This is a genomic window from Photobacterium sp. GJ3, from assembly GCF_018199995.1.
In the GTDB taxonomy this organism is placed as follows: domain Bacteria; phylum Pseudomonadota; class Gammaproteobacteria; order Enterobacterales; family Vibrionaceae; genus Photobacterium.
The window spans coordinates 519,045-576,715 of sequence record NZ_CP073578.1; the positions used below are offsets into that span (position 1 = coordinate 519,045).

At 52.6% G+C, this 57,671-nt stretch carries 48 protein-coding genes, 2 tRNA genes and 1 pseudogene (1 of these 51 only partly in view); 40 read left to right on the top strand and 11 right to left on the bottom strand.

Features of this window, described 5'->3' with window-relative positions:
* Nucleotides 1-180 precede the first annotated feature (180 nt).
* A complete protein-coding gene (gene greA, locus KDD30_RS02375; protein ID WP_211647219.1) occupies nucleotides 181-654 on the top strand; it encodes a transcription elongation factor GreA in 474 nt (157 codons plus the stop codon).
* Between the two features lie 87 nt (nucleotides 655-741).
* On the opposite strand, the gene yhbY is transcribed toward greA, so the two are convergent.
* A complete protein-coding gene (gene yhbY / locus KDD30_RS02380) occupies nucleotides 742-1,038 on the bottom strand; it encodes a ribosome assembly RNA-binding protein YhbY (protein WP_211647220.1) in 297 nt (98 codons plus the stop codon).
* 179 nt (nucleotides 1,039-1,217) lie between these two features.
* Here yhbY and rlmE point away from each other — a divergent pair, with 179 nt between their 5' ends.
* The 16 genes from rlmE (at nucleotide 1,218) to KDD30_RS02460 (ending at nucleotide 17,713) form a co-directional block, all read left to right on the top strand.
* A complete protein-coding gene (gene rlmE / locus KDD30_RS02385; RefSeq protein WP_211647221.1) occupies nucleotides 1,218-1,847 on the top strand; it encodes a 23S rRNA (uridine(2552)-2'-O)-methyltransferase RlmE in 630 nt (209 codons plus the stop codon).
* A 50-nt stretch (nucleotides 1,848-1,897) separates the two neighbouring features.
* The gene (gene ftsH / locus KDD30_RS02390) at nucleotides 1,898-3,865 is read left to right on the top strand and encodes an ATP-dependent zinc metalloprotease FtsH (protein ID WP_211647222.1); all 1,968 of its coding nucleotides are present in this window, start codon (nucleotides 1,898-1,900) and stop codon (nucleotides 3,863-3,865) included.
* 120 nt (nucleotides 3,866-3,985) lie between these two features.
* Complete coding sequence (folP, locus tag KDD30_RS02395; protein WP_211647223.1) at nucleotides 3,986-4,819, top strand: dihydropteroate synthase; 834 nt, start codon at nucleotides 3,986-3,988, stop codon at nucleotides 4,817-4,819.
* A 20-nt stretch (nucleotides 4,820-4,839) separates the two neighbouring features.
* The gene (gene glmM / locus KDD30_RS02400; RefSeq protein ID WP_211647224.1) at nucleotides 4,840-6,177 is read left to right on the top strand and encodes a phosphoglucosamine mutase; all 1,338 of its coding nucleotides are present in this window, start codon (nucleotides 4,840-4,842) and stop codon (nucleotides 6,175-6,177) included.
* 223 nt (nucleotides 6,178-6,400) lie between these two features.
* On the top strand, nucleotides 6,401-6,736 hold the full coding sequence (secG, locus tag KDD30_RS02405) for a preprotein translocase subunit SecG (RefSeq protein WP_211647225.1): 336 nt from the start codon (nucleotides 6,401-6,403) through the stop codon (nucleotides 6,734-6,736).
* Between the two features lie 11 nt (nucleotides 6,737-6,747).
* Nucleotides 6,748-6,832, top strand: a tRNA-Leu gene (locus tag KDD30_RS02410).
* A 59-nt stretch (nucleotides 6,833-6,891) separates the two neighbouring features.
* Nucleotides 6,892-6,968: transfer RNA gene (locus KDD30_RS02415), tRNA-Met, on the top strand.
* A 258-nt stretch (nucleotides 6,969-7,226) separates the two neighbouring features.
* Nucleotides 7,227-7,682 (top strand): ribosome maturation factor RimP, encoded by a 456-nt coding sequence (gene rimP / locus KDD30_RS02420; RefSeq protein ID WP_046219158.1) that lies wholly within the window; start codon nucleotides 7,227-7,229, stop codon nucleotides 7,680-7,682.
* A 22-nt stretch (nucleotides 7,683-7,704) separates the two neighbouring features.
* Entirely contained in the window at nucleotides 7,705-9,192 is a 1,488-nt protein-coding gene (gene nusA / locus KDD30_RS02425; RefSeq protein ID WP_211647226.1) for a transcription termination factor NusA, read from the top strand.
* Between the two features lie 24 nt (nucleotides 9,193-9,216).
* Nucleotides 9,217-11,961, top strand: coding sequence for a translation initiation factor IF-2 (infB, locus tag KDD30_RS02430; RefSeq protein WP_211647227.1), 2,745 nt, complete (start codon nucleotides 9,217-9,219; stop codon nucleotides 11,959-11,961).
* A gap of 93 nt (nucleotides 11,962-12,054) precedes the next feature.
* Nucleotides 12,055-12,456 carry a 30S ribosome-binding factor RbfA gene (gene rbfA / locus KDD30_RS02435; protein WP_211647228.1) on the top strand — a complete coding sequence of 134 codons (402 nt, stop codon included), beginning with the start codon at nucleotides 12,055-12,057 and terminating at the stop codon, nucleotides 12,454-12,456.
* Nucleotides 12,456-13,397 carry a tRNA pseudouridine(55) synthase TruB gene (truB, locus tag KDD30_RS02440; RefSeq protein ID WP_211647229.1) on the top strand — a complete coding sequence of 314 codons (942 nt, stop codon included), beginning with the start codon at nucleotides 12,456-12,458 and terminating at the stop codon, nucleotides 13,395-13,397. The genes rbfA and truB overlap by 1 nt, the downstream gene beginning before the upstream one ends.
* 125 nt (nucleotides 13,398-13,522) lie before the next feature.
* A complete protein-coding gene (gene rpsO / locus KDD30_RS02445; RefSeq protein WP_211647230.1) occupies nucleotides 13,523-13,792 on the top strand; it encodes a 30S ribosomal protein S15 in 270 nt (89 codons plus the stop codon).
* A 296-nt stretch (nucleotides 13,793-14,088) separates the two neighbouring features.
* Nucleotides 14,089-16,200 (top strand): polyribonucleotide nucleotidyltransferase, encoded by a 2,112-nt coding sequence (pnp, locus tag KDD30_RS02450; RefSeq protein WP_211647231.1) that lies wholly within the window; start codon nucleotides 14,089-14,091, stop codon nucleotides 16,198-16,200.
* Nucleotides 16,201-16,364: 164 nt separating this feature from the next.
* Complete coding sequence (gene nlpI, locus KDD30_RS02455; RefSeq protein WP_256449227.1) at nucleotides 16,365-17,273, top strand: lipoprotein NlpI; 909 nt, start codon at nucleotides 16,365-16,367, stop codon at nucleotides 17,271-17,273.
* An 83-nt stretch (nucleotides 17,274-17,356) separates the two neighbouring features.
* Entirely contained in the window at nucleotides 17,357-17,713 is a 357-nt protein-coding gene (locus KDD30_RS02460; protein ID WP_211647233.1) for a hypothetical protein, read from the top strand.
* Between the two features lie 53 nt (nucleotides 17,714-17,766).
* Here the strand turns inward: KDD30_RS02460 and KDD30_RS02465 are convergent, their stop codons facing one another.
* Nucleotides 17,767-19,122 (bottom strand): GntP family permease, encoded by a 1,356-nt coding sequence (locus KDD30_RS02465; protein WP_211647234.1) that lies wholly within the window; start codon nucleotides 19,120-19,122, stop codon nucleotides 17,767-17,769.
* Between the two features lie 315 nt (nucleotides 19,123-19,437).
* Here KDD30_RS02465 and KDD30_RS02470 point away from each other — a divergent pair.
* Nucleotides 19,438-21,002, top strand: a pseudogene (locus tag KDD30_RS02470) (acyl CoA:acetate/3-ketoacid CoA transferase).
* Between the two features lie 159 nt (nucleotides 21,003-21,161).
* On the top strand, nucleotides 21,162-22,127 hold the full coding sequence (locus KDD30_RS02475; RefSeq protein ID WP_211647235.1) for a LysR family transcriptional regulator: 966 nt from the start codon (nucleotides 21,162-21,164) through the stop codon (nucleotides 22,125-22,127).
* 24 nt (nucleotides 22,128-22,151) lie between these two features.
* Here KDD30_RS02475 and KDD30_RS02480 read toward each other — a convergent pair whose 3' ends face one another.
* On the bottom strand, nucleotides 22,152-24,191 hold the full coding sequence (locus tag KDD30_RS02480) for a bifunctional diguanylate cyclase/phosphodiesterase (protein ID WP_211647236.1): 2,040 nt from the start codon (nucleotides 24,189-24,191) through the stop codon (nucleotides 22,152-22,154).
* Between the two features lie 539 nt (nucleotides 24,192-24,730).
* Here KDD30_RS02480 and KDD30_RS02485 point away from each other — a divergent pair.
* From KDD30_RS02485 to rimI, 3 genes are read left to right on the top strand one after another with little or no spacing between them, the layout of a single operon-like run.
* On the top strand, nucleotides 24,731-25,234 hold the full coding sequence (locus KDD30_RS02485) for a GNAT family N-acetyltransferase (protein ID WP_211647237.1): 504 nt from the start codon (nucleotides 24,731-24,733) through the stop codon (nucleotides 25,232-25,234).
* 50 nt (nucleotides 25,235-25,284) lie between these two features.
* The gene (locus KDD30_RS02490) at nucleotides 25,285-25,686 is read left to right on the top strand and encodes a DNA polymerase III subunit psi (RefSeq protein ID WP_211647238.1); all 402 of its coding nucleotides are present in this window, start codon (nucleotides 25,285-25,287) and stop codon (nucleotides 25,684-25,686) included.
* Nucleotides 25,679-26,134 (top strand): ribosomal protein S18-alanine N-acetyltransferase, encoded by a 456-nt coding sequence (rimI, locus tag KDD30_RS02495; RefSeq protein ID WP_211647239.1) that lies wholly within the window; start codon nucleotides 25,679-25,681, stop codon nucleotides 26,132-26,134. The genes KDD30_RS02490 and rimI overlap by 8 nt, the downstream gene beginning before the upstream one ends.
* On the opposite strand, the gene KDD30_RS02500 is transcribed toward rimI, so the two are convergent.
* Nucleotides 26,131-27,060, bottom strand: a complete 930-nt coding sequence (locus KDD30_RS02500) for a LysR family transcriptional regulator (RefSeq protein WP_211647240.1) — start codon at nucleotides 27,058-27,060, stop codon at nucleotides 26,131-26,133. The two genes, rimI and KDD30_RS02500, sit on opposite strands and share 4 nt — an antisense overlap.
* 108 nt (nucleotides 27,061-27,168) lie before the next feature.
* Between KDD30_RS02500 and metE the strand changes: the two genes are divergently transcribed.
* The 5 genes from metE (at nucleotide 27,169) to KDD30_RS02525 (ending at nucleotide 33,407) form a co-directional block, all read left to right on the top strand.
* On the top strand, nucleotides 27,169-29,445 hold the full coding sequence (metE, locus tag KDD30_RS02505) for a 5-methyltetrahydropteroyltriglutamate--homocysteine S-methyltransferase (protein ID WP_211647241.1): 2,277 nt from the start codon (nucleotides 27,169-27,171) through the stop codon (nucleotides 29,443-29,445).
* Nucleotides 29,446-29,912: 467 nt separating this feature from the next.
* Nucleotides 29,913-30,746 (top strand): CoA ester lyase, encoded by an 834-nt coding sequence (locus tag KDD30_RS02510; protein ID WP_211647242.1) that lies wholly within the window; start codon nucleotides 29,913-29,915, stop codon nucleotides 30,744-30,746.
* A gap of 5 nt (nucleotides 30,747-30,751) precedes the next feature.
* Nucleotides 30,752-31,273: a MaoC family dehydratase gene (locus tag KDD30_RS02515; RefSeq protein ID WP_211647243.1), complete on the top strand. Its 522-nt coding sequence runs from the start codon at nucleotides 30,752-30,754 to the stop codon at nucleotides 31,271-31,273.
* The gene (locus KDD30_RS02520; protein ID WP_211647244.1) at nucleotides 31,270-32,202 is read left to right on the top strand and encodes an ornithine cyclodeaminase family protein; all 933 of its coding nucleotides are present in this window, start codon (nucleotides 31,270-31,272) and stop codon (nucleotides 32,200-32,202) included. The genes KDD30_RS02515 and KDD30_RS02520 overlap by 4 nt, the downstream gene beginning before the upstream one ends.
* An 11-nt stretch (nucleotides 32,203-32,213) precedes the next feature.
* Nucleotides 32,214-33,407 (top strand): aminotransferase class I/II-fold pyridoxal phosphate-dependent enzyme, encoded by a 1,194-nt coding sequence (locus tag KDD30_RS02525; RefSeq protein ID WP_211647245.1) that lies wholly within the window; start codon nucleotides 32,214-32,216, stop codon nucleotides 33,405-33,407.
* A 50-nt stretch (nucleotides 33,408-33,457) separates the two neighbouring features.
* Here KDD30_RS02525 and KDD30_RS02530 read toward each other — a convergent pair whose 3' ends face one another.
* Both KDD30_RS02530 and KDD30_RS02535 read right to left on the bottom strand, forming a co-directional pair.
* On the bottom strand, nucleotides 33,458-34,339 hold the full coding sequence (locus KDD30_RS02530; RefSeq protein WP_211647246.1) for a U32 family peptidase: 882 nt from the start codon (nucleotides 34,337-34,339) through the stop codon (nucleotides 33,458-33,460).
* A gap of 11 nt (nucleotides 34,340-34,350) precedes the next feature.
* Complete coding sequence (locus tag KDD30_RS02535; protein WP_211647247.1) at nucleotides 34,351-35,358, bottom strand: peptidase U32 family protein; 1,008 nt, start codon at nucleotides 35,356-35,358, stop codon at nucleotides 34,351-34,353.
* A gap of 212 nt (nucleotides 35,359-35,570) precedes the next feature.
* Between KDD30_RS02535 and KDD30_RS02540 the strand changes: the two genes are divergently transcribed.
* Nucleotides 35,571-36,053 (top strand): SCP2 domain-containing protein, encoded by a 483-nt coding sequence (locus KDD30_RS02540; protein WP_211647248.1) that lies wholly within the window; start codon nucleotides 35,571-35,573, stop codon nucleotides 36,051-36,053.
* Nucleotides 36,054-36,407: 354 nt separating this feature from the next.
* Nucleotides 36,408-37,988, top strand: a complete 1,581-nt coding sequence (gene prfC, locus KDD30_RS02545) for a peptide chain release factor 3 (protein ID WP_211647249.1) — start codon at nucleotides 36,408-36,410, stop codon at nucleotides 37,986-37,988.
* A gap of 77 nt (nucleotides 37,989-38,065) precedes the next feature.
* On the opposite strand, the gene KDD30_RS02550 is transcribed toward prfC, so the two are convergent.
* The gene (locus KDD30_RS02550) at nucleotides 38,066-40,747 is read right to left on the bottom strand and encodes an ImpA family metalloprotease (RefSeq protein WP_211647250.1); all 2,682 of its coding nucleotides are present in this window, start codon (nucleotides 40,745-40,747) and stop codon (nucleotides 38,066-38,068) included.
* A 218-nt stretch (nucleotides 40,748-40,965) separates the two neighbouring features.
* Here KDD30_RS02550 and KDD30_RS02555 point away from each other — a divergent pair, with 218 nt between their 5' ends.
* The 8 genes from KDD30_RS02555 (at nucleotide 40,966) to deoD (ending at nucleotide 48,607) form a co-directional block, all read left to right on the top strand.
* On the top strand, nucleotides 40,966-41,160 hold the full coding sequence (locus tag KDD30_RS02555) for a hypothetical protein (RefSeq protein ID WP_211650168.1): 195 nt from the start codon (nucleotides 40,966-40,968) through the stop codon (nucleotides 41,158-41,160).
* Nucleotides 41,153-41,944, top strand: a complete 792-nt coding sequence (locus KDD30_RS02560; protein WP_249199267.1) for a TatD family hydrolase — start codon at nucleotides 41,153-41,155, stop codon at nucleotides 41,942-41,944. The genes KDD30_RS02555 and KDD30_RS02560 overlap by 8 nt, the downstream gene beginning before the upstream one ends.
* 211 nt (nucleotides 41,945-42,155) lie before the next feature.
* Complete coding sequence (locus KDD30_RS02565) at nucleotides 42,156-43,445, top strand: NupC/NupG family nucleoside CNT transporter (protein ID WP_211647252.1); 1,290 nt, start codon at nucleotides 42,156-42,158, stop codon at nucleotides 43,443-43,445.
* Nucleotides 43,446-43,726: 281 nt separating this feature from the next.
* Nucleotides 43,727-43,900 (top strand): XapX domain-containing protein, encoded by a 174-nt coding sequence (locus KDD30_RS02570; RefSeq protein WP_211647253.1) that lies wholly within the window; start codon nucleotides 43,727-43,729, stop codon nucleotides 43,898-43,900.
* A gap of 397 nt (nucleotides 43,901-44,297) precedes the next feature.
* Entirely contained in the window at nucleotides 44,298-45,071 is a 774-nt protein-coding gene (deoC, locus tag KDD30_RS02575) for a deoxyribose-phosphate aldolase (RefSeq protein ID WP_211647254.1), read from the top strand.
* A gap of 150 nt (nucleotides 45,072-45,221) precedes the next feature.
* Nucleotides 45,222-46,553, top strand: coding sequence for a thymidine phosphorylase (gene deoA, locus KDD30_RS02580; RefSeq protein ID WP_211647255.1), 1,332 nt, complete (start codon nucleotides 45,222-45,224; stop codon nucleotides 46,551-46,553).
* A gap of 12 nt (nucleotides 46,554-46,565) precedes the next feature.
* Nucleotides 46,566-47,786, top strand: coding sequence for a phosphopentomutase (locus KDD30_RS02585; RefSeq protein ID WP_211647256.1), 1,221 nt, complete (start codon nucleotides 46,566-46,568; stop codon nucleotides 47,784-47,786).
* A gap of 95 nt (nucleotides 47,787-47,881) precedes the next feature.
* Nucleotides 47,882-48,607 carry a purine-nucleoside phosphorylase gene (deoD, locus tag KDD30_RS02590; protein WP_211647257.1) on the top strand — a complete coding sequence of 242 codons (726 nt, stop codon included), beginning with the start codon at nucleotides 47,882-47,884 and terminating at the stop codon, nucleotides 48,605-48,607.
* A 77-nt stretch (nucleotides 48,608-48,684) separates the two neighbouring features.
* Here the strand turns inward: deoD and KDD30_RS02595 are convergent, their stop codons facing one another.
* A complete protein-coding gene (locus KDD30_RS02595; protein WP_211647258.1) occupies nucleotides 48,685-49,302 on the bottom strand; it encodes a YtjB family periplasmic protein in 618 nt (205 codons plus the stop codon).
* Nucleotides 49,303-49,415: 113 nt separating this feature from the next.
* On the opposite strand from KDD30_RS02595, the gene serB reads away from it, so the two are divergent.
* Nucleotides 49,416-50,366 (top strand): phosphoserine phosphatase, encoded by a 951-nt coding sequence (gene serB, locus KDD30_RS02600; RefSeq protein ID WP_211647259.1) that lies wholly within the window; start codon nucleotides 49,416-49,418, stop codon nucleotides 50,364-50,366.
* Nucleotides 50,367-50,475: 109 nt separating this feature from the next.
* Here the strand turns inward: serB and KDD30_RS02605 are convergent, their stop codons facing one another.
* Nucleotides 50,476-52,848, bottom strand: a complete 2,373-nt coding sequence (locus KDD30_RS02605) for a PilZ domain-containing protein (RefSeq protein ID WP_211647260.1) — start codon at nucleotides 52,846-52,848, stop codon at nucleotides 50,476-50,478.
* 187 nt (nucleotides 52,849-53,035) lie between these two features.
* Between KDD30_RS02605 and radA the strand changes: the two genes are divergently transcribed.
* On the top strand, nucleotides 53,036-54,427 hold the full coding sequence (gene radA / locus KDD30_RS02610; protein ID WP_211647261.1) for a DNA repair protein RadA: 1,392 nt from the start codon (nucleotides 53,036-53,038) through the stop codon (nucleotides 54,425-54,427).
* Between the two features lie 3 nt (nucleotides 54,428-54,430).
* Here the strand turns inward: radA and KDD30_RS02615 are convergent, their stop codons facing one another.
* Both KDD30_RS02615 and ettA read right to left on the bottom strand, forming a co-directional pair.
* Nucleotides 54,431-54,802, bottom strand: coding sequence for a PilZ domain-containing protein (locus KDD30_RS02615; RefSeq protein ID WP_211649463.1), 372 nt, complete (start codon nucleotides 54,800-54,802; stop codon nucleotides 54,431-54,433).
* 157 nt (nucleotides 54,803-54,959) lie between these two features.
* Nucleotides 54,960-56,627, bottom strand: coding sequence for an energy-dependent translational throttle protein EttA (gene ettA, locus KDD30_RS02620; protein WP_211647262.1), 1,668 nt, complete (start codon nucleotides 56,625-56,627; stop codon nucleotides 54,960-54,962).
* Between the two features lie 324 nt (nucleotides 56,628-56,951).
* On the opposite strand from ettA, the gene sltY reads away from it, so the two are divergent.
* A protein-coding gene (gene sltY, locus KDD30_RS02625; RefSeq protein WP_211647263.1) for a murein transglycosylase crosses the window boundary here: on the top strand, nucleotides 56,952-57,671 show its start. 1,218 nt of this gene lie beyond the right edge of the window; the window shows 720 of its 1,938 coding nt (coding positions 1-720); the start codon lies at nucleotides 56,952-56,954; its stop codon lies beyond the right edge, outside the window.

The window sequence follows — 57,671 nt, forward strand, 5'->3', positions numbered from 1 at the left end:
TTTTCGGACACTTTATCAGAACCATGATTCAGAGGTTGCATCCGGGCCTGAGTATTAGGTATCTTGTGGGACAGAAATTGAAGTTCTTCTATATGCGTTAGCCCAGACTTGTGCTGGGCTGGCTTTTTTTTTGTCCGAAAAGCAATCTCGCTTTTTTGGCGTTTCGAGGTAGATAACATTATGGAAAAGATCCCAATGACAGTCCGCGGCGAACAGCAGCTGCGTCAAGAGCTGGACGCCTTGATGAAACGTCGTCCACAGATTACTGAGGCCATTGCTGAAGCGCGTGAACTGGGTGATCTGAAAGAAAATGCTGAATATCACGCTGCCCGTGAAGAGCAGGGAATCTGTGAAGCTCAGATCCGTGACATCGAATATAAATTGTCTGTGGCACAAGTGATCGATGTGACGAAGATGACGAACACAGGAAAAGTCATTTTTGGCGCAACTGTCTCCTTGCTGGATATCAACACAGATGATGAAGTCACTTACTGCATCGTGGGTGATGATGAGGCCGATATCAAACGTGGCCTGATTTCTGTGAATTCACCGATTGCACGTGGTTTGATTGGCAAGCAGGAAGGTGATGAAGTGAGTATCGCCACGCCGGGTGGTAAGAAAGAATTCGAAATCGAAAAGGTCGAGTACATTTAATGACCAGAGGCCAGCAGGTTTATTGTTAATAAATGTAACAATCACGCTGGCCTGTCATGATAAAAAAGGCCGCGTTGGCGGCCTTTTTTATTTGCGTGGAAGCTCGATTTTTCGATCTTCAGACTGACGGTACAGCACCAGGATGTTGCCGATAACCTGGACTTTTTCTGCCTGAGTTTCTCGAACGATCGCGTCAACAATCAGCTGTTTGGTTTCGCGTTCTTCCGCAGCAACCTTCACCTTGATTAATTCGTGATGGCCAAGGGCCAGTTCAATTTCTGACAGCACGGCTTCAGTCAGGCCGTTTGCCCCCATCAGGACAACTGGCTTCAGGCTGTGAGCAAGGCCTTTCAGGTATTGCTTCTGTTTGGTGCTTAGATTCATGGTGACTCAATATCTATAACAAGGGTTGAAAACAGGGTATTCTAACGCCATCTAGTCAATATGACTAACGTTGTTTCGTTACGCTGGTGTTCCTGCCAACTCTGGGCCACAGTAAAAGTAGTACCGCTGAACCAGAACGGGAACAATAGGTAGCTTGGTGTAATCGCATTGGGTAATGCATGAGTAAAAAGAAACATTCGGCCAGTTCAGGGCGCTGGCTGAAAGAACATTTTGATGATAAGTATGTCCTGGAAGCTCAAAAGAAGGGCTACCGTTCCCGCGCTATTTTTAAGCTGGAAGAAATCCAGAATAAAGATAAGTTATTGAAACCAGGAATGACCGTGGTGGACCTCGGGGCTGCACCAGGTGGCTGGTCTCAGTATGCAGCGAATGTGGTCGGTGATGACGGGCAAGTGATTGCCTGTGATATTCTGCCCATGGATTCGCTGCCGGGTGTCAGCTTCTTACAGGGAGATTTCCGTGAAGAGGCTGTGCTGGATGCGCTGCTCGAACGTATTCAACCAGATATGGTGGATGTGGTGTTGTCTGATATGGCGCCGAACATGAGTGGCAATCAGGCATCCGATCAACCTAGAGCAATGTATCTTGTTGAACTAGCATTAGATATGTGCAGACAGGTCCTTGCACCAAACGGAAGCTTTGCAGTAAAAGTATTCCAGGGCGAAGGCTTTGATCAGTATCTTGCAGAAGTGCGCAGTATGTTCAAGGTCGTTAAAATCCGTAAACCAGACTCCTCCAGGGATCGATCCCGTGAAGTCTATATTGTGGCTACAGGTTATAAACTGTAGTACTCTACATTCATCTTTAAAGTTATCGCGAGGTTAACACCTTGAGTGACATGGCAAAAAACTTGATTTTGTGGTTAGTCATCGCCGTGGTGCTGATGTCTGTTTTTCAGAGCTTCGGTCCCGGTGATAGTGCTGGCCGTCAAGTCGACTACACAACTTTTGTCCGGGAAATCGGTCAGGATCAGATTAGGGAAGTACGATTCAATGATCGTGAGATCACGGTATTTAAGCGTGATAACACCCGTTACTTGACTTACCTGCCTGTCCTGAATGACCAGAAATTACTGGACGACCTGATCAACGCAAATGTCAAAGTCGTTGGGACACCACCGGAAGAACAAAGCTTGCTGGCTTCTATCTTCATCTCCTGGTTCCCGATGCTATTGCTGATCGGGGTATGGATATTCTTTATGCGTCAGATGCAGGGCGGCGGTGGCAAAGGGGCCATGTCGTTCGGTAAATCTAAAGCGCGCATGATGAGTGAAGATCAGATCAAAACAACGTTTAATGACGTTGCTGGCTGTGATGAAGCCAAAGAAGATGTGAAAGAGCTGGTGGATTATCTGCGTGACCCGAGCCGCTTCCAGAAACTGGGGGGTAAAATCCCAACAGGTGTTCTGATGGTTGGTCCTCCGGGTACGGGTAAAACCCTGTTGGCGAAAGCTATTGCTGGGGAAGCAAAAGTACCGTTCTTTACAATTTCCGGTTCTGACTTTGTTGAAATGTTTGTCGGTGTGGGTGCATCCCGTGTCCGTGACATGTTTGAGCAGGCGAAGAAAGCTGCGCCTTGTATCATCTTCATTGATGAGATTGATGCCGTCGGTCGTCAGCGTGGTGCTGGTGTGGGTGGTGGTCACGATGAGCGTGAGCAAACCCTGAACCAGATGCTGGTTGAAATGGATGGTTTTGAAGGTCACGAAGGGATTATCGTGATTGCAGCAACGAACCGTCCGGATGTTCTGGACCCAGCGCTGCTGCGTCCGGGCCGATTCGACCGTCAGGTGGTTGTTGGTTTACCGGATGTCCGTGGCCGTGAGCAAATTCTGAAAGTTCATATGCGTAAGGTCCCGCTGGATGGTGATGTTGAACCATCACTGATTGCCCGCGGTACGCCAGGATTCTCCGGTGCAGATCTGGCGAACCTGGTGAACGAAGCGGCACTCTTTGCCGCACGTGGGAACAAACGTACCGTCTCTATGGTGGAGTTTGAGCTGGCAAAAGACAAAATCATGATGGGCGCAGAGCGTAAATCAATGGTGATGTCTGAAGATCAGAAAGAATCGACGGCTTATCATGAAGCGGGCCACGCCATTATTGGTCGTCTGGTACCGGATCATGACCCAGTATATAAGGTCTCGATTATTCCGCGTGGTCGTGCACTGGGTGTCACCATGTATCTGCCAGAGCAGGATCGTGTCAGCCACTCGAAAGAGTATCTGGAATCCATGATTTCAAGCCTGTACGGTGGCCGTCTGGCGGAAGAGCTGATTTACGGTTTCGAAAAAGTCTCGACCGGTGCATCGAACGACATTGAACGTGCCACAGATATCGCGCGTAAGATGGTGACACAGTGGGGTTTCTCGGAAAAGCTGGGTCCTCTGCTTTATGCAGAAGATGAAGGTGAAGTTTTCCTGGGCCGTTCTGTGACCAAAACCAAGCATATGTCTGACGACACTGCGCGTGCGATTGATGAAGAAGTCCGTTCAATTATTGATCGGAACTATGAACGCGCACGTGAGATTCTTGAAGGCAATATGGACATTCTTCATTCGATGAAAGACGCGCTGATGAAGTATGAAACCATTGATGCCGGTCAGCTGGATGATCTGATGGAGCGTAAGTCTGAAATCCGTGCCCCGAAAGGGTGGGGAGATAAAGACGATACACTGAAAGCGGACACGCTTGAATCAGAGAGCAAAGTGGCAAGTACTGAAGCGAAGGATGCTGAAAAACCAGCAGACAAGCCTGAGCAGGTGCAGCCACACCACAGCGAAGAAAATGACAAGCCACAGACCTAAACCTTGTGGTGAGACCAAAACCCCGGGGCGACTCGGGGTTTTTTGTTTCCAGGGTAATATGATGAATCTTAGCAAGTGAGCCACGCCAGCGTGTGCTCCCCCAGTCAGGAGGAATGGGCCTTGTTATTGAAAAGTAAAGAAAAAACACTTGACCTTTCTTACCCGCATACCATGGGTATTCTCAACTTCACGCCGGATTCCTTCTCTGATGGCGGTCAATTCAATCATCTGGATAATGCGCTGCGACACGTGGAAACGATGCTGGCCGTTGGTACCAGCATCATTGATGTGGGGGGCGAGTCTACCCGGCCTGGTGCGGCGGATGTGTCGGTTGAAGAAGAACTGGCGCGTGTCGTCCCGGTCATTGAAGCGATTCGATCGCGATTTGATTGCTGGATTTCTGTTGATACCAGCAAAGCAGCCGTGATGACCGAATCGGTGAATGCTGGCGCGGATTTGATTAATGACATCCGGGCACTGCGTGAACCCGGTGCCATGGCAGCTGCGGCTCAGGCCGGTGTCCCGATTTGTTTAATGCATATGCAGGGCCAACCGCGTACAATGCAGCATGAGCCACACTATGAGGATTTGCTCAAGGACGTGAATGCGTTTCTGAATGAGCGAATTCAGGCTTGTGAAGCAGCAGGTATAAACCGGGATCAGTTGATCCTGGATCCGGGGTATGGCTTTGGGAAAACCCTGACGCATAACTATCAGTTGCTGGCTCATCTGGATAAATTTCATCAGTTTGGCTTACCCCTGTTGGTGGGGATGTCCAGAAAATCCATGATCTGTAAACTATTGAATAAATCACCTGCGGAAGCGTTGGCGGGGAGCCTTGCGTGTGCGTCCATTGCGGCAATGAAAGGTGCCCAGATTATCCGGGTTCATGATACTCAGGAAACTCAGGACGTGCTGGCTGTCTGCCGGATGACGCTGGAACAGGCAAAATAAAGAGCTAGGAGCTATTTTTCATGGCTGAACGTAAATATTTCGGCACCGACGGTGTCCGTGGCCGGGTTGGCCAGTCACCGATCACCCCAGAATTTGTGTTGAAACTGGGCTGGGCTGCTGGCCGGGTTCTGTCTCAACAGGGCACGAAAAAAGTCATTATCGGAAAAGATACCCGGATCTCAGGCTATATGCTGGAATCTGCGCTGGAAGCTGGGCTGGCAGCAGCAGGTTTGCAGGCTGCATTTACCGGTCCGATGCCAACCCCGGCGGTGGCTTATCTGACACGGACTTTCCGTGCTGAAGCGGGCATTGTGATTTCTGCTTCTCATAACCCGTATTACGACAACGGAATCAAGTTTTTCTCTTCTGAGGGCACTAAACTGCCGGATGAGGTGGAAGCTGCCATTGAAGCTGAACTGGATAAAGAGCTGGTGTGTGTTGAGTCGGCCAGTTTGGGGAAAGCCTCTCGGATCAATGATGCTGCCGGTCGTTATATTGAGTTCTGTAAAGGGACTTTCCCGTCTCACTTAAGTCTGGCGGGCTATAAAATTGTTGTCGATTGTGCACATGGTGCGACCTATCACATTGCCCCGAATGTATTCCGTGAGTTAGGTGCTGAAGTGATCACGCTGGGCTGTGAGCCAAACGGTATCAATATCAATGCTGAAGTGGGTGCGACTGATGTTCGTGCGCTTCAGGCAAAAGTGATCGCAGAAAATGCGCACTTCGGTATTGCGCTGGATGGTGACGGCGACCGCGTGATCATGGTGGATGAAGAAGGCAATAAGGTGGATGGTGATCAGATTGCTTACATCATTGCACGTCATGCACAAAACCGGGGTGAGCTCAAAGGCGGAGTTGTCGGCACCCTGATGACCAATCTGGGCATGGAACTGGCACTGAAAGCATTGGATATTCCGTTTGTCCGGGCCAAGGTGGGTGACCGCTACGTGATGGAAGAGCTGGTGAAGCATCAGTGGAGTATTGGTGCGGAAAACTCCGGCCACGTGATTGTGCTGGATAAAATGACCACGGGTGATGGTATTGTGGCTGGCTTGCAGGTTATGGCTGCGATTGTGGGCACGCAAAAAACGCTGCAACAGTTGTGTGAAGGCCTGACCATGTTCCCGCAGGTACTGGAGAATGTCCGGTTTGCTGGAGATGCCAACCCGCTTGAATCCGAAGCAGTTCTTGCGGCGCAACAGGCAGCTGAAGCGCAGCTGGGTGAACGTGGGCGCGTGCTGCTGCGTAAGTCCGGTACTGAACCGCTGATCCGGGTGATGGTTGAAGGCGAAGATGAAGCACTGGTTCGTGAATCCGCGCTGTCAATTGCGCAAGCGGTGAAAGAAAACTGCTAAGATTTTGCATCATAAAGAATTCCGGTCAGCAGTGTCTCATCGGAATTCTTTTTACCAAAAACGATTATTTCTTACTCAAGTGATTCACCAATTGCGACATTCTTGGAAAAATCGCTTGTCACTCATGTCGGCATTCGCTAGTATTCCCTCGCTCCTGAAGAAGGGGTGCGCTGGCACTGCTAACGCAAAGCCGGCACAACAATATGGAACATAGGTGGAACCCATGTACGAAATTCTACTTGTGATTTATCTGTTGGCTGCGCTTGGTGTAATTGGCCTGGTTCTGGTTCAACAGGGTAAAGGCGCAGATATGGGAGCCTCATTCGGGGCTGGTGCATCAGGAACTTTGTTCGGTGCCAGCGGCTCTGGTAATTTCTTGACCCGAATGACTGCAGTTTTTGCAACCGTATTTTTTGTGATCAGCTTGATTCTTGGCAACATGAGTGCCAAGCAAGAGGATACAACCAGTGGCTGGGAAAACTTAAGTGTTCCAGCACAACAAGAACAATCTGTTGAAAAAACTGAGAAAGCGCCAGTAAACAGCGACATTCCTCAGTAATCAGCAGCGTTGCCGAGATGGTGAAATTGGTAGACACGCTAGCATGAGGTGCTAGTGCCGTAAGGTGTAGGGGTTCAAGTCCCCTTCTCGGCACCATTCTTCAGTTACTTGAAAGAGTAACGGCTGAAGGATATAATCGCCTTCAGAATTACGGACGCGGGGTGGAGCAGCTTGGTAGCTCGTCGGGCTCATAACCCGAAGGTCGTCGGTTCAAATCCGGCCCCCGCAACCAACTTGGATGATAATTGAGAAGTGCTCAGTTATCAGTGGCCTGCCGCCCAGATGAAATCGGCGCCACATCCGGGTTTAGAAAAGCGACGATTCCTGGAACAGAATCGCTGTCGTTTTTCTGCTATAACCTTTAGAGGTTTTAGCTATCAGGGTCCAGAGATAATAAACCCCGTAATTCGGGGTTTTTTATTATCTGAAACATGACCATTCAGGTATCTACTGGGCTTTAATGCCCTTTTTTTGTTTCCAGGGGGTTGTCTTGACCGCTTTAGAAATGCAATTAACCGAACTGCTGGAAGCGCCAGTTACAGCCTTGGGGTATGAACTGGTGGGTCTGGAGTTTATCCGTGCGGGTGAACATTCCACACTGCGTGTGTTTATCGACCACGAAAACGGTATCACTGTCGATGATTGTGCCGACGTGAGCCGTCAGATCAGTGCGGTGATGGATGTTGAAGATCCAATCACTGTTGCTTATAACCTGGAGGTTTCCTCCCCTGGTTTAGATCGTCCGCTGTTTAAAGCGGCCCATTATGAACAGTTTATTGGCCACGAAGTCAGCCTGGTCCTGAAAATGGCGATGAACAATCGCCGTAAGTGGAAAGGTGACATTGTTGCTGTTGACGGTGAGCTGGTCACGTTGAACGTGAAAGGCGATGAAGAAACCTTTGCGCTTAGCAATATTGCCAAAGCCAACCTGGTTCCAAAATTCTAACCGCTAAATTGGGGCATTAGAAATGAACAAAGAAATCTTGGCTGTCGTTGAAGCGGTATCCAACGAGAAAGCTGTACCGCGTGAGCGTATCTTCGAAGCGCTGGAGATCGCCCTGGCAACAGCAACAAAGAAAAAGTACGAAGCAGAAATCGACGTGCGTGTTGCTATCGACCGCAAGACCGGTGATTTCGAGACTTTCCGTCGCTGGAAAGCGGTTGAGGAAGTGACGGCACCAACGTTGGAAATCACGTTGGAAGCGGCTCAGTACGATGATGAAACCATGGAACTGGGCAGTTTCGTGGAAGAGCAGATCGAATCTGTGACGTTCGACCGCATCACCACGCAAACCGCGAAGCAAGTGATCGTGCAGAAAGTTCGTGAAGCTGAGCGCGCACAAATCGTTGAACAGTTTATCGACAATGAAGGTGAGCTGATCACCGGCGTTGTGAAAAAAGTAAATCGTGATGCAGTGATCATTGACCTGGGGAACAACGCTGAAGCGGTGATCCTGCGTGAAGACCAACTGCCACGTGAAAATTTCCGCCCGGGTGACCGCGTGCGTGGTCTGTTGTATGCTGTGCGCCCTGAAGCGCGTGGCTTCCAGCTGTTCATGACTCGTTCGAAGCCTGAAATGCTGTCTGAGCTGTTCCGTATCGAAGTGCCGGAAATTGGCGAAGAGATGATCGAGCTGATGGGTGCGGCCCGTGATCCGGGTTCTCGCGCCAAGATTGCAGTGAAGACCAATGACAAGCGTATCGACCCTGTCGGTGCATGTGTTGGTATGCGTGGTGCGCGTGTACAGGCTGTGTCTGGTGAGCTGGGTGGCGAGCGGATTGATATCGTACTGTGGGATGAAAACCCGGCTCAGTACGTCATCAATGCGATGGCTCCGGCAGAGGTGAGCTCTATCATCGTTGATGAAGACAACCACACCATGGATATCGCGGTAGAAAAAGACAATCTGGCTCAGGCGATCGGCCGCAGCGGACAGAACGTCCGTCTGGCATCAGTGCTGACTGGCTGGGAACTGAATGTCATGACCGTCGAAGACCTGCAGAACAAGCATCAGGCTGAAGCACAGGCTTCCATTGATCTGTTTGTGAAGCATCTGGACATCGACGAAGAATTCGCCGTGGGTCTGGTTGAAGAAGGTTTTACCAGCCTGGAAGAAATCGCTTATGTTCCTGTGCAGGAACTGATGTCGATTGACGGTCTGGATGAAGATACGGTGAACGAACTTCGTAACCGTGCGAAAGAGGCGTTGACCACAATTGCCCTTGCTCAGGAAGAATCCTTTGATGGTGTTGAACCGGCTGAAGATCTCCTGAACCTGGACGGTATGGAGCGTGAACTGGCGTTCAAACTGGCTGCTAAAGGTATCAGCACTCTGGAAGACCTGGCAGACCAGGGCACAGATGATCTGCTGGATATCGAAAGTCTGGATGAAACCAGAGCGGGTGAACTGATTATGGCTGCCCGTAATATCTGCTGGTTCAGCGACGAAGCATAATTCAATTAGCAAGGGAGGAGCAGCATGTCAGAGGTTACAGTTAAGGCACTTGCCGACGAGATCGGTACTCCGATTGATCGGTTGCTTCAACAGTTTGCCGATGCTGGTATCAGCAAGAAGGCTGAAGACAGTGTCAATCAACAGGAAAAAGAGTCTCTGTTGACCCACCTGAAGAAAGAACATGGTGGTAACACTGACGAGGCACCGACCCGCCTGACTCTGCAGCGTAAGACCCGAAGCACCCTGAGTGTATCCGGCTCTGGCGGTAAGAGTAAAAACATCCAAGTTGAGGTGCGCAAAAAGCGCACCTATGTGAAGCGCTCTGCCCTTGAGGAAGAGCAACGTGCAGAAGAAGCACGTCAAGCTGAAGAAGCTGCAAAACGTGCTGCGGAAGAAGCAGCAAAACGTGAAGCAGAAGAGCAGGCTAAACGTGAGGCTGAAGAAAAGGCCAAGCGCGAAGCAGAAGAGAAGCGCTTAGCAGAAGAGAAAGCGAAGCAGTTGGAAAAGCAGTCTGAGCGTGATGCAGCAGTGGATGCAAGTGAACGTGATACTGATCAGAAGCGTGACGCTGAAGAAAAAGCAAAACGCGCCGCCGCTGAGCAAGAAGCTAAGAAAGAAGCTGAGGCACTGCAACGTCGCCGGGAAGAGGAAGCCAAGCGTAAAGCCGAAGAAGACAGTCAGCGTCAGCTAGAAGAGGCACGCAAAATGGCAGAAATGAACGAAAAGAACTGGTCGAAGAAAGACCAGGACACGAGTGATATGGAACGAGAAGACTACCACACGACCACTTCCACCTATGCCCGTGCGGCGGAAGACGAACAAGACCGTCGCGAAGAAGCAACTCGCCGTCGCTCTAAGAAGAAAAAAGCAAGCGGACCGAAAACAGAAGATCGCGAGCAGCGCGAACGTCCGATGACTCAGCGCGGTGGCCGTAATCAACGCGGTCGCGGCAAGCAGCAGATGAGCAAGCCGTCATCCATGCGCCATGGTTTTGATAAGACAGCAACCGTTGCGAAAGCAGACGTTGTGATCGGCGAGACCATTGTTGTTTCCGAGCTGGCAAACAAAATGGCTGTGAAAGCTGCTGAAGTCATCAAAGTGATGATGAAGCTGGGCGCTATGGCAACCATCAACCAGGTCATTGATCAGGAAACCGCACAGCTGGTTGCTGAAGAAATGGGCCACAAAGCAATCCTGCGTAAAGAGAATGAGCTGGAAGAAGCTGTTCTGTCTGACCGCGACGAAAATCTGACAACTGTGCCACGTGCACCAGTTGTGACCATCATGGGTCACGTCGACCACGGTAAAACGTCTACGCTGGACTACATCCGTAAAGCACACGTTGCCGCGGGCGAAGCCGGTGGTATTACCCAGCACATTGGTGCTTACCACGTTGAAACCAACAACGGTATGATCACCTTCCTGGATACCCCTGGACACGCAGCGTTTACCGCAATGCGTGCGCGTGGTGCTCAGGCAACAGATATCGTCATTCTGGTTGTTGCTGCAGACGATGGCGTGATGCCACAAACGATTGAAGCAATCCAGCACGCGAAAGCTGCCGGTGTACCGCTGATCGTTGCTGTGAACAAGATCGATAAAGAAGACGCGAACCCAGACAACGTGAAGAACGAACTGGCTCAGTACGATGTGATTCCTGAAGAGTGGGGCGGTGAGAACATGTTCGTTCACATCTCTGCGAAGCAGGGCACCAACATCGACGGTCTGCTGGAAGCAATTCTGCTGCAAGCAGAAGTACTGGAGCTGGAAGCGGTTGCAGAAGGCATGGCGAAAGGTGTGGTTGTCGAATCACGTCTGGACAAAGGTCGTGGTCCGGTTGCAACGGTTCTGGTTCAGGAAGGTACGCTGTGTAAAGGCGATATCGTTCTGTGTGGTCTGGAATATGGCCGTGTTCGTGCAATGCGTGACGAGCTGGGTCGTGAAATTGAAGAAGCGGGTCCATCCATTCCGGTTGAGATTCTGGGTCTGTCTGGTGTGCCTTCTTCTGGTGACGAAGCGACAGTGGTTCGTGACGAGCGTAAAGCCCGTGAAGTTGCACTGTACCGTCAGGGTAAATTCCGTGATGTGAAACTGGCGCGTCAGCAGAAAGCGAAACTGGAAAACATGTTCTCGAACATGACTGCCGGTGAAGTGGCTGAACTGAACGTGGTTCTGAAAGCCGACGTACAGGGTTCTGTGGAAGCGATTGCAGACTCACTGCGTAAGCTGTCAACAGAAGAAGTGAAAGTGAACATCGTGGGTTCGGGTGTTGGTGGTATCACCGAAACCGATGCGGTGCTGGCTGCAGCGTCGAACGCAATCGTTCTGGGCTTCAACGTGCGTGCAGATGCATCTGCACGTAAGACGATTGAAGCTGAGAATCTGGATCTGCGTTACTACTCCATCATTTACCAGCTGATCGACGAAGTGAAAGCTGCGATGGGCGGTATGCTGTCTCCTGAGTTCAAGCAGGAAATCATTGGTCTGGCTGAAGTGCGTGACGTATTTAAGTCACCGAAGCTGGGCGCAATTGCCGGCTGTATGGTCACGGAAGGGACGATCAAGCGTAGCAACCCAATCCGCGTTCTGCGTGAAAACGTGGTGATCTACGAAGGTGAGCTTGAATCTCTGCGTCGTTTCAAAGATGACGTTCAGGAAGTGAAGAACGGCTACGAGTGTGGTATCGGCGTGAAGAACTATAATGATGTTCGCGTTGGTGACCAAATCGAAGTTTACGAAATCGTTGAGATTCAGCGTACGCTGGACTAATTATTCAGGTTGCTCGTAAACCTGGCTAGAACACTGGGGAGCTTCGGCTCCCCTTTGTGTCAGGTTCAGCGGGCCACTGAGAGAGAGAATCAAATGGCGAAAGAATTCAGCCGTACACAACGTGTTGCTCAGCAGCTGCAAAAAGAGCTGGCAGTGATTCTGCAACGCGAAATTAAAGATCCGCGCATTGGTATGGCAACTATTTCCAGTGTGGAAGTGTCCCGTGATATGGGATACGCCAAAGTCTATGTGACTTTCCTGACTGTGGGTGAGCAAACGCCGGAAGACAGCCTGGAAGCACTGCGTGAAATGGCACCTTACATCCGTTCATTGCTGGGCAAGCAGATCCGCCTGCGTGTTACGCCGGAGCTGAACTTTATCTTTGACCAGTCGCTGACGGAAGGTATGCGTATCTCCAATCTGGTCAGTAAAGTGGTTCGCGATGATGAAGCCCGTCGTGGCGATGAACCTCAGGATGAAGGTGAGGACAAGTAATGGCTCGTCGTCGTAAAGGACGTCCGGTTGACGGCGTTCTGCTGTTAGACAAACCAGGTGGCATCACGTCAAACGATGCACTGCAAAAAGTGAAACGCATTTTCTTTGCAGAAAAAGCGGGACACACTGGCGCACTGGATCCTCTGGCGACCGGAATGCTGCCGATTTGTCTGGGGGAAGCGACTAAGTTTTCTCAGTTCCTGCTGGACTCGGATAAGCGCTATCGCGTCATTGCAAAACTGGGTGAGCGAACGAATACCTCTGACTCAGACGGTGAAGTGGTCGAAACCCGTGACGTGAAAGTTGATCGGGGCCTGCTGGAGCGCTGTATTGCCAAGTTCCGTGGCACGACCAAGCAAATTCCGTCTATGTTTTCGGCGCTGAAATATCAGGGACGCCCACTGTACGAATATGCCCGTGAAGGTAAAGAAGTACCGCGTGAAGCCCGTGATATCACCGTGTATGAAATCAGCCTGCTTCGCTTCAGCGACAATGAAGTTGAGATGGAAGTGCATTGTTCAAAAGGCACTTATATCCGTACGATTGTTGATGACCTGGGTGAGATGCTGGGTTGCGGCGCGCATGTAACCTACCTGCGTCGGATCGGTGTCTCCAAGTATCCGCTGGAGAGCATGGTCACGCTGGAGCAACTGGAAGCACTGCTGGAACAGGCACGTGAACAGGATATTCAGCCGAAAGAGTTGCTGGATCCACTGTTGCTGCCAACGGACACCGCAGTTCAGGATTTACCTGAAGTCAATCTTCTGCCAGTTGTCGCCAGCTATGTACTCAACGGTCAGCCGGTTCAGGCGGGTCGTGTTCCGGAAGCCGGAACACTGGTGCGGCTGACTGCCGGAGAGCAGCGTGATTTCATCGGTGTGGGTGAAATCGATGCTGAGGGGATGGTTGCCCCGAAGCGTGTACTGGCAAACAAGCAGTAAGCACGCCTGCTGAGAATATTCCGCTTGCGGCCCGTTTGACGGGTGCGTATAATTCGCGGCTCGGGTGCCGGCTGAATCAGAGATTGGCTGGCACAAACTTTACTATTTTGTATTAGGAATGAGTTATGTCTCTGAATGCAGAAACTAAAGCAGCTATCGTTGCTGAATACGCACAAGGCACAAACGACACGGGTTCACCTGAAGTTCAGGTTGCACTGCTGACAGCACAAATCAACCACCTGCAAGGCCACTTTTCTGAGCATAAAGGTGACCACCACAGCCGTCGTGGTCTGCTGCGCATGGTTTCTCGCCGTCGTAAGCTGCTGGACTACCTGAAAGGCAAAGATCTGGGTCGTTACCAGTCTCTGATCCAGCGCCTGGGTCTGCGTCGCTAAGATTGCTTGAAGAGAAAGGAGCCGACAGGCTCCTTTCTTTTTATGCCCTCACAGGGCACAATGTTTGTTGTTCAACAAACGCTCTTTATGAATGAAATCACGGTACTTCACACTTTCACGAGTCGTTTTCGTCGACCCTCAGGTCGCGGCTATTGACAGCATCTGTGCTGAACGGCTGTTGTCATTAGTCGCGATGCGTGAATTGTAAGTGCCACTTCACATGACGCTTTTTGATGTGTCGGATATACTTACTGGCGCAAATAGAAAAAGCAGATCAATATTTTAAGGAAATTCACGTGAATCCTATCGTAAAAACCTTCCAGTACGGTAACCACACCGTCACTCTGGAAACTGGTGTTATGGCACGTCAGGCAACTGCTGCCGTGATGGCCAGTATGGATGACACTTCTGTCTTCGTCAGCGTTGTTGGTAAGAAAGAAGCTGTTGAAGGTCAGGACTTTTTCCCGCTGACTGTAAACTACCAGGAGCGTACTTACGCTGCCGGTAAAATCCCGGGTGGTTTCTTCAAACGTGAAGGCCGTCCTTCTGAAAGCGAAACCCTGACGGCACGTCTGGTTGACCGTCCAATCCGTCCACTGTTCCCGGATGCATTCAAAAACGAAGTTCAGGTGATTGCAACGGTCGTTTCTGTGAACCCGGATGTGAGCCCGGACATCGTGACCATGATCGGTACCTCTGCGGCACTGGCGATTTCTGGTATTCCGTTCAATGGCCCAATCGGTGCAGCGCGTGTTGGTTACATCAACGATCAACTGGTTCTGAACCCAAGCAACAAAGAGCTGGCGGAAAGCCGTCTGGATCTGGTGGTTGCTGGTACTGATTCTGCAGTGCTGATGGTTGAATCTGAAGCAGAGCGACTGACAGAAGAGCAAATGCTGCAAGCGGTTGTGTTTGGTCACGACCAACAGCAAACCGTGATCAACGCGATCAAAGAGTTTGCTGCTGAAGTTGCAACACCAGCCTGGGACTGGACTGCACCAGAAGTCAATACAGCACTGAAAGCACGCGTAGCTGAAAAAGCAGAAACGCGTTTGGCTGAAGCGTACCAAATTACTGAAAAAATGGCGCGTTACGAGCAAGTTGGCGCCATCAAGAATGATGTGGTTGCAGCGTTGCTGGCTGAAGATGAAACGCTGGAAGAGCGTGAAATCCGTGACATGCTGAGCGCTCTGGAAAAGAACGTTGTTCGTAGCCGCATCATTGCTGGCAACCCGCGTATTGATGGCCGTGAGAAAGACATGGTTCGTGCGCTGGACGTTCGTACCGGCGTTCTGCCGCGTACACACGGTTCTTCTCTGTTCACTCGTGGTGAAACGCAGGCACTGGTGACAGCGACTCTGGGTACCCAGCGTGATGCGCAAATCCTGGATGAACTGACAGGCGAGCGTAAAGAACACTTCCTGCTGCACTACAACTTCCCTCCTTACTGTGTGGGCGAGACTGGCTTTGTGGGTTCTCCGAAGCGTCGTGAAATCGGCCACGGTAAACTGGCGAAGCGTGGTATCCAGGCTGTGATGCCAAGTGTGGATGAGTTCCCGTACACCGTTCGTGTGGTTTCTGAAATCACCGAATCAAACGGTTCTTCTTCAATGGCTTCTGTTTGTGGTACTTCTCTGGCACTGATGGATGCAGGCGTGCCAATCAAAGCTTCTGTTGCGGGTATCGCAATGGGTCTGGTGAAAGAAGGCGAAGATTTCGTGGTTCTGTCTGACATCCTGGGTGACGAAGATCACCTGGGTGACATGGACTTCAAAGTAGCGGGTACGAACGACGGTATCACTGCACTGCAGATGGATATCAAAATCGAAGGTATCACTAAAGAAATCATGCAGATCGCTCTGAATCAGGCGAAAGGTGCGCGGATGCACATCCTGGGCGTGATGGATCAGGCAATCAGCACAGCACGTGACGATATCTCTGAGTTTGCACCGCGTATTCACACCATGAAGATCAACCCAGAGAAGATCAAAGATGTGATCGGTAAAGGTGGTGCGGTGATTCGTCAGCTGACTGAAGAAACCGGCACAACGATCGAAATCGAAGACGATGGTACTGTGAAGATCGCGGCAACCGAAGGGACTGCGGCAAAAGAAGCGATCCGTCGTATCGAAGAAATCACCGCTGACGTTGAAGTTGGTCGCATCTATACTGGTAAAGTAGTGCGAATTGTTGATTTTGGTGCATTTGTTTCTGTCATTGGCAGCAAAGAAGGTCTGGTACACATTTCTCAGATCGCTGAAGAGCGTGTAGAGAAAGTATCTGACTACCTGCAAATGGGTCAGGAAGTACAAGTGAAAGTACTGGAAATCGACCGTCAGGGCCGTATTCGCCTGAGCATGAAAGAAGCGAAGAGCGAGCCGGCACCAGCCGCAGGTGAAGACGCTTAATCCTTTTGGTTTTGCGACAACTTCATCAAGAAAGTATTAAGGGGCTGTATGGCCCCTTTTTTATACCAATGAACTTACTGAGACTGTACCCGGGTTGTGGGCTTTGACACATCGAATGAACTGAAGAAATCAAAGTACTGCCGGGTCGGTTAGGGAGAATGGCATTGTTTGCAAAGAGGTTTAAGTTCGCAGCCATCGCGATGGCCGTCATGCTCGGCGGATGTTCGACAAATACTTATTCCAGTTGGGAGCAACCGCTGATCGCGGTACCGTTGCAACCCACGATCCAGCAACAAATACAGCTGGCGCGGATCGATCAACTGTTGGGACGCAGTGATCTGGACGATGAAACCCGCTCTCAGATTTTTTATGAGCGTGGTCTGCTGCATGATGGGATCGGCTTACGGGATCTGGCCCGACTGGATTTTGATCAGTCGCTTGCGCTGTATCCGGCCCAACCCGATATCTTCAATATCCTGGGTGTTTATCTGACACAACGCGCCCGGTTTGATGAGGCTTACGAGGCATTCGACTCCGCACTGGAATTGGATGTGAGCCATCCGTATGCACAGCGAAACCGTGGGATTGCACTGTACTACGGCGGTCGCTATACCCTGGCCAAACAAGATCTGATTGCGCATTATGAGCAGGATCCGAATGATCCTTATCGCACAATCTGGTTGTACTTCGTTGAACTGGAAACGGCACCGGAAAAAGCGGCACAAAACCTGACAAACCGGTTTGAGCGTGCAGATCGTGAGGACTGGGGCTGGAATATTGTCAGCATGCTGATGGGTTCAGAGACGGAGCAGCAGCTTTTGGATAGTATTGTCAGAAGCAGCGAAAGCAATGCGCAAATGGCCGAACGTCTGACAGAAAGTTATTTCTACATGGCAAAGCGCTATCAGCATGAGAATAAATACGCTGAAGCGGTTCAGTTATACAAGCTCACACTGTCTGGCAATGTGTATGAATTTGTTGAGCATCGTTTTGCAGCGCTGGAGCTGAATCGCTTACTGGCTGCGTTGCAAAATGAAACTGCACAGGTTGAATCCGAAGACGAAGCGTTATAACGCTGTCTATGAGTTAAGAAAGGTTGCCCTGCAGGAGCCGCTATAGTTAAGGCGATAGCGGAGGAGTAAGTCTGGGGGCAGCCATGAAACGTATCGTTGTATTTCTTTGGGCCTGCCTGGTCTTAACCACCGCTGCAGCTCAGCAGCTGGATTATGTTCATGCGGTGACCACGCCGGGGCAGGGGCGGTTAGTGACCGTTGATGATTACTGGCTGCTGGCTTTCAGCAATACGTATGATATCCGGTTGCCCGAGCATGTGACAGAAGGACAAAAACTGCAAATTCAGGTGAAGGCGGCAGATACCTGGCAGTCAGAGCCGTTTACTGTGGTCGCTATCACTATCTATGAAGATTTGTGCCGCCTGCACCGGCAGCATCCGAGTCAGGATGGTCGTTATCCTTCGGATGCCATTTATATTCAGCCCTGTGCCCGCGAATAAACCCGTCAACACAAAAACGCCCCGGTTTTTCGGGGCGTTTTTGTATGGCGCAATTAGACAAGCCCGGTGGTCAGGTGGACCACAATGACGGTAAAAGCTGACATTAACGGTATGGCCATGGTCACCACGGCAATATCACCATAACTCTGTCTGTGCGTCAGTCGGCACACGGCCAGCAGGGTAATGACCGCACCACAGTGTGGTAAGGTATCCAGCCCGCCCGCTGCCAGCAGAACGACACGGTGCAGCACTTCCGGGTTGATCCCCGTGCTCAGGAAATCATTCCCCAGCATTGCCAGCACCATCCCTGTCCCCCCAGAAGAAGAACCGATAATCCCGGCCAGACTGGTAGAGGTGATCGCAACCTTGAACAGGTCCGGAATATCAATGGCGGCAATACCGGCTTTGATGGCAACAAAAGCCGTCAGTGCTGTGATGACGGCACCATATCCGACTTCCGAAGCTGTATTGAAGATTGGCAGCAGGGAGCCCACAGAACCGTCGAAGACATGTTTGTTGGCTTCAAACAGGTAACGGCGATAGGCAACCAGCATGAAGGCAATGGCCACTAGAAGCGCCAGAATGACAGGCCAGGTGCCGTTGACGCGGGTTTCCAGAGCCTCGTAGGCTGCGATAATCTCAGGTGATTTGAAGTAAATATTGGTCAGCACAAAGTTAATGACAAAAACCAGCAGGATTGGCAGTAATGACAACATCAAGCCTGGGGCGGCAGTGTTTTCTGCGGTTTCATCTTTGCCGTCCTCATGCTCACCGTAACCTTCACCGGCAAGAATGGCTTTATTTGCACGGAATTTGATCCATAAAACACCCAGGACCAGCATCATGGTCCCTGCCAGCAGCCCCAAGGCTGGTGCAGCATAAATGGTGGTGCCAAACGGAATCGTTGGCATCGTGTTCAGATATTGTGGTGTCCCCGGCAATGCGGTCATGGTGAAAGTGAAGGCACCCAATGTGATGGCAGCAGGTAGCAGGCGCTTCGGAATTCCTGCGGCGCGGAAGGTTGCAGCGCCAATCGGGTACATCGCAAAGACAACCACAAAGAGTGATACACCACCGTAGGTCAGTAAGGCAGTGGCCAGCACCACAGACAGGATTGCATGTTTCGTGCCCAGGTATTGAATAATCGAGCGGGAAATGGTTCGGGCTGCACCGGAAGCCCCCATCAGCTTACCGAAAATTGCACCCGCGATAAAAATTGGGAAATACAGCTTGATGTAGTTTGCCGCGGCGGGCATGAAGACATTCGAAAGGGCATACAAGAATGGGAAATCACTGGTCAGCAGTGCAGCTGACATGGCTAAAATCGGCGCAAGTACCAGCACGGAAACGCCCCGGTAGGCGAAGTACATCAAACCCACCAGTGTGAGCAGTATGACGGCAACATCCATATTTTATTTCTCCGTATGATTAAAATGTAACAGGCTGATAACATCCTAGCCGGGTCAGTCTTGAATTAAAATCACACTGGTCCGGCCAGGTCTCATGCCTTTCGTTAAAGTGGGAGCGCTATCAAGCTCTGCTGCGGAAAAATAGCGCCAACTGTCGGTATTGATAAAGATATTTTTTAAGTATATCAATATGTTATCACGACAAGCTTACCGTGGTTAGCTAGTTTTGAAAAACACAATTTCATATGTAGCTATTAAAGCGGCACCATGTGATTCATACACTTTGGGTAGTTGCATGTTAAAAGGAAGTCGCGCATGGCAGTGGTCCAGCTTACATCAGAGCAGGCATCAGCATGGATTCAAGATGGACAGTCCGTGCTGTTGGGGGATTCATTGGATCTGTGGTACCAGAGTCGATTCTCAGAGCATTGGGGGAGCGCTTTGAGCGTGAACAGTCTCCCGCTGCACTGACCTTGATTTTTGCTGCAGGTCAGGGAGACGGCAAGGGCAGAGCTGCAAATCATCTGGCGAAGCCCGGTATGGTGAAACGTGTGATCGGCGGGCACTGGGGATTGGTGCCAGACCTGCAAAAGCTGGCCTTGAGTAATGAAATTGAAGCCTATAACCTGCCTCAGGGCGTGATCTCTCATCTGTTGCGTGATACGGCTGCAGGGAAGCCCGGCACTTTGACGACCACTGGCTTGGGCACTTATGTTGATCCCCGGCTTGAAGGGGGAAAAATCAATGCTGTGAGCAGGGAAGAGTTGGTCTCGGTCGTTGAACTGGCCGGGGAAGAGTACCTGTTCTATAAGCGATTACCGGTGGATGTCGCGATATTGCGGGGCACCACAGCGGATACGCAGGGTAACATCACCATGGAGGATGAATGTCTGGTTCTGGAAAATCTCGCCTCGGCTCAGGCGGCGAGAAATCAGGGCGGCAAGGTGATTGTTCAGGTGAAGCGCATCGTGCAAGCGGGTACTTTGGATCCTCACAGCATTAAAATCCCAGGCATTTTTGTGGATGCCGTGGTGCTTTGCGACCATGAATCGGAGCATATGCAAACCTTCGCGACTGGATTTGAACCGGCTTTTGTTGGCCGCGACAAAGGCACATCCCGGCCCGTGAAGCCGATGTCTGACGATGGATTACTGGACGCGAAAACCATGATTGCCCGACGTGCTGTGATGGCGCTAATCCCCCACGCCGTTCTGAATCTGGGGATCGGTGTGCCGGAATATATTGCCATCGTTGCTGGTGAACTGGGGATGCTGGATGCCCTGACGCTCACCGTAGAACCCGGTGCCATTGGCGGCTTACCAGCCAGCGGTCTGGATTTTGGTGCCAGCCGGCATCCTCAGGCCATCATTACGCAGGATCAGATGTTTGATTTTTACGACGGCGGTGGGATCGATCAGGCATTTCTCGGGCTGGCACAATGCTCGGCGCGAGGGGATATTAATGTATCTCGATTTGGTGACCGATTACCGGGCTGCGGTGGGTTTATCAATATCAGCCAGCATGCCAAATCAGTGTATTTCTGCGGGACCTTTACCGCGGGCGGGCTGCGAACGGATGTCAGAGAGGGCCAACTGAAAATTCTTCAGGAAGGCAAGGGCATGAAATTTGTGGCACAGGCCGAACAGATTACTTTTTCTGCCAGTCGGGCCAATGCGGTGAATCAGTCCGTCCGCTACCTGACCGAGCGGGCCGTGTTCCGGCTGGATCCGCAAGGCATTGTACTGGAAGAGATTGCACCCGGCGTGGATTTAGAGCGGGATATTCTGGCACATATGGGCTTCATGCCGCTGATTGACCCTGATTTGCGATTCATGCCAGCAGAAATATTTGCCCGAGATTTTTCATTCCGGTTTGACTGAGCTTTGCTGTGTTCAAAACAGAGTGTGAAGCACGCTGGAACTTCTGGCATTTCTGTTGATGCATATGGGGCTCAGGAGGCATGATTGGTGCTGGTTTAATGTCCGCACACACCTGAGCCGTCCGCACAGGTGTGTTCGCCTTTGCATAAGGAATGCGCTATGACTCAGCAACTGGTCGGGATCAACCCGCGCCAGCAACAACTCGATAAAATCGTCTTTTTCTGCTCTGTCATTCAGCATGGCTCATTTCGCGAGGCTGCTGAAGTCTGGGGGATTTCTGCGGCGGCTGCAAGCCGGTGGATCAAAGAGCTTGAAGGACTGATGGCTGTTGAACTGATCAAGCGCAGTACCCGGCAACTGGTCCCAACGGATGCCGGTGAGATGTTGTATCAGCGATTTTCTTCTCTGCTGCCTGAAATCGATACCATCTGTTCGGAAGTGGGCAGCATGGCAGACGAACAGCGCGGGATCATCAGCATTTCTTCAACGCCCTTGTACGCAGCGTATTACCTGCGTGAGATTATCGCGGAATATATGGAAATGCACCCGCAGGTGAACTTCAGATTGTTCATTGAAGCCGGAGAAACGGATCCGCTGCATGTTGATTTCATGATTCGTGCCAAAGCCACAAACCGGGAAACGGAGGAAAAAGATTCGTTGCTGATCCGTCGTTTACTGCTGAGTGAGCCTTTGTATGCCTGTGCGTCCCCTCAGTATCTCGCCCGGTGTGGTATTCCACTGGAACCTGAATCATTACGGGAACATCGTTGCCTGTATGCCAGTTCGCTGGTGGGGGGAAACCGATGGTATTTTCGTCTGAATGGGGTTAATCGGCCTGTCACGATTAGTGATGCGCTGGAGTGTGATAACAGTGAAATACTGCGTGACATGGCGATTCGGGGCGCAGGGATTGCCTATTTGCCGCATTCTGTCATTAAAGCTGCCATGGATCGCGGGGAACTTCAGGTCTTGCTGACAGATTATGTGGCCAGCCAGTTCGACATCAATCTGTATTTTCGTCCCCGCCACCCGATGCCTGCCCGGTGCCAGGCTTTCAAAGAATATATGTTGCGGCGGACGGAAGAAATCATCATCGAGCAGGGTACCTGTCAGCACAGAATCTAGCGATTACCTGCGACCCTTGTGGTCTCAGAGTTTACTGCGAAGGTTTTTGAGCAGAATGGTTTCCAGATCATGCTTGGGCAGAGGCCGGAAAAAGTGGAAACCCTGAATATAGTCGCAGTTGAGATTCGAGAGCAGGGCTGCCTGCTGACGGGTTTCAACCCCTTCAGCGACCACACACATATTGAGGGCTTTACCCAGATTGATGATATTTTCAATCAGTGTCAGCTGCTTCGGTACCGTCTCAAGATCTTTGATGAAAGCCCGGTCGATTTTCAGTTCATCCAGCGGAAAACGTGCCAGATAAGACAGGGATGAATAGCCCGTTCCAAAGTCATCAATCGACAGGGCAAAGCCAAGCTTTTTGATGGCGTTGAGCATTTGAATCGTGTGTTCATTTTCCCCCATCATGGCGCTTTCGGTCAGCTCGAAGGTAATGTCATTCGGATTCACGCCCGTCGTCCGTTGCAGATCGGCCACGTACTGGATCAGGTTGGGATTGCCAAACTGCTGCGGCGACAGGTTAATTGCGACCCGTCCTAGCAGTAGTCCCTGTTGTTTCCAGCGCTTCACCGTCGTGAACACTTCCCGCATGACCACTTTGCCTAATTGCTCAATCAGGCCGGAACGTTCTGCAACCGGAATAAATTGTGCCGGACTGATATAGCCTTCAATGGGGTGCTTCCAGCGAACCAGCGCCTCGGCACCATGGATGGAAAAATCCCGGGCACTGACTTTGGGCTGATACCAGACCTCAAGCCCACGGTTCTGCAGGGCTTTCTGTAATTCGATTTCCAGCCAGAGACGCATTCTGGCTTCTTTGTTCATGGTCTCGTCGAAGGTCACCATCCGGTTGCGTCCCCGGTTTTTTGCTTCATACATCGCCGTATCGGCATGCTGGAGCAACATACGCGCGTCGCTGCCATTCCCCGGGTAATCCACCATGCCGATGGAGCAGGCGAGGTGCTTGCTGAAATGCAGCAGATCGAAGGGCTGATTCACCAGCGCAATGATTTTTTTGGAGACCTGCTCACCAATATCGGTATGTGCTGGCTCGGGCAGAAGGATACCGAATTCATCTCCGCCAAGGTGACCAATCACGGCATTTTCCGGCAGCAGTTGCCGCAACCGTTGTGATATTTCCTGCAGCACACGGTCACCGATATGATGACCCAGTGAATCATTGATATTTTTGAAGTTATCGATATCCAGATACAACATCGCCAATGGGATCTGACGTGTGATCATCTGCTCCAGACGGCGACTGAAGCCATGGCGGTTAAACAACCCGGTCAGGGGGTCGGTATGGATCAGTTGCTCGACTTGCTCCGGCTGGACCTGATGCGTCAGGGCTTGCCGCAAGACCACCAGACTGGCCGGAGACCCGACCACTTGCGTATCTTTGATAATGAGTGACAGGGCATGTTCTGTCTGGCACTGTGCGCTGGTCAGGCAATGGTAGGTTTTCCCATTGCTGAGGGCTGCCAGTTGCTCACCAAAAGGCCGGTGATTGCGGCTGTCAATTAAGAGTTGTCCGAGATCTTCGCCCATCAAAGCCTCGGCGGACGCAAATCCCAAAATCTGAGCGGCTGTTGCATTGGCTGAGAGAATCTGATTTTTTTCAATCAGCAGGCAGCCATCACTCACCAGGTGACTGAGCTGCTGGAAGTGCTCTTCCCGCTCTGCTAGCGCATGACTGAGTTGCAGGCGTTCGGAAGTGTCGATGGCATGCATCACGATGTGTGTGATCTCTGAGGCATCGTTACGCAGCGGTGACACACTGAAATGCAGGCTGGAGTGGTGGCGGTGTTCATTCAAAATGACTTCGCCTTCCATCGACTCACCGCGTAGCGCACGCTCATAATAAGGCTTCAACGTGTCATAGAATACTGCACCCAGAATATCGGTGTCACACCGCCCCACCAGTTCTTCGCGGCTCAGGCCGCTAAGCTGACAATAATGGGGGTTTACGGCAACATAACGGTGATCTTTATCCAGAATGGCAAAAAGAAACGGGCTGTTGCCAGTCAGTTGAAAAAACCAATTGTGAATAAGTTCAGTCGGCATGGAGCTATCGTTTGTGTTCGGGGTTCAGCAGACATCATGGCGATGTCTTCATCTGGATAAGTCGTATCCGTAATATAACGCTAGAAAAAGCCTGAATGTCAAAAATATCTGTATTTAGGCAATAATTTTGAGTGAAACAGCAAAAAATATGGATTTAATGACATTGGTTACAAAAATGAGACAAACCATAATATATAGGTTGCGCATTAAGGATATGTTTCTAAAGAATAAATATAACAAAAAGAATGCATCTCGTGTATTTGTTTCGTAGGTTTTTTGCCTTGTTTTCTAGGCATGGGTTGGCATATCAGGCCTCCAAACGAAGTGTAATAAAATGTTTAACTGCTGGAATTCTGAACGATATGCCAGACATGCTGTGCAATCGATGCCATCAGCTATAGCATCTGCGACTCAGTCTGCGTGGCGAAAGAAATCAGAAAAGTGGTTGTTATCCGTATAACCTGACCTCACAATAGACGCGGTACGTGGGGCTTCCACGGGGTCTGTCGATGGTCGGAACCATCAAACTGAGGAATGATATGCTGATACGAACTGAAGTGCCGTCGGATATTTTGCCGATCGATGCGTTGCTGAAAGCAACCTTTGAAACACAGGCGGAAGCGAATCTGGTCATGGCATTACGTGAAGAGGGTCAGAGAACATTATCCTTGGTTGCCTGTTCAGACGAGGGTGAGGTGATCGGCCATGCTTTTTTCAGCCCGGTGACCGTCGATGGTCAGGATGATGGCTGGCAGGGGTTGGCGCCTCTGGCGGTAAAATCTGACTGTCAGGGGCAGGGAATTGGTCAGGCGCTGATGCGCGAAGGTGCTGAAATCCTGGCGGAACTGGGATATCCCGTGGTCGTGGTGCTGGGAGATTCGGCATATTATGGCAAAGGTGGCTTTGTCACAGCAGCCAATCATGGTTTGCGATGTTCCTGGCCGGTGCCGGAAGAAGCGTTCATGGTGAGAGAGCTCATTCACGGAACATTGGATCAGCGGCAGGGGCTGGTGGAATACAGTGCCCAGTTTTCGGCGCTGTAATCGGCCGGATGTTTATACACATAACAGATACCAATCAACGATAAAGACAGATGCAACAACGAGATATTCAAATCCTGCAGGAAATGGGGCTGTCGGCATGGCAGATTCGAAAACCCGACTGTTTTCCTGCGCTGACGCAATCGGTCATTGATCTGCCGGCGCAGTGTCGGCTGCTGTTCGTCACAGCAGAAACACTGGACGAACATGATGCCTGGCTGTTCGGAAACATTTTGCGCAGCATGAAACTGACCCCGGAGCAGGCGTTGTCCTTACCACCGCATGCACTCAGTGAACTGGGGGAGCACCATCTGATCTGGTGCTGGTTTGCAGGATGTGATGGCGTCGCACCGAGCGATTGCCGGGTGCTGCATTCTGAATCTCTGCGGTTGATGCATGAAAAGCCCGCCAGCAAAAAAGCCTTATGGCAGCAGATTTGTGCATTCAATGATTGAGTGTATCCCGATGCAGGCGACACATCTGGATGACGTCTGGAACATCGAGCAATCGGCTCACCAGTATCCATGGACGGAAAACCAGATCCGCGAAACGCCGGGCCGGCTGGCATTGAATCTGACCTTGCTGGTCGATGGCTGCGTGGCTGGCTATTGTTTCGGACAATCTGTCGCTGGCGAGGCGAGTTTACTCAATATTGCTGTCGATCCGCAGCGGCAGGGGCAGGGACTGGGGCGACAGCTGCTGCGGGCGTTCATGGCCGCAGCCAAAACGGGAGGAGCGGAGGAAATCTGGCTCGAAGTACGGGCCAGCAATCAGAACGCCAACTATCTGTATCAGATCTGCGGGTTCGTACTGATCAGCCGTCGGGAAGGATATTACCGGGCGGGTGACCTTCAAACGGGCACCGAGCGGGAAGATGCCCTGATCATGAAGGCTGAACTTTAGTTCGCACGAGGTGCAGTGCTGTTTTCCGCGGGCTGACGATGTTCCGACAGTGAATCTGCCAGCGTAATGAAGGCACTCAGATAATCAATTTCCAGATCCGTTTCCCGGACCCCCAGATGAATGTGTTTCTGGATGCCTGTCTCTCCCAACCGTACCGCTTTGATCGATAATCTATCCCCATACTCCTTGGCCAGCCATTTCGGCAGGGCCGCAACGCCCCGACCGGCAGCGACCATTTGCAGCATAATGTCTGTAGTTTCAATCAGCTTATGTTTGCGCGGACTGCATTTGGCTGGCGTCAGAAAGCTGGTGTAAATATCCAGTCGGCTCTGTTCGACCGGGTAGGTGATCAGGATTTGATCCAGCAGCATCTCCGGCGCGATATAGTCGGCTTCAGCCAACGGGCTCTGTGCATCCACCACCAGTACCTGCTCATAGTCGAACACTGGAATATAACGGATGCCCGGCCGCAATAACGGATCTGGCGTCACCAGGACATCGATTTCATATCCGAACAGCGCGCCCAGGCCGCCAAACTGAAATTTCTGTTTTACATCGACATCCACATCCGGCCAGGCTTTGAGGTAAGGATTCACGACCTTGAGCAGCCACTGATAGCAGGGATGGCATTCCATGCCGATCCGCAGTGTTCCTCGCTGGCCTGTGGAAAACTGCTGCATCTGCGATTCTGCGTGCTCAAACTGGGGCAATACGCGTTCTGCCAGCCTGAGCAGATATTGTCCAGCCTGCGTAAAGTGGAGGCTGCGGCCAGACTTGGTCCAGACTGGCGTACCGAGCTGCTGTTCCAGCTTTTTCATGCTGTGACTGAGTGCTGACTGGCTCAGATAAAGACTGTCGGCTGCGGCAGTCAGTGAGCCTTGTCGGTGGACTTCGCGGAGAATGGCGAGATGGCTGCGCTCTATCATGGTGATCCTTAACTCATGAGTGCTTTTCATAGATTGATGAAATAATGCCATTTTTTTTCATCATCAGATAGCCATAAGATGTCTTCATCAACGACAGAGGACGTATAGATGGCTAAAATTCATAACCTGGGTTTCCCGCGTATCGGCGCAAATCGTGAACTGAAATTCGCTCTGGAACAGTATTGGAAAGGTGACACGTTACAGCATGAACTCACCGAGCGGGCTGCCGCCCTGCGTCAGAAGCACTGGCAGCATCAGTCTGCGCTGGATCTGACCCCGGTCGGTGATTTTTCTTTCTATGATCAGGTGCTGGACACCAGTTTTACGCTGGGTAATCTTCCGGCCCGTGTAGCAGGGCTGGATGGGGACGAGCTGGATAACTATTTTCGTGTGGCACGGGGCCGTTCTGCCAACGACAGCGGCTGCAGCTGTGTGCATGCCGGCGAAATGACCAAGTGGTTCGACACCAACTACCACTACATTGTGCCTGAGTTCACCGCAGAGACGACGTTTGAACTCAATCCTGAGCGTCTGCTGACACAGCTGGCTGAAGCACAGGCGCAGGGTGTGGCTGCAAAACCGGTGTTGGTGGGGCCTGTGACTTATCTCTGGCTCGGTAAAGAAAAAGACCACTCAAACAAATTGGAATTGCTGGAAAAACTGTTGCCAGTTTACAGTCAGTTACTGGCATTGCTGGCAGAAAAAGGAGTGGAATGGGTTCAGATTGATGAGCCGATCCTGGTCACTGAACTGTCCTCGGAATGGCAGCAGGCACTGAACAAAGCCTATCAATTTTTGAATCAGGGGCAGGTGAAACTGCTGCTGGCCACCTATTTTGGGGAACTGAAAGAAAACCGATCCCTGGCTGTGAATCTGCAGGTTCAGGGACTGCATGTTGATGCCGTTCGTGGCCGCAACGAAGTCGAGGCCGTGATTCAGGCACTGCCTGCAGACAAGGTGTTGTCGCTGGGAGTGATTAACGGCCGGAATATCTGGAAAACCGACCTGAATGGCGTACTGAGCTGGCTGGAGCCGATTGCCCGGGATCTGGGCGAACGGCTGTGGGTCGCACCCTCGTGTTCATTGCTGCATGTGCCGGTTGATCTGAACAGTGAACAGCAGCTGGATGCGGAAATTAAATCCTGGCTGGCCTTTGCCCTGCAGAAACTGGACGAACTGGCTGTTTTGGCCAAAGCCCTGAATCAGGGGCGTGAGACTGTGGCTCAGGCGCTGGCAGAAAACCAGCAGGCGATAGACAGCCGCCGCCAGTCAACCCGCGTGAATCATCCGGCGGTTCAGGCCGCGGTGGCTGCGATAACACCAGCACTTGGGGAACGTCAGCATCCGTATGCATATCGGATTGCCAAGCAAACTGCGCATCTCAATCTGCCAGCTTTCCCGACCACGACCATCGGCTCATTCCCACAGACGGCGGAAATCCGTCAGGCCCGCCTGAAATTCAAAAGAGGCGAATTGGATCAGGCGACTTATGTTGCGCAGATGCAGGAAGAAATCGCCCGTGCCGTGCGCGAGCAGGAAGCGCTGGGGCTGGATGTGCTGGTACACGGCGAGGCCGAACGGAACGATATGGTCGAGTATTTTGGTGAGCAGCTTGATGGCTATGCCTTCAGCCAGTTTGGCTGGGTTCAGTCTTATGGTTCCCGTTGTGTGAAGCCGCCGATTCTCTATGGGGATATCAGCCGTCCGAAAGCCATGACTGTCGCCTGGACCCAGTACGCGCAGTCGCTGACTGAAAAACCGATGAAAGGCATGCTGACCGGGCCGGTGACGATTCTGAACTGGTCTTTTGTGCGTGACGATCAGCCGCGTGCGGTGTCTTGCTACCAGCTGGCACTGGCGATCCGGGAAGAGGTACTGGATTTGGAAAAAGCCGGGGTGAAAGTCATTCAGATCGATGAAGCCGCTTTGCGTGAAGGCTTGCCTCTGCGCCAGTCTGAGTGGCAGGACTACCTGAACTGGGCCGTGACATCTTTTCGGATCACCGCCAATGGTGTCGCGGATGAAACACAGATCCATACCCACATGTGTTATTCCGAGTTCAACGATATCATCGCATCGATTGCACAGATGGATGCAGATGTGATCACCATCGAGACCTCGCGCTCAGATATGGAATTGCTCGATGCCTTTGATAACTTCAAGTATCCGAATGAGATTGGGCCGGGCGTGTACGATATTCACTCCCCCAATATTCCGAGCGAAGCGCAGATGGTCAAACTGATGCAGCTGGCTGCAGAGCGGATTCCGGCTGAGCGCCTGTGGGTGAACCCGGACTGCGGTCTGAAAACCCGCCAGTGGGCTGAAGTGCTGCCCGCACTGCAAAACATGGTTGCAGCGGCAAAAACACTGCGCGGCCACGCTTAATACAGCGATACATATTGAGGGTGTTGATTCCGGGGCTGCGCCGACAAGGGCAGCCTTTGGGTGATTGCATCATGGCGCATGGCGGCCCAAGGTGCGGAGAAAGAAAAGGAAGATGAAACGACGCTATTTTGAATATTTACCCGTCAGGTTTGCATCAGGGTATTTTGATTTGATTCAATAATTTTTAATATCCAACTTAACTATAGTTTTATTTATCATAATTGATGAAGTGTCATTTAATTTGCGTGGCCTCAAAAAAATGCTTTTGACTTTTTTACACCTCAGCGAACGCTGTTAAGCTTTGAGTTCATGTCTGGTGAATGTCTGTTTCCGGACAAATTCTGATCTGCTGTTTCATTCGGGTTGAACCCCGCTTACTGTCAAGCGTTGGGGTGTCATTCTGTTGTTGACGACGTACCGCAAAATCAAATCGCTGAGGGTGAGTAACCTTTCAAATCAGGGAGAGAATGGTGAACGTCAAAAGCTTACTCTGTGGGCCGGCGGAAAAATATGATGTTGTCAGCCGAGCGATAATGACCGGGGCGAGTGTTGCCCATTTTGATTTGGAGGACTCCGTGCCTCTGAGCAGGAAATCGGCGACGCGCGCTGCTATTCTGAAGCAACTCAAACATCCCATTCCCATCCCGACAGCCGTTCGGATCAATGCCTTGAATACTCAATTGGGCCTTGAAGATATCCTTGGGTTTATTCATCAGAACGTTGCCCCGGATATTATGATTGTGCCCAAAGTTGAATCGCCGGAAACGGCAAGAATTGCAGGTGATATTTTAAAAGAACATTTTCCGGAAACGCGTATATTTTGTGTGATTGAAAGTATTAAAGCGCTGAAAAGTCTCGACAGAATCATTCTTGAACCTGATTTTATTCAGGGCATGATTTTTGGCGCTGCTGATTTTTCCGGTGATATGGGTAAAGTTCCGAGTGCCCTCGATCTGACCTATGCCAAAACACAGATTGCTTTGGCGGCGAATCAAATCAATGCGGTGGCCATTGATTCTCCCTGTTTTCAAATTCATGACGTCTTACGCCTGGAAACGGAATGCCTGCAGGCCAGAGCGCTTGGATTTCACGGCAAAATTGCGATTCATCCCGGACAAGTCTCAAGGATTAATCAGGCATTTGCGCCGACCGAGCATGAATATACCTTTTCGAAAAATATCCTCGACACACTGACGGGACCGGATGAGCGCGAAGCATCCAGTATTCGCACTGTGGGCGAAAACATGATCGGGCCCCCTTTTATACGTATTGCAGAAAAGATTGTGAAATCAATGGAGTGAATCGCATGAAAGCCAAAATGCTCAGCCGATTGCAGCCTGTCGGGGAACAACGATATGTCGAGTCCCACGGGCTTTATTATGATGACTTTGAAATTGGCGATATTTACGAGCATCGTCCAGGCAGAACTGTTACGGAAGTCGACAATATCTGGCAATCGCTCATCAATATGAACACCCATCCGCTTCACATTGATGCGGTCTATGCGTCTGAAACTGAATTTGAAAGGCCGCTGGTCTCGAGCCTGGTGACCTTCTCGATTATTGGCGGGCTGAGTCTGGCCAGTACCAGCGCCAGAGCCATTGCGAATCTGGGCTGGAAAAATGTGGCACTGAAAGCGCCGGTATTTGTGGGAGATACCCTGTATGCGGAATCCAGAATCCTGCATAAGCGCTTGTCGAACTCTCGCCCGAATCAGGGCATCGTCACCGTCGAAACCAAGGGGCTGAAAGACAGCGGGGAAGTCGTTTTGATCTGGGAGCGCAGCTTTCTGGTGCCAGTGGATCCGGAATTGCAGGCTCTGCGATGAAAATTTTCCGGGCCAGTGACATCCACCGACTGATTCAGCAGACCGATCTGATTGCATTCCTCACACAGCAGCTGGCTCAGAAACCGGAGGGCATCACGGTGCCACAGCGGACACTGATGATTGATCCGTCTCCTTTCTCTGTTTTTGGCACCATGCCAGCGAAAGATGATATTGCCGGTCTCTTCATGGTGAAGAATGCGGCGTTGGTGAGCAGCAACCGTGGTGCGGCCATTCATGCCATGACTCAGGTGTTTCATACACGCACGGGTGAGCCGATGGCCATCATGGATGGTGCCGCGATGACGGGCTACCGGACTGCCGGAGTTGCGGCTGCAATCATGCTGCATTGTACCGATGAAGCGGCAGACAGTCTGGCAGTGCTGGGTGCAGGCGTTCAGGCCAGACATCACCTGATGGCTGTGTTTGCGGTGAGGCGTATCCGGGAAGTCAGCTTGTGCTCAAGAGGACAGGAAAAATTGCGGGCATTGAAGCACTGGATAGAGCACACCTATCCCGAAGTCCGCGTCCGTCTGGCGGATTCAGCGGCAGAGTGCGTTGCCGGGAAGTCATTGGTGATTGCCGCCACCACCAGCCAGGAGCCTTTGTTCTCTATGGACGGGCTGGCTGCCGAAGCACATGTCAGCCTGATTGGTGGCCATTCTCTGGAAAGCCGGGAACTGAGTCATGCCGATATGTTCCGGTATCGGGTGATCACCGAAGACCGGGCGTTTGCGATGGCAGAAGCTGGGCATTGTCATGCCGCCTGTCTGGAGCCTCATGAGCTGTTTCAGCTGGATCGCTCGGTACTGGCAGCTCAAAAGACAATTTTCAGCTCGGTGGGTACCGCCCTGATGGATCTTTATTTCGTCCGGTTTTTACTGGATATCAGCAAGAACGAATCGCTTTCACAACTCTCATTAACGGACTGAGGCCGTGAATCATGAATCAATATGCAAACCTGAAAAAGATGATTGAACTCGCTGAAGAGGCATGGAGCGCTGCATCCTCCAATGGATTAACCCATATCCGAACCCGATATACCGAGGGAAGCCAGCTGGTGACGGAAACGGGACATGAGTTTATCAATATGTGCTCCTGTTCTTATCTGGGACTGGACAAGCACCCCGATATTATTCAGGGCGCCATTGATGCATTAACCAAGGAAAAGGTGATGATCTTACCGACGTCCAGAACCCGGATTGGTTTGTCATTGCTGGATGAAACTGAAACCGATCTGAGCCGGCTTTTTCAGGCTGAGGCGATTGTGACCCTCTCCTGTGCTGCTGCGTCCAGCGGAATGTTACCTTTAATTGCATCGGGTGCCCTGAGTCAGCAGGAAAAGCCTCTGATGATTTTTGACCGCTATGCTCACTTTTCCATGAATCATCTGAAGTCCGGTTGCGGCGATGAAACGGATATCCTGACTTGTCCCCATAATGATCTGGCCTGGATTGAAACTGAACTGAAGAAAGCGAATGGCCGCCCGGTATTCTATATTGCGGACGGCGCTTACAGTATGGGGGGCTATACACCGATTGAAGCGCTCAAAGCGCTGCAGGAAAAATATGGCCTGTATCTGTATTTTGATGATTCCCATTCCATCAGTATGTACGGCAATCAAGGTGTGGGATTTGTCCGCTCCAGCTATGACACGCTGCATCCGCGTACCATCATTGTGGCTTCGTTAGGCAAAGCTTTTGGAGCGACCGGCGGGTTGGTGTTGCTGGGGGATCCGAAAATGCGCCGGGCCATCGAGATTTATGGCGGCCCGCTGGGATGGTCGCAAACAGCCAATGTCCCTGCGTTGGGCGCGATCAGAGCGTCAGTCCGGATTCATGAGTCGGATGAACTGGTCACCTTACAACGTCAACTTGCCGGGATCATGAATACGTTTGACGAGCTGATCCCGACCGAAAATGCCTTGAACAATCTGCCCATTCGCGTGGTGGATCTCAACGACGCGGAACGCGCAATTGAAGCGTCCGCGGAAATCTACCGGCGGGGATTTTATACCTCGGCGGTGTTCTTTCCGATTGTCGCCAGAGGGCGTGCCGGGTTGCGGGTGATGGGGCGTGCCGATCTGGCCCATGAAGATATTGCAGCATTTTGTCGGGCGGTGGCTGATTTTCAGTAGCGCCGAGAGCAGGGGCGACAACGGATCACGGTCTGCCCCTGCGCCCGGATTCAGCGGATGTGCGTCTCGAGCCCTGCCAGCCGGTGCCAGTAGCCGTTACACTGCAGACGATCCGGCAAGGCAAGCTGCGGGGATTGCCGTTCAGCCGCTTTGAACACCTTCAGCGTGTCCAGAGTTTCAGGGCCAAGCGGGCTGAGACGCACCACATCCACCAGCCCCTGCATGCCGGATAAGTCATTGATCAGGTTATAGCAGTAGCCGGATTGCGTCTGAATGCCGTTCAGGGTGAACAGGCGTTGTCCCTCCTGACTGTGGGCGGCCAATCCGTCCGGATACCGGATACAGCAGGTCTCACATTCATCTTTGCCCCGGCCTTCCGCCCGGGCGGTGAAACACCGGGCTGAATAGGCCAGCGGCAGATAACCATAACTGAAGACTTCGGTTTCAAACTGGTGGCGGATCTTCAGCGCCTCACAATCCTGAAGCAGGGCTTGAAGCCATGCCCGTGAAAGCTCGACCGGCATGCACCAGCGGATCATTCCGAGCTTCAGAAAGTGTTGCAGGGTCTGCGCGTTGTAGCCGTTGATCGCCGGACCCACCACAAACGGCACTTTGTGCTGGTGTGCGAGATGAATGGCGGCGACATCGTTCGCCTCGATGGTGAACGCACCGTTGTTGATATAGTCTTTCAGGACACGGACTTCGCTGGGTGCTTCGAGCAATGCCTGAGTCGAAAGCACCACTTCTTTACCGTGGTCGGCCAGAGCCCGGGCGAGATCCAGCCAGTCTTTGACTTTCATCTCCCGTCGCTTGGCACAGACGGTTTCTCCCAGATACACCACATCGGCATCGCTGTGACAGGCTTGCTCATAAAATTGTGAAACGTCTGCTTTGGGCCAGAAATACAGCAAAGGTCCAAGGGAATACTTCATGATGTGCTCCTTTACTGCCACTGGCGCTGATAAGCACCTAAGGTTGTTTGTGCCCCTTCGGATAAACGGCTCAGCGTCTGATCCCAGTCGGCTTTCACCTGATAAGCCGCCGGTTGTGCCTGATAGCTGTCGATGGCCTGACGCCAGACGCGGGTGACATCCGCCACGTAAGCCTGACTGCGCTGGCGGCCTTCAATCTTGACGGAGGCTATCCCGGCCGCAAAGAGTTCCGGTAACAGACTTAAGGTATTGAGGCTGGTGGGGGATTCCAGCACATGGTTTGGCTGCGATTGGGCGGTGCCCGGGGTTTCAAACCGCCCTTTGCACAGGGTCGGATAGCCGGCTTTTTCACTGGGCTGATAACGGTCGATCAGGATCCCGTTCAGGCGCGATTCTAACCCTTGCGAGGTTTCCTGCCAGCGGACGTATTTTGCGGGCGAGCAGGCGCCCGCCGTATTCGGCGACTCCCCGGTCAGGTAGGACGACAGATAGCAGCGACCCTCGGCCATAATGCACAGGCTGCCGAAGGCAAAGACTTCGAGCTCGACGTCGGTGTTGCGGGCCAGTTGTTTCACCTGATGAATGGACAGGACGCGCGGCAGGACAACGCGTTTCACGTTGAAGTGCTCGCGGTAAAACGCAATGGCTTCGGTGTTGGTGGCGGACGCCTGCACCGACAGATGCAGCTCGAGTTCTGGATAGCGCCGGGATGCGTAAGCCAGCACAGCCATGTCGGCGACAATCAGTGCATCCACGCCCAAAGCGGCTGCTTTATCAACCGCCTGCTGCCAGCGGGTGAAACCGTCCGGATGGGCAAAGGTATTGAGCGCGACATGGATTTTACGATCATGTGTGCGCACATAGTCGACCGCCTGCTCCAGTCGCTTTCCTTCGAAGTTTAAGCCTGCAAAATGCCGGGCATTGGTGTCGTCTTTGAAGCCGATGTAAACCGCATCGGCACCCTGATCAATGGCCGTTTTCAGGGCGGGCAGATTTCCTGCCGGGCAGAGCAACTCCATGGTGGTGGTTCCTGAGTGAGGGGCAAAAGAATGCCTCACAGCTTAATGGTCTGATGAAAACCGATATTGATATGACTCATTTTTTCCTGAATTGACAGCCGTTCGTCGTAACCTGCGGTCAAGAGTGCCCTGTTCTTTGATTTATCGCAGGAAAGGGAGCGCGCTGTTGGCCTAGGATGGCCGCCGACTGAATTGATCACGAGGAGAATCTGGTGACCCTGAACCCATTGAACCTGATGTACCGGATCGCGCCCCGGCTGCTGAGCCTGCACTGCCGGGTGGCACCATTCGCACTTCATCAAACTTGCCTGGAGCCGGTTTTGCGGCGGATATTTGCAGACGCACTGGCCGCAGGAGAGCTCGATTTCCTGACCGGCAGAACGGTCACGCTGTCGATACCGGATATTCAGTGGCAGTTTACCCTGACGTTGCGTGACGAACAGCTGTGTATGCTGCCTGTAGTGGCCGAGCCGGATGCCGTGATGCGGGCCGACAGTACCGATTTGCTGCAAATTGCCGCCCGGCAAGTGGACCCGGATACGCTGTTCTTCCAGCGTCGGTTGTTTATGGAAGGCGATACCGAACTGGGACTGGCCGTGAAGAACCTGATCGACAGCCTGGAAGCGGAAACGCTGCCCAAACCTATGCTGCGTGCACTGGAAATCGCAGCCAGCGGCATGAGCCAGCCCGGTTAATCTCCGGTCGGATATTGATCTCTGCAACTCCGGCGGCAGGCTCTGGTGCGGACTTCCCGCCGGAGTGGTGTTCCTTCACCCGCAGCGCGTTTCAGCGGAAAGACAGAGTGACTGTTTCTTTGCGTCTTCTTTGCGTATAATTCGGCCATCTTAATCTCCGGGTATCCTGTCAGGGCCTGGAATTCAGTCATCCCATCGCCGTGATGGCACAGAAGCGCACAGAGGCCAGGATGTAACCACAGGTTAATCAGCCAACCCGGCTAGTACCGGGCACACTCAACGGATATACCGGGTGCGAACACATGAATGTCGCGTCTGGGCTGACTTAATTCGATAACTGGATCTTCACTGATTATGTCTTTTTTAACTGAAGTGGGTAAACGCCGTACGTTTGCCATCATTTCTCACCCGGATGCGGGTAAAACAACCATTACTGAAAAAGTCCTGCTGTTCGGAAACGCGCTACAGCGCGCCGGTACGGTGAAAGGCCGTGGCTCCAACCAGCATGCCAAGTCAGACTGGATGGAGATGGAAAAAGAGCGGGGCATCTCGGTGACCACCTCTGTGATGCAGTTTCCTTACAACGATTGTCTGGTCAATCTGCTGGATACACCGGGACACGAAGATTTCTCGGAAGATACGTACCGGACCCTGACGGCGGTTGACTCCTGCCTGATGGTTATCGATGCCGCGAAAGGTGTTGAGGACCGGACCCGGAAACTGATGGAAGTCACTCGTCTGCGTGACACGCCAATCGTGACGTTCATGAACAAACTGGACCGCGACATCCGTGATCCGATGGAACTGATGGATGAAGTGGAAAGCGAGCTGAACATTGCCTGTGCACCTGTCAGCTGGCCGATTGGCTGTGGTAAAGAGTTCAAAGGTGTTTACCACATTCACCGCGATGAAACGATTCTGTATGCAACCGGCCAGGGCCACACTATTCAGGATGTGCGTATCGTGAAAGGTCTGGACAATCCGGAGCTGGATGACGCTGTGGGTGCAGATCTGGCAGAACAGCTGCGTGAGGAACTGGAGCTGGTGCTGGGTGCCTCACACGAGTTTGATCGTGACCTGTTTCTGAAAGGCGAGCTGACCCCGGTTTTCTTCGGGACGGCACTGGGTAACTTTGGTGTTGACCACATGCTGGACGGCCTGACTGAGTGGGCGCCTGCGCCGATGCCACGTCAGGCAAACGAGCGTGATGTCGCAGCGACGGAGGAGAAGTTCTCTGGTTTCGTGTTCAAGATTCAGGCGAACATGGACCCGAAACACCGGGACCGGATTGCCTTCATGCGGATCGTATCGGGAACCTACACGCAGGGCATGAAAATGAACCACGTACGGACCGGCAAGAACGTCAGCATTTCGGATGCCGTGACTTTCATGGCGGGCGACCGTGCCCGTGCTGAAAATGCGTATGCAGGCGACATCATTGGTTTGCACAACCACGGTACGATTCAGATCGGTGATACTTTCACTCAGGGTGAAAACCTGAAGTTTGCCGGTATCCCGAACTTCGCCCCGGAACTGTTCCGCCGTATCCGCCTGAAAGATCCTCTGAAACAGAAGCAGTTGCTGAAAGGTCTGGTGCAGTTGTCGGAAGAAGGTGCGGTGCAGGTGTTCCGTCCGTTGCAGAACAACGATCTGATCGTCGGCGCGGTCGGTGTGCTTCAGTTCGACGTGGTGGTTGCCCGTCTGAAATCTGAGTACAACGTCGAAGCCATCTATGAAAGCGTGAATGTTGCCACGGCCCGCTGGGTTGAGTGTGACGATGCGAAGAAACTGGATGAGTTCCGCCGTAAGAGCGAAGTGAACCTGGCGCTGGACGGTGGGGATAACCTCACTTATATCGCGCCGACCATGGTGAACCTCAATCTGGCCAAAGAACGTTTCCCGGAAATTGATTTCCGCGCGACCCGCGAGCACTAATCTCAGACGGCCGATTTAGCATGAAAGCCCCTGAATGCAGGGGCTTTTTTGTGCGTGGGCGCAATTTGAAAAGTACCTCAGAAATGAACCTGAGGCTGAATCAGACTGTCGCAGTAATCGCTGTTCGTTGCCGGGTTGAAAAACGCTTTGTCGACTGCGGCATAGCTAAAGGAAGCCACCTGACTGCTGGCTTTGCTGCTGTAGGGTTGCCCCATCAGATCCAGATACGGGCGGTAATCCAGTCCGGTAGCGTAACTGGCTGCAATCAATAGCCAATCATTGTTATCTAGGCTTTTCGCTTCGCTCAACGTATAGGTACTGAACCCGATACTGGCTTTGCGGCTCTGCCAGTTTTCTTCGCTGTTATCGGCATCGGCAAAGGCTTTATCCAGCAAATGCAGCCGGGCAATCAGATGCCAGCCGTTGCTCAGCTTTCCCTCGTGCTGCGCATGCATCATCATCTGAACGATCAAGGCCGCGCCCTGACTCCAGCTGCGGTCATTGCGTCCGGCCATATAAGCCGCCGGATCAGCGCTCAGCTGACTCTGACGAATATCGGCCAGCATCTGATCAAAAGGCAGCGACTGGCACTGATGTGCATAACCGCTTTCCTGCACGGCTGCGAGGGATTTCGGGTAATAAGAATAGAAATTCGTGGTTGCGTGGCCTTCATATCCATTGAACTTGAAGCGACCGCTCTCGACATTGTGTCCGACTTCATGCAGATCGCCGTGGCCGAGTACACTGAATGCCCACCCCGCATCATAAGGATTGCCGGAGCAGCCATAGCCGCAGGTGGGCTGATCAGCATTCATGTGCTGCACCTGATCCCACACCGGTAGTGTCAGTCCATGCTGGGTTGCAAAAGACTGGACTTCCGCAATCGGCGTGATGTTCTCCCCCTGATAGCCAGCCAGTGCCCGCAGGGCGCTGTGGTGATAACGGGTCAGTCGCGGCGCGACGTCACTGGCACTGTCCCAGCGGCTGTTTTCCGACAGCGTGGTCAGCATCCGGTCATTCCGGGAATGGATCTCGAAATGCTCGGTTGTCAGTTCAGCCCAGTCGAACGCTTTGCTTTCCAGCGCGGCCTGAAAGGCTGCATCACTCATCCCCGGTTGCCAGTAAGGATGTTGCGCCACCTGACGGAAAGAGAACGTCATCGGGGTGCCCAGATCGGAGAAACCGATCTGAACCGGCCCCCCGTAAGGTGAGGTCAGGGTGATGGTTTCACCGGCCTGAATTGTCACCGGGCTGGACTGCAGATATTTCGGCCGGTGATAGCCGTTGGCTGGCGTCATTGGCTTGGTTGACGTGGCGCGCTGGGTATTGATGAACACCGTCGCAGCCACGCCGGTGTGATTGTCGGTTCGCGTCACGGTAAACCGCTGGCCGGGCAGGGCATAGACACCGGCAGCCCGCCACGGACGACGGCTGGTCAGGCGGACCGTTTTGCTGATTGGCGTGACATGGCTGAAATTCGTCCGGCTGAAGTTGCCCAGATCTGACTGTACCGGATTGATCTGACGCGAGTAATAGGTCAGATGATCAGCAAAATAGCTTTTCAGAAACGGGACCGTTGCCGTAGTGTTTTTCGACATCGGGAACTGCACCTGCTGACGGTACTGGTCGGCCAGCAGGATCAGGTGTTTCTCCAACGGATACGCCTGCGGCAGCGCAAAGATATCTGTACCGCTGGCATCGACTTGCCGCACGATTTGGCGCAGCGATGTCACGGGCGTCAGGAATTCCTGTTCAAAGGCCGTGATATTTGAACAGCTCTGATTGTCGTCTTCACAATCCTGGATGCGGAAACTGAAATCATGGTTGCTGAAGTGCTGGATCAGCCCGGCGATCCCAGACAGAACATCGGTACTTTGCCGCATGTCTACTGCGGATGCCCAACTGGCTTTGTCCTGCGCAAAATAGTTCCCGGCACCTCCGACCGCTTGTGTCTGCACACCGAAGTAACTCAGGATCAGGTTGGTGTCCGGGGTTGAGTTCCAGCTGTTGGTATGGACATACAACAACGGCTGTTTACGGGCTGCCACACTGTCCAGCGCGGCGGCAACGGATGCCTGACTGAACGGGTTGCTGGTTCCGGTAATCACTAGATCCGCCGATGACAGACAGTCAGCCAGTCGAGCCTCATCCGTACACAGGGAAAACGTCATTTGCGGGTAGCGGCTTTGTAACCAGCGCTTCGACTGTTCGGAATGACTGTTGCTGATCAGCATCAAAGCCACATGCGGATTTGCCGGGCGGGACGACAGTAACCAGTCTGTGACTTTGTTCATCTGGGGCGCAAATGCGCTGTGTTCACCTGCATTCAGTTCGCGCAGGATATTGGTGCCGAAGGCTGCACTGCGCCGGCCATCCTGTTCACTCAGGGTGGCCAGCAGATTGCCTTTCACACCGCTGAGCAGCGCCTGCGCACTGGTCAGATATTGCAGCGTGAAAAAACGGGAGTGTTGTCCCGGATCATATTCAATGCGATCGTGACCGAAAATCTGGGCCTGAATTTCGCGCTGGCGGTGTTGTTCTGTTGCGATCAGGCTCGAAATCCGCTGTTCCAGCACAGATGATTCTGTGGGTAAAAGCCGGGGATCGCCTGCTTTGACCGCCCGTTGAATGGCATCTGAGGACTGGCTGTTGCCTGCATCACTGCTGCCGGAGTTACCGGCTGTTTGATTGCTGCTGTCTGAGCCACCGCCGCATGCTGTGAGCGATAAACAGAGCAGAAAAAGACTGAATGGTTTCATGGGACAGTGTCTGTTATGAGTTTTATATCGTTAATAACATAAACGACAGATTTGAATGTGAAATGCGGGAAAAACTGGCATCCAGTGTGAAAAAAATGTCAGGGTTGTCTGTGTCCACGATGCTGTATCTCTGAGCGGGGACGAGTCGGAAATGGGGATAGGATTCCACCCCAAATCCTGAAATAATCCGGACAGATGAAAATGAACAGGATTCCCGCATGCTGAAACACATCCGAGTCTGGGTCGCGCGTTATGATGCCTGGTGTGAGCGAATGGGTTTTGTCCCAGAAAACCGCCGTTGTTGTGCGCCGATCCGCTATGATGAAGAGGATGCCCGCCATCCGGCAAACCGGGCAGCCCGACGTCAGGCGACCCAGCCAACAGAGGACGAACAGGCCCGTGCACTTGATTGACAGTCATTGTCATTTTGACTTTGCGCCTTTTTCGCAGGCCCCGGCGGCTTACCTGAGAGATGCGCAGCGGGCGGGTGTCAGTGATATTGTCATCCCGTCTGTCGGTGAGAAGAACTGGCAACGCATTCAGGTAATGTGTGAGCAGCAGTCGCCGGAAACACAACCTGCCCTTTATTATGCACTGGGAATGCATCCTTTTTTTGCTGCAGAGCATACTCCGGCAACACTCAGCCGGTTGGAACAGGCATTAGCTCAGGCCGGACCCCGCTGTGTTGCAGTGGGTGAATGTGGACTGGATTTTGCCATTGCGGATGCTGATCGCGCCCAGCAAATCGAGTGGCTCTCGGCACAATTGTCGCTGGCCAATCAGTTCAACCTGCCGGTGATTTTGCACTGCCGAAAAGCATTTCCAGAAATAGTGACCTGCCTCAAATCCTGCCCGCCAATTCGGGGAGGCATCTATCATGCTTTCAGCGGGAGTTTGCAGCAAGCCCATCAACTTCTTGATCTGGGTATCAAAATTGGCGTAGGTGGTACGATCACCTATCGCAGAGCAAACAAAACTCGCACTACAATAGCTCAGTTGCCACTTGATGCACTGTTACTGGAAACGGATGCGCCAGATATGCCACTGGCGGGTTTTCAGGGAGAGCCGAATCGCCCCGACAGAGTGGCTTTGGTTTGTGAAGCGCTGGCCGAACTTCGGTCGGAATCTGCTGCTGACTTATCCCGGGCTACTAGCAAAAATGCCTGTGAATTGTTTGCACTGCCTTCTCAAAAATGAAGATTCTGACATTGATTTGGCTTTTTATTGTGCATCAAGTAGAACTTTCGTGTGATCAATATCACACTTGATGTTCAACTTTCACTCGGTTGCCAACCAAAGTGTGACGTGTGCATTACATGCTGTTAGTTGCCATGCGTATAATGCGCCCGACTCCTTGAGAGCCGAATTGTCGAGACGCCAAAATTTAACTATAGGGATGCCATAAACTATGAGCCTGTTTATGAGCCTGGTTGGGATGGTTGTGCTGCTGCTGGTAGCCGTGCTGCTGTCTGATAACCGCAAAGCAATTAATTTACGTACTGTTGGTGGCGCGTTTGCCATTCAATTCTTCTTTGGTGCATTCGTGCTGTATGTACCTGTCGGTCGTGATGTGCTGTACGGTGCATCGCAGTTCGTTGCCAATGTTATCGGATATGGTGATCAGGGGATTTCCTTCCTGTTCGGCGGTCTGGTTTCAGGTAAAATGTTCGAAGTATTCGGTGGCGGCGGTTTCGTCTTCGCTCTGAAAGTACTGCCGGTCATCGTGTTCTTCTCAGCGCTGATCAGCGTGCTGTACTACCTGGGTATCATGCAGTTTGTCATCAACATTCTGGGTGGTGCACTGCAAAAAGCACTGGGAACGTCCCGTGCCGAATCCATGTCTGCAACAGCAAACATTTTCGTCGGTCAGACTGAAGCACCACTGGTTGTGCGTCCGTTTGTACCGAAGATGACTCAGTCTGAGCTGTTTGCGGTCATGTGTGGTGGTCTGGCCTCTGTTGCCGGTGGTGTACTGGCCGGTTACGCGTCGATGGGTGTTCCGCTGGAATATCTGATCGCTGCGTCGTTCATGGCAGCACCAGGTGGTCTGCTGTTTGCGAAAATCATCAAACCTGAAACAGAAACGCCTGTGGATCAATTGGGCGCAGATAAAGATGATGAAGGTCACGATGACAAGCCTGCCAACGTGATTGATGCAGCGGCAGCGGGTGCATCTTCCGGTATGCAACTGGCCCTGAATGTGGGCGCGATGCTGCTGGCGTTCATCGGTCTGATTGCGCTGATCAATGGTATCCTGGGTGGTATCGGTAGTTGGTTCGACATGCCTGAACTGACGCTGGAGCTGATCCTGGGTTACGTCTTCCAGCCGCTGGCTTTCCTGATTGGTGTGCCTTGGAATGAAGCACAGGTTGCCGGTTCTTTCATCGGTCAGAAAATTGTTGTGAATGAGTTCGTTGCTTACCTGAACTTCACGCCTTATCTGAAAGATGTGGCTGATGGCGGTCTGCTGGTTGCTGAAACGGGTGTCGCGATGTCTGAGAAGACCAAAGCGATTATCTCCTTCGCACTGTGTGGTTTCGCAAACCTGTCTTCGATTGCAATCCTGCTGGGTGGTCTGGGCGGTCTGGCACCAAGCCGTCGTCACGATATCGCTCGCTTCGGTATGAAGGCCGTTGCAGCTGGTACGTTGTCGAACCTGATGTCTGCAACGATTGCTGGTCTGTTCCTGTCTCTGTAAGACAGACACAGAACGCTTCATCTCTGAAACGCCGCGGCTGATTGCCGCGGCGTTTTTATTGGTTTTGCCCTGAGCTCCGACCCGCTGAAGCCCCTGCCAACAGAATCAGTAACTATCTGGTTTATTTTCGGAAAAAAGTCGAAAAAAGCCTACTCCCGGCCTTTCCTCTGCGGTATCAGACGCGCATCCTTAGAAGACACTTCATTGCCTTGGGTCTACACTCTGTGTGGGTTTATGGTGGGCGATTTGCAACGCGGCCACCGAATCAACAGGAGCAGGCAATGTTTGAAGTCATGATCGCGCTGCTGGCTGGCGTCATTGTTGGTTTGCTGTTTTCCGCGCTCAAGCTGCCCATTCCGGCACCTCCGGTCTTATCGGGGGTGATGGGGATTGTGGGTGTGTTTTTAGGCGGGCAGTTGTATCAGTGGATCCTCGAGCGATTTTTTTCCGGATAAATCGGACCTGTGCGGACAGAAACCGTCAAAGCACTGAAATCGCTCAGTCAAAGATTAGGGTCATTCAGTCAACACATTATCCACTCAGGGAAACGTTTGGGTGATGGTTTGGCTGATTTTCGCTTGGTAAGATGGCTGAGTAATGTCGCAGGGTGATGAAACCTGCGTGAATGCATTCTGATATTTTTGTGAATTAGGATGTGTTTTGGATGGCTGGTAAGGGACTTAATTGCCCTTACGCGGTGAAAAGGATGTCAATCAGGTGCCGAAAGGCGAATCTGAGTCTTCACGGAGTCAAGTCCGCTTCTGTTTCTCTGTGGCTACAATCACCGATTGAACATCGGTCAGCCAGGCGCAAACAGGACACTTGGTAGAACAATTTCGACTGGAGAAAGTCATGAGCGATTTAAAAACTGCTGCACTGCGTGCGTTAAAACTGATGGATCTGACCACACTGAATGATGACGATACTGACGCCAAAGTCATTGCGCTGTGTAAGAACGCAAAAACGCCAGTGGGCAACACCGCTGCGATTTGTATTTATCCGCGTTTTATTCCGGTTGCGAAAAAGCAGCTGCGTGAGCAGGGCACTCCGGAAGTCCGCATTGCAACCGTGACTAACTTCCCGCACGGCAATGACGACATTGAGATCGCTGTGGCTGAAACCAAAGCGGCCGTTGCTTACGGTGCAGATGAAGTGGACGTGGTTTTCCCATACCGTGCCCTGATCGCGGGCAACGAAGACGTGGGCTTCGAGCTGGTGAAGCAGTGTAAAGCTGCCTGTGGCGATATCCTGCTGAAAGTGATCATCGAAACCGGTGAACTGAAAGATCCTGCCCTGATTCGTAAAGCGTCTGAAATCTCTATTCAGGCGGGTGCTGATTTCATCAAAACTTCGACCGGTAAAGTCCCTGTGAACGCGACCCCGGAATCCGCTGAGATTATGCTGACCGTGATCAAAGACATGGGTGTGCAGGACAAAGTAGGCTTTAAACCAGCGGGTGGTGTGCGGACTGCAGAAGATGCGGCGCAATATCTGGCCATGGCTGATCGTATTCTGGGCGCTGACTGGGCTGACAACATGCACTACCGTTTTGGTGCATCCAGCCTGCTGGCAAATCTGCTGCATACGCTGGGTGAAGGCGATAAAGCAGCGGAAGGCGGCTACTAAGTCTTTCCGAGATCCTTACGGATACTGGTCTGCAGCAGTCGGTTTTCCTGACTGCTGCAGGAAACAGCCCAATACAGGGAAGGGCAGTGCTCGTCCGCCGAGCTGCTGATGAAGCGCTAGTGCCGCTCCCAAGCCAAGTCGAGGCACCTTATGTACTTACCTCAGGAAATCATCCGCAAAAAACGTGATAACATCGCGCTGACCCAAGAAGAAATTAACTTTTTTATTCAAGGCATTGCCAAAGATCAGGTGTCTGAAGGCCAGATCGCAGCCTTTGCAATGGCAGTGTACTTCAATGACATGACCATGGACGAGCGTGTGGCACTGACTTGTGCGATGCGCGATTCAGGCATGGTGCTGAACTGGGACCACATGAACTTCGGTGGCCCGATTGTCGACAAACACTCCACCGGTGGTGTGGGTGATGTGACCTCGCTGATGCTCGGCCCGATGGTGGCCGCATGTGGCGGCTTTGTTCCGATGATCTCTGGTCGTGGCCTGGGCCATACCGGCGGCACACTGGATAAGCTGGAATCCATTCCGGGTTATAACATCATGCCGTCGAACGACGTATTTGGTCAGGTCACTCAATCTGCAGGTGTGGCGATTATCGGCCAGACCGGCGATCTGGCACCAGCCGACAAGCGCGTGTATGCAACGCGCGATATTACCGCGACAGTCGATAATATTTCACTGATCACCGCATCGATTCTGTCGAAGAAGCTGGCTGCTGGGCTTGAGTCGCTGGTGATGGACGTCAAAGTGGGCTCCGGCGCATTTATGCCGACTTATGAAGCTTCGGAAGAACTGGCGAAGTCGATTGTAGCTGTCGCCAACGGTGCGGGCACCAAAACTACAGCGCTGCTGACGGATATGAATCAGGTGCTGGCATCCAGTGCTGGTAATGCGGTGGAAGTGCGCGAAGCCGTTCAGTTCCTGACCGGTGAATACCGCAATCCGCGTTTGTTTGAAGTCACGATGGCGTTGTGTGTCGACATGCTGCTGAATGCAGGTCTGGCTAAGGATGACCAAGAAGCGCGTACCAAACTGCAGGCGGTGCTGGATAACGGTTCGGCTGCTGAGCGCTTTGGCAAGATGGTCCACGGACTGGGTGGTCCGGCTGACTTGATTGAAAACTACAACAACTATCTGGCGACTGCCGAAATCGTGAAGCCTGTTTTTGCGACGCAGAGCGGTTTTGCTGGTGCGATGGATACCCGTGCACTGGGCATGGCTGTGGTGAGCATGGGCGGTGGTCGTAAAGTGGCAACCGATACGATTGATTACGCTGTGGGTCTGACCGATATGATTCGTCTGGGTCAGTTCGCAGACAGTCAGACACCGCTGGCCGTGATCCATGCACGCAGCGAAGCACAGTGGCAGGAAGCAGCCCAGGCAGTCCGTCAGGCAATCACAATGACAGAACAGGCACCAGCGGCAACCCCTGAGGTTTACCGCCGTATCCGTGCTGAAGATGTTTAAATTGGAGCAATGATGAAAAGAGCAATTATCCTGGTACTCGACTCGTTTGGTCTGGGCGCAACCGAAGATGCGCACAAATTTGGAGATGTCGGCTCAAATACCATGGGTCATATCGCCAAAGCCTGTGCGGAAGGTCGTGCTGACAACGCTAATCGCAGTGGCTTGCTGAATCTGCCGAACCTGACCCGTCTGGGGCTGGGGAAAGCGGCGGAAGAGTCCTGCGGTGAGTTTCCTGCAGGTCTGGACCCACTGGCTGAAATCACCGGTGCCTATGGCCATGCTGCAGAGATTTCTTCAGGCAAAGACACACCGTCCGGCCACTGGGAAATCGCAGGTGTGCCTGTTCTGTTTGACTGGGGTTACTTTACTGACACCAGCAACAGCTTCCCGCAGGAACTGCTGGATCGCATCGTGGCGCGGGCCAAGCTGCCGGGTTATCTGGGTAATTGCCACGCATCCGGCACACAAGTGCTGGATGATCTGGGTGAAGAACATATGAAAACCGGCAAGCCGATTTTCTACACCTCTGCGGACTCTGTGTTCCAGATTGCCTGCCATGAAGAAACCTATGGTCTGGATAACCTGCTGGAATTGTGTCAGATCGTGCGTGAAGAACTGGAAGACTACAATATTGGCCGCGTGATCGCCCGTCCGTTTATCGGTCCGGCGAAAGGCCAGTTTGAGCGCACCGGCAACCGTCGCGATCTGTCGATTGAGCCACCTGCAGCCACCGTGTTGCAAAAGCTGGTGGACGAGCAGCAGGGCCAGGTAGTGTCTGTCGGTAAGATTGCCGATATTTACGCTCACTGCGGCATCACCCGTAAAGTGAAAGCCACAGGCCTGGAAGCGCTGTTTAATGCCACGCTGGCTGAAATGGACACTGCGGGTGATAAGACGATTGTTTTCACCAACTTTGTCGACTTCGATTCTGCCTATGGTCATCGTCGTGACGTTGCCGGCTACGCCGCAGCGCTGGAATATTTCGACCGTCGTCTGCCGGAGCTGCTGGCGCAGTTGAAAGAAGACGATGTGCTGATTATCACGGCGGACCATGGCTGCGATCCAACCTGGCCGGGCACAGACCACACCCGCGAACACATTCCTGTGCTGGTGAGCGGTCCGAAAATTCCGGCTGGCTCTCTGGGACGTCGTGAAACGTTCGCCGATATCGGTCAGAGTCTGGCAAGCTACTTTGGTACGTCTGCCATGGATCACGGGACTTCTTTCCTGTAACCGCGCGACCAGGCGGTGAAGTCTGACGCTGAATGCGCAATGTGCCCTGTCCGGAGACAGGCAGGGCACCTCAACAATGATTAAGGAGCGAACAGATGGCTACTCCACATATTAATGCCGAAATGGGTGATTTTGCGGATGTTGTCCTGATGCCGGGGGATCCCCTGCGCGCTAAATTTATTGCCGATACATTTCTGCAAGATGTGAAAGAAGTGTGTAACGTCCGCAATATGTTTGGCTATACCGGGACTTACAAAGGCCGCAAAATCTCTGTGATGGGCCATGGTATGGGCATTCCGTCCTGTTCTATTTATGCCACAGAGCTGGTGAAAGATTTCGGTGTGAAGAAGATCATCCGGGTCGGCAGCTGCGGCGCAGTGCGTGATGACGTGCACCTGCGTGATGTGGTGATTGGCATGGGTGCGTCCACCGATTCAAAAGTGAACCGTATCCGCTTCGGTGGCCATGATTTCGCGGCGATTGCGGATTACGGCATGGTGCAGAACGCGGTTGAAGCGGCCAAAGCTAAAGGCATCAAAGTGAAAGTCGGGAACCTGTTCTCGGCGGATCTGTTCTACAACCCGGATTTCGACTTTTTCAAAACCATGGACAAGTACGGCATCCTGGGTGTTGAAATGGAAGCGGCGGGTATCTATGGTGTGGCTGCAGAGTTTGGTGCCAAGGCCCTGACAATCTGTACCGTGTCCGATCATATCCTGCGTGGCGAAGCGACGACCTCAGATGAGCGTCAGACCACGTTCCTGGAAATGATGGAAATCGCACTGGAATCTGTGTTGCTGGGCGACAAAGACGCAGCATAAATTCAAATCGTTCACCCTTGAACGTAAAGACGACCCGCGGGTCGTCTTTTTTGTGGCTGTGAGGCAGGGTCGGCAGCTCAGTCCTTCGCGTTGGCGGTCAGCAAAAATGGGAAATGCCAGACATCTTTCCGGCGACCGAAGGTGTAAGCCAGAATAAAGCCAATGAACAAGGCGGCCAGAACCAGTCCGCGGACGGTATTGGTCATATTGTCGATTTGATCTGCGGCATGCTGAACCAGCTTTCCGTGTTCCAGTGTCAGTCGCAGATAGCCCACGATCTGGCCGTCATCCGTCAGCACCGGCTGCACAATCTGCTGGCGGCCAATACTGGCAGTCGACAGCGGTGTCGTCAGGCCGGACACCTGATCCAGTGGCATGGCATCTTCGGTTTGTGCCAGCGGGGTGCCTTCCACATCATAAATGCTGGCATCGAGAATCAGCGGCTCGTCAGAAATACGGTTCACCAGTGCCTGAAGTTTGTCCTGCTGATTTTCAAGAATATCGTCTGTTGCTGTGCTGGCGGCCTGCCGGGCAATAATGCGGGACAGCGACTGCGTCTGCTCACTCAGCATGTTGAAGTTGTTCTGATTCAGGCGGGCGCCATATTCCAGCATGGTGATGAGGCCAGCAAAGCTGAGGACCAGCACCAGAAACTGCCAGATACGCTGCATGCGTACAGTTTTGAACTTAAACATAGTCGTGACTTCTTTGATCAGAATAACCAACCAATATTGGGACTTGCCCTGATAAATTGCAATAGGGTACTTTGTGGGGAGTTGAAATTGCATTGACATGGATGTGAGAGACCGTGCTGACGATAAAAAAACATACTTCGCTACATACCCGCTTTCCGGAAAGTGTTGCAGCAACCAATCTGGACGTGAAATACGTCTCGGCTGTGGTGTACAGTCAGGCGCTGACTCCGGAGCGGATTGATCGGATAGAACATCACTGCGGTGAGACGTTCTCGGTGATCGCCGCCTGGAAAGTGGGGCAATACGACGTCCTGCTGCTGCGTAATCCGCTGACCGCTCCTTTGATTGAGGCACTGGAAGCACATCGGGTGGATTATGCACCCTTCAGAGATTTGCCCGATTTATCTCAACCCGGCCTGGCTGTGTTTGATATGGATTCGACCGCCATTCAGATTGAATGTATTGACGAAATTGCCAAACTGGCTGGCGTCGGTGAGCAGGTGGCGGAAGTCACCGAGCGTGCCATGCAGGGCGAGCTGGACTTTGAGCAGAGCTTGCGTGAGCGGGTCGCGACTCTGGCAGGGGCGAGTGCCGACATTCTGGAACAGGTGCGTCAGCAACTGCCCCTGATGCCGGAGATGCGCGAGCTGATTGCGGCGTTGCATCAGTACGGCTGGAAAACCGCCATTGCTTCCGGCGGCTTTACCTATTTTTCTGATTATCTGAAAGAAGCGTTGCAACTGGCGCATGCGCAATCGAATCAGCTTGAAATTGTGGACGGCAAGCTGACCGGTCAGGTGCTGGGCAGTATCGTTGATGCACAGGCGAAGGCCGATATCTTACTTGAACTGGCTGAAGCCTATGATATTGCACCTCACAATACGTTGGCGGTCGGCGACGGTGCCAATGATCTGGTGATGATGTCTGCTGCCGGACTGGGCATTGCCTACCATGCTAAACCTAAAGTGGTGGCCACAGCGCCTGCGGCCGTTCGTTTTGCTGATCTCGGCGGGGTTTTGTGCCTGTTGTCGGCTTCGCTCTGGCCTCAGAAGATTGGCTGGTAAGCAGCCACAGCTATTGAGCAATCGGGTCCCCGTTTGTGCGGGGACTCAAAGGGTCGATAGATACGAACGGGTTCATGTTCTTCCCGCTCAACCGGGTTCTCGTCCCGTGTTACAGCCCCAGCCTCAGTAAGACTTCATCCGTAATATCGTAAAACTCACCAAAGCCCATCAGAGAGGTAAATTCGATTTCCAGCGAGCGGGCCCGGTGCATGGCGACTCTGGACAATTCGGCCAGTTCCTGCGCGATCAGCGCCGTGGTCGGATCCAGTAACGGCACCGCCGTGATCCGGACAGCCAGAAAATGCCCTTGCTCACGTGCCTGCCGGGTAAACTGACGACGGCTTTCACCGGTCTGGAAATCACTGAACAATTTGCTGATCACTCTGGGCGTCTGGCCGGGTTGCGGCAAGATAGCCAGATACAGCTCATGAACATAGGGCTGTGTGACTGCGATGGGACGCATGGTTTCGCTCAACAACTGTTTCACCCGGTGCTGGAAAATCGGGGCCAGTGACAGTTGTTTCTCATCTCCGGATTGCTGCAGTAATTTACCCAGGGTCGGTAAGGGCTTGTTGGCCCCGATTGCCCGGACTTTGACCTGATTTTCAACCTTTTCGCAGAAATACGGCAGACAGTTCAGGCGGGTCAGCAGCATCTGGTGCATGGCCAGCAGCAGCGGACCGGCTGGCATAATTTCTTCACTGACCGGCAGCCTTGCTTCGTTGTGTTTGATTAACCGGCGCAGGAAATGCTCGCTGCGGGCGGCATCTTCGCCACGACCCGCGGTCAGCTGCACATTGCGGCAGTCCGGACTCAGACGGACAACCTGATAAGGAATACGCCGTAAAGGTGCTTCTTTCGCCATTTGCAGCAGTTCATCAAAGGTGACTTTGAGTTGATCTCCCCGTTTCGCCCTCAGGGGCTCATCCAGCCGCAGGTTCAGGCCCCGGGTTGAAATATCAATGGTATGACCGAGGAGCGTGCTTCCTTCCTGTTCTGGTGTGGCGGGCACTTCCAGCGCAACCGGGGTTTTGAACAGAAAACGGGACTCACTTCGCTGCGGTTTGGGATCGAAATACACCGCACGGGTTGCTGCAACCGGATTGCGCGGATGACGGAACACTTGCAACTGCTTGCTTGGCAGTGCTGGTTTTTCGGTCAGGCGGTAATCGTTCTGGCCCGCACGGTTGGTTAAATCCTGAAGCACACCGATGTGCGTCAGGGTCGAGAGGGTATCCAGCAATTCCGGGGCAATTTCCTGTAACTGGTTCCGGTCATCCTGACTGATGGGATACAGTGATAGCCGAATCACACGCCAGCTGTCGCGGGCGGCACCGATGTGCCAGAACAGCTGACGTTCTTCAACGCGCATTTCCGGCAGCGCGGCAGAATAAAAATAAGATTTGCCTTCATGCTGATGGGTAAAGCTGTAGATCAGCGTACTGCACTGACTCATGCCTTCTTTGCCCAGCGTTCGGATCCGCTCTTCCGACAACAAATGGTTGATGACAGACTGATTCCGTTCGTCATGCCAGTGTTCCCAGACATGACGATTGTGTTCGGTGAGTAAACAGTATTTCAGTTCAGTTCCGGCAAAAAACAGTGGAATACTGCTGGTATGTTTCAGAAAACAGTGTTCATAGCCGCGGGCTCGCGTCTGGATAATTTTGTCTTCATAGTTACGCCGGGAGCGGTTTGCTGTTTGTTGTCTGCTGGCTTCAATGGCATCTTTGATGGCGTCATTGGGGGCCACCAGCACCAGTCGCAGCCAGGTAAAACTTTCATTGTCATGCGGCGTAACACCTAAGACCCGGTAATTCATGCCCTGCATTAACCGCTCGTCTTTCAGTTGCTTGGCCAGCTCCGGGAAATAGGCCGTCACCATCTGGCCTTCAACATACCGGAAGGCGGACGAGACCCGGAAACGAGCACCCGACGGTGAGATATCGGCGGAAATACCATTCACTTCCTGTGAATACGGCAGACTCAGCACCACCGGGGTCGAAATCTGGATCCGTTGTTCACTGCGGTTCAGATGATAGCCAAACCGTAAAAGTTCGGCTGAAAAAGGAGGGGCGTCTTCAACCGGGGGCGCTTCCGGCTCTGCGGCCTGCTGGGGCTCCGGCTGCTGTTGTCGCATCACCCGGAAATTGTTACGGGTGGTCATCAGCGATTCATAAACGCCGACCCGGAATTGATCGCCGTAGGCTTTGATTCGGCGACGATAGACATTCATCGCGACATCATCCAGCCAGTGCGTCATGCCGTGCAGCTCATAAGGGCGGCACTCGCCATTCACTTTGCCGCGCAGATCAACGGGTTGCCGGCACGGTGCCATCAAACGGTTCAGTTCCATTTTGACCTGCAGCCGGGTCGGGCCGTTGAGATCATTGGTCAGATGCTGAAACAGATCGTTGAAATCCTCGCTGTCATAAGCGGGCAGCAGTTGTTCTATCAGTCCTTTGTATTCGTCCAGCAACATAGTGGTTTTAGCAACAGGTCTCTATCGGGTATGATTTCCAATTGTGCAGTAAAATTGAAAATTGTCATAAGTTTGTGGACGGAAAGTCTGGCCTGGCGCATGTCCTGGCGGTTTCTTCATCATTTTGGTGCTTGGATTCTCTTATCCGAAGCAGCCATTCACAGGCTTAGGTTATGCAAGGGTTATCATGGCAAAAACCAAAAGAGCTTACGTCTGCAGCGAATGCGGGGCTGACTTCCCACGCTGGCAGGGCCAGTGCAGTGCCTGCGCCGCTTGGAATACCATTACCGAATTCACCATTCCGAAAACCAAATCGGCCCTGGGCGGGGCGGGCAACGGCAGTGCGGCAAACAGCTATGCCGGTGCGGCCACCAAAGTGCAGAAGCTTTCTGAAGTTGAAAGCAAAGATCTGCCTCGATTCAGCTCAGGAATTTCTGAGCTGGACCGGGTGCTGGGGGGCGGGATTGTCCCAGGCTCCGTGCTGCTGTTGTGTGGTGACCCTGGGGCCGGTAAATCGACGCTGTTGTTGCAGAGTATTGGTTCTGTGGCGGGCTCACGTGAGGCGTTGTACGTGTCGGGTGAAGAATCCATTCATCAGATTTCCCAGCGGGCGAAGCGGCTGGGTACACCGAACATCGACCGGATTCAGGTGGTGGCGGAAACCTCAGTCGAACAAATCCTGCATCATGTGCAGGAGCAGAAAGCTGAATTTGTCATTATTGACTCCATTCAAACCATGACCGTGGCACACAATGAGTCGGCGGCCGGCAGTCCGAGTCAGGTCAAAGAATCTGCTGCTGCGCTGACCCGGTTTGCCAAGACGGAAGGGGTAACCTTCATGATTGTCGGCCACATCAACAAAGATTCCAACGTTGCCGGTCCGATGCAGCTGATCCACATTGTCGATGGCTTGTTCGCGCTGTCGTCAACGTCCGATGAAAAGTTCCGTGTATTACGAACCTCGAAGAATCGCTTCGGAGCCGATTCTGAATCCTGCTTCTTTGCCATGACAGAAACCGGCATGAAACAGGTCAAGAACCCGTCTGCGATTTTCCTCAGCCGCTCGAATAAGAACCATGCTGGTTCGGTGTGTACCACGCTGTGGGAAGGGACCCGGCCTTTGCTGGTGGAGATTCAGGCGTTGTGTAACCAGTCGCTGACCGAAGTGCCGCGACGCCTGAGTGTGGGCTACGATTCCAACCGGCTGGCGATGTCGATTGCGGTGCTGGCCCGCCACGGCGGCGTGATGCTGTCGGATATGGATATCTTCGTCAACTGCGTTGGCGGGATCCGAATTGAGGAAACCTCGGCGGACCTTTCCGTGCTGCTGGCGATTTTCTCCAGCTTCAAAAACGCGCCGATCCCGCAGGATGTGCTGGTGTTCGGTGAGATTGGCCTGAATGGCGATATCCGGCCCTCGGCCAATGGCGTTGAGCGGATCCGTGAAGCGGCGAAGCAGGGCTTTACCCGGGCGATCATTCCGAAAGCGAACGCCAGCCGCCCGTTGCCGGGCATCGAGATTATCGCCGTTGAAGATCTGCAGGAAGCGCTGACGGCGTTCGAACGGGTTGCCGTTTAAGCGCTATTCATCTGCAGCCAGATCGGTGAGATGCGCCAGCTCGCGATGCAGCAGGGCATCATCACCCAGATTCAGCTCAATTAAACGGCGCAGGTGCGACAGGCTGTCGATATCAATGTGGGCGATTTTCATCCGCAGCGTGGTTTCGTCCTGCTCGATCAGTTCAGCGGCCATGGTCAGATGAACATCGGTCTGCGGTAACACGATATCGACGTCAAATGTGTTGTCCTCGCGCTGTGGCCAGTCTTCAGGGCGGGAGAGCAACACGCCATGCAGGGAAATATCTTTCAGTGTGGTGTGCCATGTAGCGCCTGCCTGTTGCAGCGTTGCCGGTGCCTGATACACAATCCGGATAAACTGACGTCGTTCTTTCATCATCTGCGCGTCCTCTGGGATCCATTCTTCGAGTGTAGGGCGATCCGGCCCGCTGACCCAAATAGAGAAAAAGCTTTGTTGATAGCGCTCTCACTCTGATTCTCAGATCAAAAAAGGCTGCCCTGAGGCAGCCTTCGGTTCAATCTTTTAGGATGGCTTACTTGGCAATTCGCTTGTACTTGATGCGGTGTGGCTCTGCAGCCTGCGCACCCAGCGTCTTTTTCAGCCAGTCGGTGTATTCGGTGTAGTTCCCTTCGAAGAAGTTCACCTGACCTTCATCACGGTAGTCCAGAATATGGGTCGCGATCCGGTCGAGGAACCAACGGTCGTGCGAGATCACCATGGCACAGCCCGGGAATTCCAGCAGCGCTTCTTCCAGTGCGCGCAGGGTTTCTACGTCCAGGTCGTTGGTTGGCTCATCGAGCAGCAGCACGTTGCCGCCAGCTTTCAGCAGTTTGGCCAGATGGACACGGTTCCGCTCACCACCCGAGAGTTCACCGATGCGTTTTTGCTGATCGCTGCCTCTGAAGTTGAAACGGGACACGTAAGCACGGGACTGGATCTCGAAGTTGTTGATGCGAATCACATCATTGCCTTCAGAGATTTCCTGATACACGGTGTTGTTGTCGTTCATGCTGTCGCGGAACTGTTCTACAGAGGCCAGTGTCACCGTGTCGCCCAGTTCAATGCTGCCTGTATCCGGTTGCTCGGTGCCACTCAGCATTTTGAACAGGGTTGATTTACCTGCACCGTTGGCACCGATGATGCCCACGATCGCACCTTTCGGAACGCTGAAAGACAGATCGTCGATCAGAACGCGATCACCGAAGGATTTGGTCAGGTTGCTGACTTCAATGACTTTGTCACCCAGACGCTCACCCGGCGGGATAAACAGTTCGTTGGTCTCGTTTCGCTTCTGATGATCTGCGGTGTTCAGTTCTTCAAAGCGGGCCATACGCGCCTTGGATTTCGCCTGACGGCCTTTCGGGTTCTGACGTACCCACTCCAGCTCTTTCTCGATGGTTTTCTGACGCGCTTTCTCCTGAGAGGCTTCCTGCTTCAGACGGGCATCTTTCTGCTCCAGCCAGGACGTATAGTTGCCCTGCCATGGAATGCCTTCACCCCGGTCCAGTTCCAGAATCCAGCCCGCGGCGTTGTCCAGGAAGTAACGGTCGTGCGTGATGGCCACGACGGTTCCGGTGTAATCAACCAGGAAGCGCTCCAGCCAGCCCACAGATTCTGCATCCAGGTGGTTGGTTGGTTCGTCGAGCAGCAGCATGTCTGGTTTTTCCAGCAGCAGACGGCAAATCGCAACCCGGCGGCGCTCACCACCGGAAAGGTGTTTGATCTGAGCATCCCACTCCGGCAGACGCAGGGCATCTGCCGCACGCTCCAGAGTGTTTTCCAGATTGTGGCCGTCTTTGGCCTGAATCAGGCTTTCCAGTTCGCCTTGTTCTTTTGCCAGGGCATCGAAATCGGCATCCGCATCTGCGTAAGCTGCGTAAACGGCGTCCAGACGTGTCAGGGCATTGGCCACGTCAGAAACGGCCTCTTCGACCACTTCACGGACCGTTTTTTCTTCATCCAGCACTGGCTCCTGCGGCAGGTAGCCAACATTCAAGCCTGGTTGTGGACGGGCTTCACCTTCGATATCGGTATCAATCCCGGCCATGATACGCAGCAGGGTCGATTTACCCGAGCCGTTCAGGCCCAGAACACCGATTTTGGCGCCCGGGAAGAAGCTCAGTGAAATATCTTTCAGGATCTGTCGTTTCGGTGGCACAACTTTGCTCACCCGCGACATGGTATAGACGTATTCAGCCATTTCCGTAAGTCATCTCTGATTATTGGAGAAAGGGGTATTTTAACCATTCTGGGCCTAAGTTTAACAGCAATGTCTCAGAATGATGGTTAAGATGAATACAGGGTGACCTGAGGAAATGGATTGAATGGGGTGTGACTGTGTCTGCTGAATCATTGCCACAGTTTTGGTGCAACTTCAGTGATACAGTGCCAGAAAAACAGGGTCGCCTGTGCATTCTGACCTCCGCCTGACTTCAGGCTGACGCAGGTCATTCCCCCTGAGGCTAGGATATTGGCCTGCAGGGGCTTGAAGCCCACAGATTGAATGAGTTGATAAAGGGGACATATGCAGTCTGAAGTAGTGTTGCGCCATCCGAGTCGCTGGCTGTTGGGTCTGGGACTGTGGATGCTGCTGGGAGGAAGCGCAGCGCAGGCTGCGACGTTGGAGCAGCAACGGGCGTGGTATGAGGCCGCAAAAGAAGCGCTGGAAAAAAACAATCAGTCCGCTTATCAATCTTACCGGAAAAAGCTGGATGACTATCCGCTGACGCCTTATCTGGATTACCGTCAGTTTCAGGAAGGCCTTGCAAAACGCCAGCCGAAAGAAGTCCGGGCATTTCTCGACAAATACAAGGATCTCCCATTTACCATCAAGCTCAGATATTCCTATCTGGATGAACTGGCTGATGCCGGCCGCTGGCGCGATCTGGTGACATTTCAGACCGAGCCGCCATACCGGGAAAGCTATCAGTGTCAGTATTATTATGCGCTGAGCAAAACCGGGCAGACGAAAGCCGCGTGGGAAGGGGCGGAATCGCTCTGGCTGACGGGGGCATCGCTGGATGATGATTGCGATCCGATGCTGGAAGCCTGGGAAAAAGCAGGCAAGCGGACCAATGCGCTGATCCTCGATCGCATGCTGTTAGTGTTTGAAGCCGGTAATCAGGGATTATTGAAATATCTCGACAAACAATTGTCCGGTCAGGCCCGAGCAGAGGGCGATACGGTTTTGGCCCTGTTCAGTCAGCCCGAAGGCGTGGCTGAATTTGCCAAAAAGAGCAAAGTG

Coding starts and splice junctions, on each gene's coding strand:
- greA (WP_211647219.1), top strand. CDS start 181: ATGGAAAAGATCCCAATGACAGTCCGCGGCGAACAGCAGCTGCGTCAA.
- yhbY (WP_211647220.1), bottom strand. CDS start 1,038: ATGAATCTAAGCACCAAACAGAAGCAATACCTGAAAGGCCTTGCTCAC.
- rlmE (WP_211647221.1), top strand. CDS start 1,218: ATGAGTAAAAAGAAACATTCGGCCAGTTCAGGGCGCTGGCTGAAAGAA.
- ftsH (WP_211647222.1), top strand. CDS start 1,898: ATGGCAAAAAACTTGATTTTGTGGTTAGTCATCGCCGTGGTGCTGATG.
- glmM (WP_211647224.1), top strand. CDS start 4,840: ATGGCTGAACGTAAATATTTCGGCACCGACGGTGTCCGTGGCCGGGTT.
- secG (WP_211647225.1), top strand. CDS start 6,401: ATGTACGAAATTCTACTTGTGATTTATCTGTTGGCTGCGCTTGGTGTA.
- nusA (WP_211647226.1), top strand. CDS start 7,705: ATGAACAAAGAAATCTTGGCTGTCGTTGAAGCGGTATCCAACGAGAAA.
- infB (WP_211647227.1), top strand. CDS start 9,217: ATGTCAGAGGTTACAGTTAAGGCACTTGCCGACGAGATCGGTACTCCG.
- rbfA (WP_211647228.1), top strand. CDS start 12,055: ATGGCGAAAGAATTCAGCCGTACACAACGTGTTGCTCAGCAGCTGCAA.
- truB (WP_211647229.1), top strand. CDS start 12,456: ATGGCTCGTCGTCGTAAAGGACGTCCGGTTGACGGCGTTCTGCTGTTA.
- rpsO (WP_211647230.1), top strand. CDS start 13,523: ATGTCTCTGAATGCAGAAACTAAAGCAGCTATCGTTGCTGAATACGCA.
- KDD30_RS02460 (WP_211647233.1), top strand. CDS start 17,357: ATGAAACGTATCGTTGTATTTCTTTGGGCCTGCCTGGTCTTAACCACC.
- KDD30_RS02465 (WP_211647234.1), bottom strand. CDS start 19,122: ATGGATGTTGCCGTCATACTGCTCACACTGGTGGGTTTGATGTACTTC.
- KDD30_RS02475 (WP_211647235.1), top strand. CDS start 21,162: ATGACTCAGCAACTGGTCGGGATCAACCCGCGCCAGCAACAACTCGAT.
- KDD30_RS02480 (WP_211647236.1), bottom strand. CDS start 24,191: ATGCCGACTGAACTTATTCACAATTGGTTTTTTCAACTGACTGGCAAC.
- KDD30_RS02485 (WP_211647237.1), top strand. CDS start 24,731: ATGCTGATACGAACTGAAGTGCCGTCGGATATTTTGCCGATCGATGCG.
- KDD30_RS02490 (WP_211647238.1), top strand. CDS start 25,285: ATGCAACAACGAGATATTCAAATCCTGCAGGAAATGGGGCTGTCGGCA.
- rimI (WP_211647239.1), top strand. CDS start 25,679: ATGATTGAGTGTATCCCGATGCAGGCGACACATCTGGATGACGTCTGG.
- KDD30_RS02500 (WP_211647240.1), bottom strand. CDS start 27,060: ATGATAGAGCGCAGCCATCTCGCCATTCTCCGCGAAGTCCACCGACAA.
- metE (WP_211647241.1), top strand. CDS start 27,169: ATGGCTAAAATTCATAACCTGGGTTTCCCGCGTATCGGCGCAAATCGT.
- KDD30_RS02510 (WP_211647242.1), top strand. CDS start 29,913: ATGGTGAACGTCAAAAGCTTACTCTGTGGGCCGGCGGAAAAATATGAT.
- KDD30_RS02515 (WP_211647243.1), top strand. CDS start 30,752: ATGAAAGCCAAAATGCTCAGCCGATTGCAGCCTGTCGGGGAACAACGA.
- KDD30_RS02520 (WP_211647244.1), top strand. CDS start 31,270: ATGAAAATTTTCCGGGCCAGTGACATCCACCGACTGATTCAGCAGACC.
- KDD30_RS02525 (WP_211647245.1), top strand. CDS start 32,214: ATGAATCAATATGCAAACCTGAAAAAGATGATTGAACTCGCTGAAGAG.
- KDD30_RS02530 (WP_211647246.1), bottom strand. CDS start 34,339: ATGAAGTATTCCCTTGGACCTTTGCTGTATTTCTGGCCCAAAGCAGAC.
- KDD30_RS02535 (WP_211647247.1), bottom strand. CDS start 35,358: ATGGAGTTGCTCTGCCCGGCAGGAAATCTGCCCGCCCTGAAAACGGCC.
- prfC (WP_211647249.1), top strand. CDS start 36,408: ATGTCTTTTTTAACTGAAGTGGGTAAACGCCGTACGTTTGCCATCATT.
- KDD30_RS02550 (WP_211647250.1), bottom strand. CDS start 40,747: ATGAAACCATTCAGTCTTTTTCTGCTCTGTTTATCGCTCACAGCATGC.
- KDD30_RS02555 (WP_211650168.1), top strand. CDS start 40,966: ATGCTGAAACACATCCGAGTCTGGGTCGCGCGTTATGATGCCTGGTGT.
- KDD30_RS02565 (WP_211647252.1), top strand. CDS start 42,156: ATGAGCCTGTTTATGAGCCTGGTTGGGATGGTTGTGCTGCTGCTGGTA.
- KDD30_RS02570 (WP_211647253.1), top strand. CDS start 43,727: ATGTTTGAAGTCATGATCGCGCTGCTGGCTGGCGTCATTGTTGGTTTG.
- deoC (WP_211647254.1), top strand. CDS start 44,298: ATGAGCGATTTAAAAACTGCTGCACTGCGTGCGTTAAAACTGATGGAT.
- deoA (WP_211647255.1), top strand. CDS start 45,222: ATGTACTTACCTCAGGAAATCATCCGCAAAAAACGTGATAACATCGCG.
- KDD30_RS02585 (WP_211647256.1), top strand. CDS start 46,566: ATGAAAAGAGCAATTATCCTGGTACTCGACTCGTTTGGTCTGGGCGCA.
- deoD (WP_211647257.1), top strand. CDS start 47,882: ATGGCTACTCCACATATTAATGCCGAAATGGGTGATTTTGCGGATGTT.
- KDD30_RS02595 (WP_211647258.1), bottom strand. CDS start 49,302: ATGTTTAAGTTCAAAACTGTACGCATGCAGCGTATCTGGCAGTTTCTG.
- KDD30_RS02605 (WP_211647260.1), bottom strand. CDS start 52,848: ATGTTGCTGGACGAATACAAAGGACTGATAGAACAACTGCTGCCCGCT.
- radA (WP_211647261.1), top strand. CDS start 53,036: ATGGCAAAAACCAAAAGAGCTTACGTCTGCAGCGAATGCGGGGCTGAC.
- KDD30_RS02615 (WP_211649463.1), bottom strand. CDS start 54,802: ATGAAAGAACGACGTCAGTTTATCCGGATTGTGTATCAGGCACCGGCA.
- ettA (WP_211647262.1), bottom strand. CDS start 56,627: ATGGCTGAATACGTCTATACCATGTCGCGGGTGAGCAAAGTTGTGCCA.